The following is a 57,671-nucleotide window of genomic DNA, read 5'->3' as shown; positions in this document are numbered from 1 at the left end:
AAGTCGAGCGTCACTGCACCCGGTCGCCGCCCCGGCGGACCCGACAGCGGCATCCCCACACCGCTGGCCGGGACGGCGACCACCCCGCACCGACACCGCCTACGAAGGGCAACGCGAATGGCCCAGCCGCACCGCCGCGTCGTACCCCGCACCGTCACCGACGTCCTGCTGTGGCTGCTCGCCGCCGACGTCACCGCCGCTCACCCACCCCACCCCGCACGGCCGGACCGCTGCGCGAACCTGCGCTGCACCGGCGAGGCCTACCCGTGCCCGCCCACACGCGACGCCCAGCGGGCCCGCCGGGCCGCCAGCCGGCCCACGCTGCTGGCCCGCGGCCGAGCACGGGTGGCAGCGCCGGTCGCCGCCGCGGCCACCCGGTTCGTCGGCTGGTTCCACCCCACCACGCCGGCGCAGCAGACGAGGTCCTCGCCGCGCGCCGCGTGACGCCGGGCCCGCCCGGCCTGCCGCCGTACCCCCACACCGGCGGCCGATCGAACCGCCGGATCTCCATGCTGGAGGAACCATGAGTGTCCGGGCCGAAGACCCTCACCGGCTATGCCCGCGCCGCGGTCGACCTGCGCCTGCAAGCGCGCGGGCGGGGCGCCCTGCTGCTCGGCGAAACCGTATCCGTCCTCGCCCGATGAACCCCTCGACTCCCACGAACCCGCTCCCGCGTCCCCGAGTGCGACGTGCGCATGGCGTTCACCGCCGACAGCAGGCACGACGTCGCCCTCACCACCAAACCCCGTGTGGACGGACGCCATGCCCAGCGGCGTGACCGATGCCGTCGACGCGCTGGCCTGCGGGCTCGACTACACCGTCGACTGGCGCTGCACCACCACCTCGACCAGCCGGCCGTGGCCGTACTCATCGCCCTCGCCACCGCCACCTGGTTCACCGCCAGCCAGCAGCACCGCCACGAGCGCACCGTCACCGCGCTACTCGGCGACGTCACCCCCGCCGCCGCAACCGACCCGCGCGAGGAGGACACCGCCGCGATGGCGGCCCATCTCGTGCTGAGCCTTCACGACGCCCACCACACGGCGCTTGACGAGGCGCGCGAGGTCATCGGGCCGCTCGTGGCGCTCGGAATTCTCACCTCCACGTCCTGACCCCCGCGACGGGCGGCCACGGGCACCCGCGACCCCACACCCAGGAGAATCGCCATGCCGGACACCGGATACCCCTTCGACACCCGCAACCGCGCCTACCAGCGGTTCCTCACCCTCGCCGGCGACCACTTCGAGGTCGTCGGCTGGGACAACGCCACCACCGGCCGCCCCACCATGATCACTCTGATCGACATCGGCAGCCGCGACGCGTTCAGCCTCGCCCTGCTCGACAGCGCCGAGGACCGCCAGCCCCATGCCCTGCTCGCCGTCACCACCACCGCCGCAATGTCCCTTCACGGCCCCATCCCCGGCCGCGCCGCCGCCGCCGACTACGCCCCCCACCTGGCCATGCACAACGCCGACGTCGCCGCCACCACGCCGGTGGGCCTGCACGACCCCGACGCACCGCACGTCGCCGACGACGACGAGTAGACGGCCGTTCCGCCGGACATTGCGGCAGCCGCCCGCACCGCCACCCTCGACGCGGCACGCGTCTCGCTGGTCCTGCTGGACCGCGAACGCGCCCAGCTCACCGTCGTCGGACCCTTCCTCAGCATCAACGCCGCCGAAGCCTGGCAGCCCGACGCCGACGGTTGGCCACCGGTCGACCGGCTCCTGCTCCCCGTCCACACCCCCGTCACCCGGGACTGACCGGTCTCCACCCCCAGCAACGCCGCACCGCGCAACCCTTCGTCCCCAACAGGCCCGGAGCGCCGAGGAGAGCGCGACGAGCACCGCGGCGCACCACGCCCCACCCCAGTTGTCCGTCTGCCAGCGCGCCACCGGCCACCCGCGGCGGGCTGGCACCCGTGCACAGGAGTCTCACCAGGTGACCGGCACCAGCGGCCAGGTCAAGCGGGCCCTGCCCTTACCGAGCTCGACGGCGTCCGCGCCGTCGGCGCCGCAGCGACCACCACCGCCAGTCTGCCGCGCCGCACGGCTGGGCGGTTTCACCCCGCCGCTGGCCGACCTCGACCTCGCCGACCCGCCCGCGCGACGCACGCCACCCGGCACCTGGGCCATCTCACTCCCGGCAGCACCGCGAACCGCGACGCGGCCCGCCCGGCACGTCCCACCCCTCGTGCCGCCGCGCCGTGGCGGCACAGCGCAGAAAAAGAAAAGGAGTTTCAATGACCGAGTCAAGCCGTAGACGCAGTCAGCGGTGGTGAGGGATGAAACTCCCGGCCGTCGCGCAGCAGTGCCCAGACGACGTCGATCAGGCGGCGGGCCAGGGCGATCAGGGCTTGGGTGTGAAGCTTGCCCTCCGCGCGTTTACGCCGGTAGAAGACTTGCGACGGGCCTTCGGGTTTGATCGCCGACAAGGCGGCGAGGTAGAACACGCGGCGCAGGCCGCGGTGGTAGCGCTTGGGTCGGTGCAGGTTGCCGCGCACGCGTCCGGAGTCACGGGGTACCGGGGCAAGGCCGGCGTAGGCGGCCAGCCGCGACGAGCTGCCGAACGTGGCTTGCGGGTCGCCGCCGGTGTCGGCGAGCAGTTGGGCCCCGAGGATCGGCCCGAACCCGTTCACGCTGGTGATCCTGGCCGCGTGTGGGTGCTGTTCGAACGTGGCGGTGATGTGCTTGTCCAGGTCCTTGATCTCGCGGTCCAGGTCGAGCAGCTGCGTGGCGAGACGAGCGATCAGCGGCGCCACCGCCTGCTCGGTGGGCAACGCGATCGTCTGCGCGGCCGCTGCGGCCAGAGCCTTGTCGACCATGGCCGGGATGCCTTTGGCCCAGGCGCCGCCCGCCCGCAGATGCTCGGCCACCGCGTCGGCGCCGGCCTCGCGGATACCGGCGGGGGTCTGGAAACCGGTCAGCAAGACCAACGGCGAGCGGGTCGAATAGTCAAACGCTGCTTCCAACGCGGGGGAAGATCGACGCGAGCAGGTCCCGCAGACGGTTGACCCCACGGACCCAGTCACCCATCAGGTCTTCCCGCCGGGCGGTCAGGACCTGCAGTTCGGCGATGGTCCGGTCCGGGCTGGTGACCACGGTCAGGTCGTGGCGCAGCCGGGCTGTCTCGGCGATGGTGAACGCGTCCTTGGCGTCGCTCTTGCCTTCCCCGGCGAACGCGCCGGCCATCCGGTTGACCAGCCGGCCGGGCACATACACCACCGTCGCGCCGGCCTGGCGCAGCACCGCGAGCAGCAGACCCGCGGTCCCCGAGGTCATATCCAAGGCCCACCGCACCTGCCCGGCAGCCTTGCACGCCCGGGCGATCAACGCCTCAATCTCGGCCTGGCCGTTGGCCAGCCGCTTACTGAACACCACCTTCCCGGTCCCGTCGACCGCACACGCATGGTGATGCGCCTTGCCGACGTCGATACCGACGCTGCTCGCCAACGCACCGGCACAGGTCACGCTGTCACCGCAGACCACCGACGTCGCCCAAGCCCGCGAGTGGCTGCACACCTGGACCGCCGCCGGCATCGAAGGAATCATGATCAAGCGGCTCGACAGCCGCTACGAGGCCGACAAGCGCGGCTGGCAGAAGTACCGCGCCTACCACACCACCGAGGCCATCATCGGCGGCGTCAACCCCGACCTCAGTGATCCGCAGATCCTTCTGCTCGGCCGGCTCGACGAGCACGGACGACTCCGATACACCGGCCGCACCCACACCCTGCGACCCGCCCAGCGCGCCGAGCTGGTCAACCTGCTCAACCCTTACCCCGCTGCGCCAGGCGGGCCCGCCCACCCCTGGCCACAACCGCTGCCCGCGTCCTGGACCGGACAGCTCGACCGGCCGCAGCCCCTCCCCTACACCCCGGTCGCCCCTGCCGTCGTCGCCGAGATCGACGTCGACACCGCCTACGAGCACCACCGATGGCGCCACCTCGTCCGTTACCGGCGCCCGCGCCTAGACCTGGCCATCAGCGACGTACCACCGCTTGACAGCCAGTTTTGACGCCCGCCAGCCGGTCGTCCAGCCAGAGGCGGCCGGTTCCGAACTTCATAAACTCCTCACGCCGAGTCAGGCGCTAGCATGTCCGAACATGATCAGGGCGTTATCCACAAGCACGCGAGTTGTCCACAGCCTGCGGACCGACCGTGGTGCGCCAAGGTCTCGACGGCGAAGCTGAACCAGTCGGCGAGGCCGCCGCCCGGCTGCTGGCCACGGCCACACGCAGGTGGAGCAGCCCCAGCCGCAGGCCACCGACCACCGGTCCCCGCGTCAGACAGCGGCGCGGGGACCGGCTGCACACGTACGCAGACGAGTCGACCCCGACCTGCGTCCGCAGCCCTTCCCGTTCCGGCAGGCAGAGCCCTCGCATCGCACGCTCCCTGCCCGGAGACCACGTACCGTCGGATGGGTGGACGTGCTGCTGCGCGGCGGGCCAGGTGACGGGCACATCGTCCCCGGCGGCGGGGAAAGCGTCCTGTGGCAGGCCTGCCTGTACGAGATCACGCCCGCGGTTGAACACCGGCGTGGACGCGACCTGCGGGTGTACCAACACCGCCCGGACTGCTGCGAGCCATACGGGCGAGGCTCCGAAGACCGCTGCGAATAGACCTCCAGGGCGGGGAACCAGCGGCCCGAGCGGATGGGCTCGTCGTCTGTTCGCGTCGCATGGCAATGAGAATACGGTTGGGAGCGCCTTGTGGGCCTCAGGTCCGCGAGAGGTCCAGTGACGGCGTCGCACTCCGCGATGGGATGGCCATGCCGATGGCGGCGAGTGCTCAGCCGGTGGCGGCGGCGGTGAGTAACGGCTGGTAGCCACTGGCGGAGCCGCGGCGGCGAGCGGTGCCATGGCCTTGGTGATGGGCGACGGGGCGGCGAGTCGTCCGGCGATGGTGGTGTAGGCGGTGGTGCCGTATCGCTCGGCGAGGAGGGCGCGGGTGGCGAGGCTGGCGATGCCGAGCCCGAAGCCGACGACAGTGATGACGGCGCCGGTGCGGGTGCCGGCCAGCAAGGGCATCGCGAGGACGGCGGTGGCGTTAGTGGCGAAGACGGCGGCCACGATGGTGGTGACACGGAGACGTCGGCGGTCACCGGCAGAGACCAATTTGCCGGTGACCGACAGGACGCCGAGCAGGCCGGCCGCGTTGGCGGCGAAATGGCGGGGTGGCCGCGGCTGACCAGGTAGCCGACGAGGTGGACGGTCTGGTGCTGGTGGCCGCGCCGTCGGCGATGAAGGTTCCGGCCAGGATCCAGAACCGGGCGTCCCGCATCGCGCCCCTGACGACCCTGCGCCGCTGGGCGTGGTCCGGCGGCCGCTGTCGTCGCTGCCGACGGGGCCGGCGGATGGTGAGCGCGTGCAGGGGCACGGTGACCAGGCCATGGATGACGGCGAGGACGTGTAGCGCGCCGCGCCAGCCGAGGTGTTCGGCCAGGAGGCCGGTCAGCGGCATGAAGATGGTACTGGAGAACCCGGCCACGATCGTGACCACCAGCAGGGCCGTGGCGTGTGGGTCCGGGGTGAACCAGGAGACGATGACGGCGAAGGCGGGCTCGTAGAGCACCATCGCACCGGTGATCCCGATGCCGATCATGACGGCGTAGAGCTGGCCGATGGTGTGAACCTGGGACCAGGCCACGAGCAGGGCGGTGGCGGTGGCGGTGGCGGCGGAAAGTGGTGCACGGAACGGTCAGCCGGCAGAGATCCGTACTGCGCGCATTTCGGCCTTGACCTGGTCCCAGCTGATGTCTCCCGCAGGTAGCCGCCGGGCGTTCGCCCGGGCCGCCGCGGCCGCGATCCGGAGTGCCTCGGCCGGTTCCGACAGACCGCCGAGAGCCGGCCCGGAAGGGCCGCCGAGCCAAGCCGCCGCGAGGCCAGCCAGGAAGGCGTCGCCGCTGCCGACCGGAAGGGCGTCGGGGATGGCGTCGTGCGAAACCGTAAGACGTGAGCCGTCCGCGCCGAGGTAGCGAGCCCCAGTCGCCCCGGTCGTGACCACCACGGACTTCGCGCCCAGTCTCTGCAGCTCAGTCAGGTCGCCGGGCGCGGCGGCGGCCGCCTCGGCCGCGTTCACCTTGACCAGCGTCGGCCCGCGTCGGATGGCTGCGGCCAGCGCCGGCCCGTCGGAGTCCACGAGGACCGGCACCCCGCGGGTGACCGCCAGGTCCACGATTTCGGCGAGCGCGTCCACGGGCAGGCCGGGCGGCACCCGTCCTGACAGGGCTACGAGGTCACACTTATCAATCTCGTCGGCCACCGCGGAAAGCACCGACGGCCAGATTGTCGATGAAACGGGCAGAACGGGCTCGTAGACCTCGGTCAGAACGGCGTCGTCTCCGAGCAAGCAGAGGCATTGCCGGGTCTCGGCGCCGCTGTCGACAAACCGCACATCCAGCGGCGGCGCGAGCGCCCGCACGGTCTGCCCGGTCTCACCGCCGGCCAGCGACACCGACCGCACGCGGACACCGAGCCCCACGGCCGCCCTCGCGGCGTTCAGGCCCTTGCCACCGGCCCGGACCAGCACCTCGCGCGGCCGGTTGATCGCGCCGAGCCGCACCGGCGGCAACCAGGCGTACCGGTCCAGGGAGGTCGCCAGGCCGACGATCAGCAGGCGCCCTCTCACCTGGCCAGCAATCCGGCGTCGGGCACCACGGTCATCGGTCCCTCGGTCTGGATCGCCGCGGCCGCTACCCGAGCCCCGGCCCGCGCCGCGTCCACCGGGCCCGCGCCGGCCAGGGCCGCCGCGATGAACCCGGCCGCGAACGAGTCCCCCGCCCCGTCCGTGTCCACCGGCGTCACCGACAGTGCGTCGATGTGGGTGCTCCCGGACTCGTCGGTGACGGTCGCGCCGCCTGAGCCGAGCGTCGTGCACACCGTCGCGCCGCCGGCCACCAGGGAGAACGCGTCGACGCCGAGCGCCGCGAGCTCGCCTTCGCTGGGCAGCAGCACGTGCGCCAGCTCGAGCACCTCGATCAGCGCGGTGCGGGCCGAGCTGTCCAGGGCTTCGGGCCGCACGTTCGGGTCGACCGAGATCCGGGCGCCGGCCGCCCGGGCCCGGCGCAGCGCGGACAGGGTCGTCTCGGCGAGCGGTTCGCCGAAGATCAAGGCCGATCCGGACATGTGCACCCAGTCGGCCCGCTCCGGCAGGTCACCGAGACTCCGTTCGGTGACCAGCGTCGCGGCGGTTCCGGCCACCCGGAAGTCGAACTCGCGCGCTTCGCCACGGTAGGTGATGTAGGCCGTCGCGGTCGGGGCGTCGTCGGCGACCGCGAGGTGGTCGATCACCACACTCCCGGCCGCGAGGCCGTCCGCCATCACCTTGCCGTGGCCGTCCCGGCCGATTCCACCCACGAAGACGGTGGGTACGCCGAGCCGGCCGGCCACGTACGCGGCGATTGGGGGTGAGCCGCTCGGCCACGGCCCGGTGTACGGCGCGTCGGCGTGTGAGCCGTCCGCGCCGATGTCCCGCTGGTAGGCGACGATCGCCTCACCCACGATCAGCAACATTGGCGTCCATCCCTCACAGTTGAGCGAGCGCGTCATCCACAGACACACCCTCGTGGACGACGCTGCGCAGCCCGGCAAGCACGGCCTCGGGGCGGGAAGCCCGGAAGACCCGGCGGCCGAACATGACCCCGGCCGCGCCGGCCTCGATCGAGTCGGCGGCGAGCTGCAGCGTGTCCTTCTCGTCCTCGCCGCCCGGGCCGCCCGCAACCAGGATCGGCGCGTAGCAGCTCTGCGCCACGGGTGCGAACGCGTCCACGGACCCATTCCACAGAACTTTCACCAGGTCCGCGCCGATGTCGGCGGAGATCCGGCAGTACAGGCTGAGCACCTCGGTGCTGAGGGCGTCATCTCCCTCGGCCTCGAGCGACGACCGGGGTTCGATGATCACGGCGACGCCGACCTTGGCCGCGTCAGCGACGATCCGGGCGTTGCGCTCGATCTCGGCCCGCTCGAGCGTGCTGTCGCGCTGACCGATGTACAGGTACGTCATGACCGCGTCGACGCCGGCGGCCGCCACCTCCTCGAGCGAGGCGAGCTGGGCCAGTACGCCCTCGCTGCGCCCGTCCTTGCCGGGGGTGTAGATCCTGCGGCCGTGGTTCTTCCAGTCCAGGTGCAGGACCGCGGCGGGGCGGCCCCGGCCGACGTAGAAGTCCTCGAGCAGCGGAAGCATGCCGGGCGACACCATCACTCCGTCGGCCGCCCCCATCTTGGCGAAGGCCGCGTCGATCTCGGCCCGGGTCCGCAGTCCGGCGGGCGGGCCGCTCATCACACCGTGCGAGGCCGCGACGACGACGGACCTTCCCGTTGTCGGGCTCAGCAGGCGGCCGAGCCTGATCTTCTTACCGGTACGCGAGTCCATGACTGCCTTTCGTCAAGATGGGGGGGGGGGGGGTGGAGATCAAGCCGCCGGGCAGTCGAAGCTGTAGAGGTACTTCTTGACCTCGGGGCTGTCCAGGTTGTCCTTGGTGGCCACCACGGCACCGGTCGAGACGACCTTGGTGACCGGCTTGCCGGTGAGCGCGTTGATGGCCTGTTCGCCGGCCGCCACGCCCTCGTCGTACGGCTTGAGCACGACCTGCGCCGCGACCTCGCCGTCCTGGATCTGCTTGATGCCGGGCGGGTTGGCGTCGAAGCCGACGATGGTCACCTTGCTGTCCTTGGCGGCTCTCAGCGCGGCGACGGCGCCCTCGGTGTTGAACGCGGCCGTAGAGAAGACGCCGACCAGGTCGGGGTGCGCGGCGATGGTCGACGAGACGATCGACGACGCGGTCTGCACGCTGTTGTTGGAGTACTGCTGGCCCAGGTCCTTGAGTGCCGGGGTGGCCTTGAGGCCCTCGGCGAAGCCCTTGAACCGGTCGTCCGTGGTGGTGACGCCGGCCGACAGGTTGACGGTGAGCACCGAGCCCGACTTGCCGCCGAGCAATTCGACCAGCTTGGCCGCGGCGGTCTTGCCGGCCGCGATGTTGTCGGAGCTGACCTGCGCCTCGGCCAACAACGGGTCCTCGAGCGTGGTGTCGACCAGGACCACCTTGATGCCCTGGGCGGTGGCCTGCTTGAGCGGCGCGTACAGCGACTTGCTGTCGGTCGGCGCGATGATGATCACGTCCGGCTTCTTGGCGATGACCGCCTGCAGGATCGGGATCTGGTCGGTCGGGCTGAACGACTTCGGCGCCTGTACGTCGACGGTGGAGTTGCTCGCCTTGGCGGCGGCCTGCACGCCGCATGCCACCGAGCCGTAGTACGCGTCGTTCGCGACGCCCGGGATCAGCGCGATCTTGAAGCCGCTGGTCTTGTCGCCGGAGCCGCCGGAGTCGTTGCCGCCGCAAGCGGCGAGAGAAGTCAGGAGCACGGTCGCGGTTGCGGCAGTGATCCACCGGTGAGGACGCATGGGGGATTCCTTCCTGGGGGTTGCTGAAGGAGCGGGGTGAGGGGGTTGGTTCAACGCTTGGTGCGGGAGCGCCGGCGTAGCTGGTCGAGGTAGACGGCCGCGACGAGGACGACGCCGACGGCGAAGTCGCGCCAGAACGAGTTGAGGCCGACGATGACCAGGCCGTTGGCGAGCACGGCGGGGATCATGGTGCCGACGAGGGTGCCGAACATGGTGCCGACGCCGCCGAAGAGGCTGGTGCCGCCGATGACGACCGCGGCGATCACCGCAAGGTTGTCGGTGCCGTGGCCGCTGAGTGTGGTGGAGCCGAACTCGGAGTAGCTCATGATCCCGGCGAGGCCGGCGAGCAGCCCGGCGACCGTGTAGACGCTGATCAGGTGCCGGTCGACGTTGATGCCGGCCCGGCGGGCAGCCTCGGCGTTCGAGCCGATCGCGTAGGTGCGCCGCCCGTAGCGGGTGAGGGCGAGGATCAGGCCGCCGATGAGCGCGACCAGCAGCGCCACCCAGACCAGCCACGGCAGGCCGAGGAAGCGCCCGACGCCCAGGGTGTCGATCAGCTCGTTGGGTACGTCCTTGAGGTCGTTGCCGTTCGTGATGATCTGGGCCAGGCCCATCGCGGCCCCGAACGAGCCGAGCGTGGTGATCAGCGGCGGCACGTGCATCTTGGTGATGACCATGCCGTTGATCGCGCCCCAGACCGCGCCGGCCAGCAGCGCGACGACGATGCCGACGATGCTGGCGCCCCAGCCTTGCGGACCCATCGCGATCATCACCTTGCCGGCGATGACGCCCGAGAAGACGAGCACCGAGCCGACCGAGAGGTCGACGCCCCCGGTGATCAGCACGAACGTCGCGCCGACCGCCATCACGATCAGCAGGGACGCGTTGATCAGGACGTTGGTCAGGTTCGCACTGGTGAAGAACGCGCTGGAGTCGAGGATGGCGAACAGCGCCACGATCACCAGCAGGATCGCGGTGATGTCGGTGGCCGAGCCGAGCAGCACGCGGCGGCCGCGGGCCGCTGTGCCGTTGCCGGCCGGCGTCTCGGTGGGCGTCTCGGTCGTTGATGTCATTCCGGGTCCTCACTGGTGAACGCGCCGGTCATGGCGCCGACGATCTGTTCCTCGGTGGTGTCCTCGGTCGTCAGCCGGGCGACCCGATGGCCCAGGCGGAGCACCTCGATGCGGTCCGCGACGGCCATGACGTCGGGCAGGCTGTGGCTGATCAGCACGACCGAGCGGCCCGAGTCGCGGACCCGGCGGATCAGCTCGAGCACGGCGCGGGTCTGGGGTACGCCCAGCGCGGCTGTCGGCTCGTCCATGATCACGAGTTCGTTCGCCCAGGTGACGGCCCGCGCGACGGCGACGCTCTGCTGCTGGCCGCCGGAGAGCATGGCGACCGGGGCAGAGGCGTCCTTGATGTTGACGTTCAGATCGGTGAGCACCTGCTGGGCGTACGTGGCCATCTGCTTCTTGTCCAGCACCCCGAGCCGGCCGAGCAGGCCCTTCGCGAGCAACTCGCGACCCAGGTAGAGGTTCGCCGCGGTGTCCAGGTCGGGAGCGAGGGCGAGGTCCTGGTAGACGGTCTCGATGCCCATCGCGTGGATCTCGCTGGGCGTCCGGCCGGCGATTGACTTGCCGTGGAAGAGGATCTCGCCCTCGTCGGGGCCGTGCACCCCGCAGATCGTCTTGATCAGGGTGCTCTTGCCCGCGCCGTTGTCGCCCATCAGCGCCACGACCTCGCCGGGATACACGGAGAAGCTCGCCCCGCGCAGGGCCTCGACGGCTCCGAACCGTTTCCTCACCCCGCGCGCCTCGAGCAGTGCGTTCGCTTTCACCGCTTCTCACCTTCCCGTAGCGGGTGGCGGCCCGTGGGCCTGGCCGAAAATTCAGAAGTCTGTGTGTTGACCGAGGCTAGGATCGTTGTTTCGAGCATGTCAAGGGTTTGCTTCGACGAGTTCCTGGCTTCGGCATATCCCGAGGCGACGCTCACCCTAGGAGTCTCGCAACCGCACAACCCGGTCTTGACAGTTCAGTTTTTTGAGGATTGAGTAGGCGCAACCGGAGCGTGACAGGCGGTCCGACTAGCGCTCAGGGAGTACGCCATGTCCGCTGCCTCGGTGATCGACCGGCTCCGCCACTGCTTCGGCCCGGACGCGCTGCTCACCGACGACGCCGACCGCGACGCCCGCAGCCACGACACCTGGCCCGTCGCCACCGTCTGGGCGAAACTCGGCCGGCACCCCCACCGTCCGGACGCGATCGTGCGCGCCCGCACTGTCACCGACGTCATCGAGACGCTGCGGATCGGCGCCGAGACCGGCACCCCCGTCACCGCCTGGGGCCTAGGTTCCTCGGTGACCGGCCAGCCGCTGCCCGTCGCGGGCGGCATCGTGCTCGACCTGGCCGAGCTGGTCTCCGAACCCGAGCTGGACGGGGTCGACCACACGGTCACCGTCGCGGCCGGCGTGCGCGGCAGCGACCTCGAGGCCTGGCTGAACCAGCGCGACCTCACCCTCAACCACTCACCGCAGTCGCTCGGCCGGTCCACAGTCGGCGGCTGGATCGCCACCCGGGCCACCGGCCAGTTCTCCTCCCGCTACGGCGGAATTGAGGATCTCGTCGTCGGCTACCAGGTGGTGCTGGCCGACGGCACGGTCGCCGACCTCGGCCAGCGCCCGCGCGCGGCGATGGGCCCCGACCTCAAGCAGCTGTTCATCGGCTCCGAGGGCACGCTGGGGGTGGTTACCCAGGTGACGCTGAAGGTCTTCGCGCGCCCTGAGCACCGGATCGTCGAGGCGTTTGCACTGCCAACCGTGGACGCCGGTCTGGCCGCCATGCGGCGCATCAGCCAGGCCGGGCTGCGGCCTTTCCTGGTCCGCTTCTACGACCTCGACGAGGCCGCCCACGCGGTCCCCGGCACGGCCGCCACCGCACCGGTATTGTTCCTGGGACACGAGGGCCTGGCCGACGTCGCGACCGCCGAGCACGTCGCGGCCATCGCGATCGTCGCGTCGCTGGGGGGGACGAGCTTGGGGGCGGCACCAGTCAACGCCTGGCTCAACCGCCGCTACGACTTCTCGACGGTGGAAAGCCTCCTCGCCCAGCCGGGTGGGTACGCCGAGACCGTTGAGGTCGCCAACCTGTGGAGCCGGATCGGTCCGATGTACGCCGAACTCAAGGAGGAGCTCGCCCCGCTGGCCGGCGAGGTGCTGGGCCACTTCTCGCATGTGTACGACCAGGGCTCGTCGCTGTACATGATCCTGCTCGGCCAAGCCGACGACGACGAGACCGCCCTGAGCCGGCTCGAGGAGATCTGGGCCCGGGCCATGAAAGTGGTGGTCGCCCACGACGGCGAGATCTCGCACCACCACGGCGGCGGCCTGGCCCGCCAGCCCTGGGTGGAAGAGTCCCTGGGCAGCGGCTATCCGGTGCTCCGCAGGCTCAAGGACGCCCTGGACCCGACCCACCTGCTCAACCCCGGCAAGCTCGGCTTCGGTCCCCGGCCGTGACTGCGACCGCCGAACCCGACGTCCGCGCCCACGTGGCGCGGGTGCTGCTCGCCCGGGAAGTGGGTCAGCGGATCCCGACCGTGCAGGAGCTGCAGGCCAGCACGGGCGCGGGCACGGGCACGGTGGTCAAGGCGCTACGCAACCTGCAGGACTCCGGGGCGGTGACGCTGACCGCGCGCGGCCATCAGGGCACGGTGGTGGTGAGCCGGGACGTCGGCCAGCTCTGGAACGCGGCCGCGCTCGGCAACTTCCGGATGATCCTGCCGCCACAGGGCCCGGTCGAGCAGCAGGGCATCCTCGAGGTGGTCCAGAACGCGCTCGCCGACCTCGGCATCGCGGTGGTCGCTGACTTTCGGCCGGGCGCGATGACCCGGCTCGAGGACATCTACCACGAGCGGGTGCACGCGACCGTCACGTCGGCCGGGGCACTGGAGCGGCACCGGGCAACCCTGCCCGGCTTGGCTGGTCTCGACCTGGGCCCGGCGACCTTCTACGCGAGCGGCTCGCTCGTGGTGGTGGAGCACGCGACCCGCAGACCGGGCACTCCCCTGCGGGTGGGCATCGACCGCAACTCATATGACCACCAGCGGCTGAGCGAGGCCGAGTTCGGCGACCGCAACCCGGAGTACGTGCAGTGCCCGTTCGTCTTCGCCCCGGCGGCCGTGCTGGCCGGGGACGTCGACGTGGCGGTGTGGCACTCGATGCCCACGGTCATACCGCCCGAGCTGGCCGGTCTGCGGCTGAGCCCGCTCGCCACGGCTGCGGCAAAGACCGTGTGCAGCCAGATCTCTCCCGCTGTCATCGTCACGCGCAGCCTCGACCCGGCCGTGAACGCGCTGCTGCGGCATGTGAGACCGGCCGACGTCGCCCGTACGCAGAGCAGGCTCTTGAGGGCCGCCGCGACCGAGAGTTACGCGGGAACCCTGCGCCTGCACTGAGCCAGGCATGAGAGTCCGGCAAATGGAAATCTACCCGCCACGCTCGGCTGCGTGGCATTGGCCGTGGGCAGGACCGCCGTCGTGCCGGACCACGCCCCGGTCGTCGCTCGCTTCACCACCCCGTAGCGCGGGCCGTGGACGCCCCATGCCACCCTTCCAATCCAAGCGATGCCAGCCCTTGGCTCCTTAACCGCCCGCGTTCAGCCAGGCCGTGGTGACGTCTTGGACGACGCGGACAGCCAGAATCGGTCCGAGCCCGCCACCAGCTTGTAGCAGGGCTCTGACGGCGCGCGGCGTCGACGACCTCGGCACCGTCCTGGTTCGGCACCTGCTCCGAATCCTAATCCCACCCGTGACGCCAACACGCGACTTCCAGTCGGTCGGGTTGATCCCGCAGACGTACACCTTCACCCTGACCTGACCGGACCCCCCTGTACCGTGCCAAAACTCGTCGCACAGGGGCGTGAGCCTGCTGTTTCGTGACAGTGAGGCAGGATGGCAGGCGTGATGGTTCGGCTGCTGTACCTCACCGCGGTGCGGGTGTTCGGTTGGTTGCCACAGGCCACGCGCGGCGAGTCCGCGATGGTCGCCGAGCTGCTGGTGCTGCGCTCACTTCAGGGACGCCGAAGAGGTCTCCAGCCAGAAGGGCCTGGTCAGGGCGTTGCCCGTGGGATCATCGTCCCAAATAACGGCACGCCGGCGCGCTCCATGAAGCCAACCTGAACGACGCTCGCCTATTCCTACCCGGGGCGCCGAGCCGAAGTTCGACGGCCGGAGGTGTCGGGCGGCGCTAGCCGTGTTGGGAGCAGCGACAGGTGACCACTTCGGACGTCACTGGGAGGTCAAGCGCTTCGAAGCGCGCGTCGTTGCTGCCCAGCGGCTTGACTGCGGTACGGCCGGGTGACCTCTTCGCTGCGGTGACCACTTAGCCGGCCTGCACCCAATCTGCTCCCAACGCAACGCCCGGCCGCCCCGCACGGTCGTTACCGCCCTGGCCTGCTCACACTCCCCCACCAGGCCAGATAGACAGCAGTTGCCGTCTGGTCAAAGTCGTTGAGCACTCCGTGTGAAGCGGGACGCTGCGATGCGTCTGACAAGGGAAGACGTAAAACCGCAGGTCGGGGCCCGTGCTGTTCAGCGCAGTTCAGTGCTGTTCGACGCAGTTGAAGGCCGTTCAGCGCACCCCGCTGCTCCCAATTCGCTCCCCGGTCTCAGGGCTAGCCGCGACGGCAGATCGGCGGTGGTCTGCCGCGGGTTCTCCAAAATCGCGTTGGTGAATTCTGATGTCACCCGGCCGTCAGAGAGCGTGACGCGGCGCGGCGCGGCTACTGTATCCCCCGGAGTTTCGGCGCAAGATCCTGGATCTGATCGGGGCAGGTCGGCCAGTGACCGATGTCGCCCGTCATTTTGCCACCGGCGCCGGGCTGTGGAGGATCTCAGTCGTTTCGCGGAAAGCCTAGGTTGAGCCCACCGTGGCTCGGGTCGAGCCAGCGCGAGGTGACGACCTTGCCGCGGGTGTAGAAGTGGACGCCATCCATGCCGTGGGCGTGGGTGTCGCCGAAGAGGCTGTCCTTCCACCCACCGAACGAGTAGTAGGACACCGGCACCGGGATCGACACGTTGATGCCGACCATGCCGACCTCCGCTTGATTCTGGAAGCGCCGCGCCGCGCCGCCGTCGTTGGTGAAGATGGCGGTGCCGTTGCCGTACGGGTTGGCGTTGATAAGGTTCAGCCCCTCCTCGTAGGACTTCACGCGAACGACGGACAGCACCGGGCCGAAGATCTCGTCGCGGTAGATGGACATCTGCGGGGTGACGTGGTCGAAGAGGGTCGGCCCGAGCCAGAAGCCCTGGTCGCCGCCGTCGAACTCGTCCTTGCGCCCGTCGACGACCAGGGTCGCGCCCGCATCGACGCCTGCCTCCACATAGCCGGCCACCTTGTCGCGGTGCACGCTGGTGACCAGTGGCCCCATGTCGCATCCGCGGGTGCCGTCGCCGGTGCGCAGCTTGCGCATCCGGTCCGTGATCTTTTCGATGAGCTCGTCGGCGATGGTGTCGACCGCGACGAGCGCCGAGATCGCCATGCAGCGCTCGCCGGCGGAACCGAAGCCCGCGTTGATCGCGGCGTCCGCGGCCAGGTCGAGGTCCGCGTCGGGCAGGACCAGCATGTGGTTCTTGGCGCCGCCGAGGGCCTGGACCCGCTTGCCGTGCGCCGTCGCGGTCTCGTAGACGTACCGGGCGATCGGGGTGGAGCCGACGAACGAGACGGCCTTGACGTCAGGGTGGGTCAGCAGCGCGTCGACGGCTTCCTTGTCGCCGTGCACCACGTTCATCACGCCGTCGGGAAGACCGGCCTCGCGCCAGAGCCGGGCCACGGCCACGGCCGCCGACGGATCCTTCTCGCTGGGTTTCAGGACCACCGCGTTGCCGCAGGCGATGGCGATGGGGATGAACCACAGCGGTACCATGGCGGGGAAGTTGAACGGGGAGATCACGGCGACGACGCCGAGCGGCTGCCGGAGCGAGTACACGTCCACCTTGGTGGAGGCGTTCTCGGTAAACCCACCCTTCAGCAGCTGCGGGATCCCGCAGGCGAACTCGGCGACCTCCAGGCCCCGCGTCACCTCGCCGAGCGCGTCGTCGAGCACCTTGCCGTGCTCGGCGGTGATCAGCGCGGCGATCTCCTGCTTTCGGGCGTTGAGAAGCTCCCGGAAGGCGAAAAGTACCTGCGTTCGCTTGGCCAGCGACGTGTCGGCCCAACCCTCCCACGCGGTCCGGGCCGTGGCCACGACGTCGCCTACGAGGTCCGCGGATGCCAGGTCGACACGGCCGGTCACCTCCCCGGACGCCGGGTTGAAGACCTCGCTGGTCCGTCCGGAGGTGCCATCCCAGCGGCCGCCGATGAGATGTGTGATGCGGGCGGGTTCGGTACCCAGGGTGCTCATGCTGATAGTCCTTCCGCGTACGGGCGGTGTGCCGAGTGGTCGTGGGATCTCGGAGCCGGGTGAGGGCGATTGAGCTACGTAGCGGCTCAAGGGCGCGCAGCGTCCACGAGATGATCAGCTCTGAGACGCATTCACAAACCCGAGATTCTTTTCACCACGTTCGCCAGCGGCGCGCCAATGACGTAGCTCTGAAGGTCTTGGACGGACATACACTGCAAGCACGCCTTCGCGGTATCCCGCTTTGGGTGCACCACCGACAGGGACGGAGCGACGCGGGAGGCTCCATCCATGCCCTGGTCGAGGTGCGGAGCGGGTGCCGTTGCGGGCCGTCGGCTGTTGTTCGATGCAGTTCGGCGCCGTTCAGTGCACCCCCTGCTCCCAACCCGCACCCCCAACGGTCGTTGCACAGCCGCCGGAATCCAGATAGGCGTAGCGACACGATCCGGCCGCCCTTAATGTCCAAAATCTCATGATCTCGTGAATTTAGTGCGGATGGGGCGCTGTCTGTCGAGGGTGTAGGCCGGCGTCGCGAGGACGCCGCCTTGGACGCTGTCCGTGGCCGGCTCCCAGGTCGACCCAGGCGGGTGGCACTCGGCGTTCTCGCTCGGGTGGTAGCCGAGAGCGCGACCGGGCTCATGGTCCCACCATCCCAGTTCGTTTGCGGAGACGGCATAAAAGGTCGTGTATCGGAGATCGGGGGCTGCCATCGCCGCGACGAAGGCGGCCGTTGCGTCTCTGGGGCTGAGCCAGGTATGGCGGTGTCGAGGCTCGGTCGGACGAGGCAAACAACTTCCAATGCGCAGGCACGCCACCTCAATGCCAAACTTGTCGGCGTAGAGCCTGGCCACTGCTTCGCCCGCAGCCTTGCTGACGCCATAGAACCCGTCCGGGCGTACCGCCATGTCCGGACCGACCGGTACTCCCGTCGGGTAGGAGCCGGTGACATGGTTGCTGCTGGCGAAGATGACGCGCCCGACGTTTGCCCGCCGGGCCGCCTCGAACACGTGGTAGGTACCGACGATGTTGACCTCGATGAGGTCCCGGAAGTCGGCCTCGTCGGCTATGCCGGCGAGGTGGATGACGCCCTGGACGCCGGCCATCGCTTCGGTGAGGCCGGTCAGGTCCTGCAGGTCCAGGCGGTAAACGCGTTCGCTGGGCGAGTCGGCGGTCAACGGCTTGATGTCAAGTAGCCGCAAACCCTGCACGACGGAGCGTAGCCCGGTACGCAGAATTCCACCGATCTGCCCAGCGGCTCCGGTGAGCAGCCACTCGCCGTCCAGCCTTGTCATCTTGCCTCCCATGGATGGGGCGTCGCCGGCACGGCGGTCGCCGGAGCGGGTCGGCGCGGATACGGCTCGGGCATCGGGGGTCAGTCGACCGGTTGCAGCCAGGTCAGCAGCGCAGGGTCAGCGGCCAGCCTGGCCTCGAGCGTCGCGCGTTGCTCGGGTGACAGGGCCGGCAGCGGGGACCGGGGTGCTCCGCCGGGTAGCCCGCGCTGGTCAAGCAGGTGTTTCGCGGACGCGATGTAGGGCAGCCCGGCCGTCGCGGCCTGAAACCGCGCGACGGTGAGCTGCAGGTCCCGGGCTTCGGCGAGGCGTTCCTGGCGGTGCGCGGAAACGATGGCCGCGAACAGTTCGGGAACCACGTTGGCCAATGTCGACACCGCGCCCGCGGCGCCCATCGTCAGGGCTCCCAGCAGCAGAACGTTGTTCCCTGTGTACACGATCGGCGGATCGGGCTGGGACAGGTAGGTGGTGATCCGGGCGAGCGAGTCCCCGGTGTCCTTGAGCCCGCGCAGGTTGGGGATCTCGCGAATCATTTTGATCACGAGATCCGGGCCCAGGGCGTAGCCGGTCCGCTCCGGATTGTCGTACACGTAGTGGGCACAGTCGGGCGCAGCCTCCGCGATGCGGGTGAAGTGCGTCAGCTGGGATTCCGGCGTGTACGGGAAGAACAGTGGTGGTAGCGACGCGAGTGCGGTAGCTCCGCACCCGGCCGCGTGGCGGGCAAGCTCCACCGCCGTTGCGGTGTCCGCGGCACCGCAGTGCACGACTACGGGCACCCGGGACGAGACAAGTTTGAGCGCCGTCTCGGTGAAGGCCTTGCGCTCATCCGGCGAGAGCAGGAGCCCCTCCCCCGAGGTACCGAGGATGAACAGGCCGTCGACGCCGTGGCTGATCTGGAAGTCGATCAGAGCGGCCAGCGCGGTCTCATCCGGATTTCCGTCGGATTGGTACGGCGTCACGAGGGCGGAGAGAACGCCCTGTGCGTGCGGTGCCTGTGTCGCTGTGCTGCTCATGCCTGCCCCACCTGGCTCTGCTGAAGGGCGCGCATCACGGTGCGGGCCTCGTCGCCCATCCGGGAGAACTGCGAGTCAGGGGTCTCCTCTTGAAGGTTGACGCCCGACCACTGCGTCCGGTCCGCGGCGTCCTTGTCGATGTCCAACCGGATCAGGCACGGTCCGGCGGCGGCTAGAACAGTGTCAAGGTCGGAGGCGAGTGCGGCGGCGTCGGAGAAGCTGTACGTCGCCGCGTAGCCAGCGGCGGTCGCTAGTCCCGTCCAGCTGATCCGGTCCGCAGCGGGTAACGCGAAGTTGGCGCCGCCCTCAAACCAGACACCGTTGTCGAAGACGAAGTGGTAGAGGTTCTTCGGCTGGACCCCGGCCACCGTCACCAGCGACCCGAGTTGCATGAGCAGGCTCCCGTCCCCGTCGAGCAGGAGCACGCTTCGGTTTGGTTGCGCAATGGCGATTCCCAGGCCAAGCGCCGACGCACCTCCCATCAGCGGCACGCAACTCAGGTTGAGCGGGCTCGGGGACAGCCGCGGGAAATGCCGCAGCGAAGACATTGTCGAGATGACGACGGCGTCCGGCGGCCGGTGGGCCGCGATCACAGACGCCGCTTGGGCGGTGCTCATTGCCATTGTCCTGACCCCCTGTCAGCGCTTCGCGTCGTGGACTTGTGCCGCGTCGGGCGCACCGCCCGCACCATCGCCATCGCTCGTCGGAGCGCCGGGCCAGGCGGTGTACGTGCCGATGAGTGTCGCGCAGGGCCACTGCCGCTCCTGTGACAGTCGATACGCCTTGCCCACGTTGCCGACGTCCTCCGGTCGCTCGCATGCGAAGTACGGAATGTCGAGAGCGTCGAGAATGCGCTCGCAATTGCGGACCAGCGGCCGTGTGGACTCCTGCCGCGATCTGCCGAGGTTGGCGTACTCCCGCCCGAACTGCCCGATCATCATGAACAGCGGCAGGCGCGCGTCGATACCCACGGCGCGAACCGCGTTGAGCGAGGCGTAGAGCCCCTGGTTCTGCATCATGACCATTGGACGTGCTCCGCCGATGTGCAAGCCGGCCGCCATGGTCACGGCCTCGTCCTCCGTGCACGTGTAGATCAGCTGCGGGTGCGTTGCCGGCTTCGCCTCCAAGGCGCGGTAGACCGACAGCATGACGTAGTCGGGGACGGTGATCACGTGGGTGATGCCGCAGTCGAGGAGTTCGCGCACCACCGCCTCCGGGTCAAGCTGATGCGTTGGCGGACGGGTGTCCTGCTGGTCTGGATTCATCGCACACCTTTCTCAGTGAGCGTTGTTCGGTGTCGGGCGCCGTCGGTCATGCCGCGTGTCCGCGTCATGAGCGGGAGGTTCTCGTCACCCGCGTCAGGCGGTCGGTGGCGAAGGCCAGCCCATGCCCGGGTGGCGTCGCGGCGCGCAATCCGTCGCTGGTCAGGGTGACCCCGCTGGGCCGGGACAGCGCGCCGAGCGCGTCAAGTGATGCAGAGTCGATGTCCTCGACCAGCGCCGGCAGGGGCAGGCAGAGCGCGAGCTGTCCCGAGATGTCCGGCAGCAGGTGCGGCATGACGGGGATGTCGAAGGTCCGGGCGAGCCGGGCGACGCGAAGGAACGGGGTGATCCCGCCGACGCGGCAGACGTTGGGTTGGACGAAGTCGCATCCGCCGGCAGCGAGCAGATCCCGGAACTGGCGTTCGGTGTAGAGGCTCTCCCCCGTGGCGATGGGGATGTCGATCGCCTGACGCAGGTGTGCGTACCCCTGGGTGTCATCGGCGGGTAGTGGCTCCTCCAGCCAGTGGATGTCGAAGGCGGACAGGGCCTTCGCCGCGCGGCGGGCGGCGGGGACGTCCCACAGTTGGTTCGCGTCGATCATGAGCACTCGGTCGGGCCCGATGATGCGGCGTACCGCGGCGACCCGTTCGATGTCCTCGTCCAGCTCGGGCCGGCCGACCTTGATCTTGAATCGGGTGTGTCCCGCCGCGACCCAGCGGCGCGCCTGTTCCTCGAGCTCCGCCAGGGACAGGTGCCGGTTGACGCCGCTGGCGTAGACCGGCACCTGGTCGCGTTGCCGTCCAATGAGGTCGACGAGGCTCGACCCCGCCCGCTTCGCCGCCAGGTCCCAGAGCGCGATGTCCACGGCGGCGATCGCCAGGGTGGTGATGCCACCCGCGCCGGCCTCGCGCAGCCGCCACCACAACCGGTCCCACACGGCTTCGGGCGCCACTGGTCCGCCCTCGACGAACGGGCGGCAGTCCTCCTCGATCATCGTCTCGATGGCGAGGGCACCGATCTGAGGGGTCCAGCTGAAGCCCTGCCCGACCAGGCCGTCGCTGCTCTCCAGCTCTGTCACGATCAGGTATTGGCAGGTCACGTCGATGTCCCACGGTTGCGACATTGGCAGCCGGTAGGTGCTGGTGGTCAGGCGGTGCACACGCATGAGGTCGTCCTTCCGCGTCGAAGACTGGTCGGCTGGTACGTGGCGGGATCTGCTGCCGGCGTACCTGTCACACCGGCGTTCCGGCGGCTCTGATCTTCGACGAGAGGTGACAGCTCGCGAGGTGCCGGGAATCGACCTCGGCGAGTGGCGGCACCTCGCGGCAGACGGCTTCGGCAAAGCGGCAGCGGGGGTGGAAGCTGCACCCCGATGGCGGGTTCTTCGGGCTCGGGATCTCCCCGGGCAGCAGCAACCGCCGCCGTCCCTGCCGGCGATGCGGGTCGGGCTCGGACACCGAGTCGAGCAGGGCCCGGGTGTACGGGTGGGCCGGGGCGTCCAGCACCTGCTCCGCAGGTCCGATCTCCGCGACCCGGCCGAGGTACATCACGGCCAGGCGGTCGGCCAGGTAGTCGACAATTCTCAGGTTGTGCGTGATGACCAGGTACGTCAGGCCGTGGCTGGCCCTCAGCGAGCGCATCAGGCTCAGGATCTTCGCCGCGGCGGAGACGTCGAGGCCGGCCGTGGGCTCGTCCGCGACCAGGAAGTCGGGGTGCAGCGACAGGGCGCGCGCTATGCCGATTCGGCGGGCCTGCCCGCCGGACAGCTCGTGCGGGTACTTCTCGGCGAGCGTCGCCGACAGTTCGACCATCTCCAACAGCTCAGCGACCGAGTAGCGCTGGTCTGCCGGCACGTCGTGAATGCGGTACGGCTCGGTGAGAAGGTCCGACACGCGAAGCCGCGGCGAGAGGCTGCCGTGCGGGTCCTGGAAGATCATTTGCATCTTCGGTCGCAGTCGGCGGAACTCCGCGCCCCGGAGCCCCGTGATGTCCCGTCCCTCGAAGAAGATCTGGCCGTGCGTCGCGGGGGCCAGTCGTAGGATGGCGCGGCCCAGCGTCGTCTTGCCCGAACCGGACTCGCCCACGAGGCAGACCACCTCGCCGCGGCGGATGTCCAGGTCGACGCCGTCGACGGCGCGCACGGCACCGGGCTGGCGGCCGCGGAGGCGCTGGAACCACCACTGCCGGTCGACGTAGTGCGTTCGCAGCCCTCGCACGCTGACGATCGCGTCCGGGCGGTCATGGTCGTTGGTCACGGCTGTTCCTTCCGCCCGGTGGTCGCCGCGCTCGGCTGGCGCAGATTCGCGTGCCCCGACTCGGGGTCGTAGAGGTGGCAGCGCACCCGCTGCCCCGTCACCTCGACGTACCGGGGCCGCTGTTCCCCGCAGCAGGGTTCGGCGTGCGCGCACCGGTTCGCGAACGCGCAGCCCTCGGGAAGCTCCGCGAGGGACGGCACCCTTCCGGGGATTGTCGGGAGTTCGGACCCTCGCCACCGTCGTGACGGGACGGACGCCAGCAGCGCCTCGGTGTAGGGGTGCAGCGGGCGGTCGAACAGGTCCGTCACCTCGGCCGCCTCGACGGCCCGGCCGGCGTACATCACCACGACCCGGTCGCAGATCTGGGCGACGACTCCCAGGTCGTGGGTGATGAACAGGATCGTGGTCCCGCGTTCGTCGCGCAGGTCGCACAGCAACTGGAGGATCTGCGCTTCGAGGGTCACGTCCAGGGCCGATGTGACCTCGTCGGCGATCAGCAGTGCCGGTTCCAGCAGGAGCGCCATCGCGATCATGATGCGCTGGCGTTGGCCACCGGAGAACTCGTGCGGGTACGACCTGAGGCGGGCCGCCGGGTCGGGGATGCCGACCCGCTCCAGCATCTCGACGATGCGGCGCCGAGCCGCCGCACGGTCCCGCGTCGGGGAGTGGGCGCGCAGCACGTCGAGCATTTGGCTGCCGATCGTGAGCGTGGGGTTGAGGCTTGTCAGCGGATCCTGGAAGACCATGGAGATTTCGGTGCCCCGCAGCTGCCTACGCTCTTCCGGCCCGAGCGTGAACAGGTCGCGCCCCTGGTAGAGCGCCCGCCCGCCGGTCACCTCGCCGTTCGGGGGCAGTAGTCCGAGGAGGGCGGCCGACAGGGTCGACTTGCCGCAGCCGGACTCCCCGACGATGCCGATGATTTCGCCCGGCCGGGCTGTGATGGTCACGTCCTGCAGGGCGGCGAGGGCGCGCCCCTGCGAGTGGTACGTGACGTCCAGACCGTCGACCTCAAGCAGGTACGGGTCGTTCTTGATGCGACCGTCATCGGTCATAGCGCAACCCCTTTGCTCCGGAAAGGCGTGGATCGGAGACGTCGCGCAGGGTTTCGCCGAGTGTCGTGAACCCGATGGTGGTCAGCACGAGCGCTAGTGCCGTCCAGAGCACGGCCCACGGCGCCTCGTACACGTCCGCGAAGCCTTCGCTCAGGATGACGCCCCACGAAGGTGTCGGAGGCTGCACGCCCATGCCGAGGAACGACAGGCCGGCCTCGACCGTGATGGCGCTCGGGATGTTCATCGCCAGCAGGATGAACATCGGCGCGATGACGTTGGGCAGCACGTGTACGCCGATGATCCGCAGGGTGCCGGCGCCAAGTGCCCGTTCGGCCTCGATGAAGGGGCTCTGCCGCAGGGCGAGCACGGACGCCCGGGTTACCCGCGCCGACTGCGGTGCGAAGGTGATGGCGACGACGATCACGAGGTTGGTCAACGAGGGGCCGAGCACCGCGACGAGCACCAGCGCGAGCACGACCGACGGGAACGCCTGGATCGTGTCCATGAACACGACCACGACGTTGTCCACCCACCCACCCCGGTACCCGGCGACGAGCCCGAGCAGGAGTCCGAGCACGAGTGAGGTGCATACGGCGGGGAGCGCGACGGCGAGTTCGATGCGGACGCCGAGCAGGATCCTCGACAGTAGGTCACGGCCGAGACCGTCAGTGCCGAGCAGGTGGCTGCCGGAGGGGCCCTGGAGCCGGTTGGGGATGTCCTGCGTCGCTCCGTCGTAGGGCACGACGTGCGGGGCGAACACGGCGACGAGCAAGAGCGCGGCGACAACCGCCACGCCGAAGGCGCCGGCGGGGCGCCGGACCAGGCGTCCGAGCAGCGGACGGAGGCCCGCCGAGGTGCGCGGTACCCGGTCGGGAGCGGGGGCGATGGTCACGTCAGGCTCCTACCGCAGATTCCTCGACGCGGATCCGTGGGTCCACCAGCCGGTAAGACAGGTCCGCGAGGAGGTTCGTGAGGACGTAGAACAGCGCGATTACCAGAACGGCCCCTTGCACGATCGGGAAGTTCCGCTCGGAGATCGCTTCCACGGTGAGGCGCCCGAGTCCCGGTCGGGAGAAGATGATCTCGACGAGGACAGCGCCGCCGAGCAGATCGGCGAGGCCCGAGCTGAGCACGGCGACCGTGGGGATGATGGCGTTCTTCAACGCCCACTTGTAGAAGATGATCCGGTCGCGCACGCCGAACGCCCGGGAGGTGCGCACGTAGTTCGAGCCCAGCACCGACAGCATGCTGGTGCGCACGAGCCGCGCCACGTATCCGATCCACGCGATCGCCAGCGCGGACGCCGGCAGGACCAGGTGCGTGGCGTAGTCCAGGGGGTTCGCGAAGCTGCCCGTGCCGACCGCCGGTAGCACGTCCAGTTGGACGGCGAAGACGATCAGCAGCAGCAGTGCGGCGACGTAGGACGGCATCGTGATGAACCCGATCGACAGCAGCGCCATGGCCCGGTCGGCCAGCGAGTTCTGCCGCCGGGCGGCGTAGACCCCGAGCGGGATACCGACGAGCGCCGCGAGGCCCAGCGCCGTGATCGCGAGCACCACGGTGTGCGGGATAGCCTGCGCGATGAGCTGGGTGACCGGCGTGCGGGACAGGAAGTCCAGGCCGAGGTCGCCGTGCAGGGCGCCGACGACGAAGTCCCACACCTGGACGGGGATGGGATCGTCGAGCCCCATTTCCGCGCGGACGACCTCGACCTGGGCCGGCGTGGCCTGTGGCCCGAGGACGATCTCGACCGGATCCCCGGGCACCAGGTGCACGAGGAGGGAGAGAAAGGTCATCACGGCGAGCACGACGACGACCGTCATGCCGAGCCGCTTGAGCAGGTACGTGGCCACTAATTGTCTCCGGTAACTGTCGGCGCGATCTTAGGCGTCTCGGCCGAAGGTCCAGGGGATGAAGTCTCCGTCGGGACGGACCGGCGTCTTCAGGCCCTTGCGCTTGGCCAGGAACGCCGTCGGCCACGCCACCCACAGCGCCACCGCGTCCTCATCCATGAGCTGCTGCATCCGGATGTACATCTCGTTGCGCTTGGCGGGGTCGATCTCGACGAGCGCCTCGTTGTGCAGGCGGGTGAACTCCTTGTTGTCCCAGTTCATCCAGTTCCACTCGCCGATCTGGTCGCTGGTGAACCACTTGGTCGACCAGGACGGGTCGGGCTTGGTGGCGTAGCTCATGTAGAAGAGCTGCTTCTGGGCGTTCGCCTCCGGCGTGGCCTGGTTGAAGACACCGCCCTCCTGGACGAGCACCTTCACGTCGAAGCCCACCTCGTTGAGGTTGGCCTGCACGATCTCGGCGACCTTGGCCGCGCCGGGCGTTCCGGTCGACACCGACATCTCGATCTTCATGCCCTGCGCGCCGGCCTTGGCCAGGAACTCCTTGGCCTTGGCCAGATCGCGCTTGTAGACGGGCGCGTCCTTCCAGTAGCCGATCGGCATCCCGGGCGCGACGATTCCGGTCGCCGGCGTCCACTGGCCGTTGAAGGCGCCCGCGATGATGGAGGGAACGTCGACGCCGTGGATGACCGCCAGCCGCACGTCCTTGTTCTTGAAGTTCGGGTGGCCGGCGTTGATGCCGATCCAGTTGTAGCGCAGCGATGTCTTCTCAATGACCTCGAAGCTGTTGTTCTTCTTGATCCGGGCGACTGTCGTCGGTCCCAGCACAGCAAAATCGAGTTCGTCGGTCTCCAGCGCGATGGTCGTCGGGTTGTCCTCGGCGATGACGACGAACCGCAGTTCCTCCCACAGCGGCTTGTCGGCGTAGTTGGCCGCGCCGCCATAGTTTGCGAACTTCTTGAGCACGACCTGCTGGTTGCGCTTCCACTCGACGAACTCGTACGGGCCCGTGCCGATCGGGCTGGTGCCGAACGCCTCGCCCCGCTCCTCGACCGCCCGCTTCGACACGATCTCACCCGAACCAACTGGCAGGGTCGTGGCGAGCAGAGGAGCAAACGGCTCCTTCAGCACGATCGCCCCGCTGTACTTGTCGTGGACCTCGACGCCCTTCAAGGCAATCCAGTCCGACCGGTACGCGGACTTGATCTTCGGCTCGGTCAGGCCGGCGATGCGCTCGTACGAGAACTTGACGTCGTCGGCCGTCAGCTCTCCGTAGCCGCCGTGGAACTGGATTCCCTTCTTCAGGGTGAAGTCGTAGCGCAGCCCGTCGCTGGACGGTTCGAACTTCTCCGCCAACTCGTTGACCTGCTCGAACTTGTCAGGGCGGTAGGTCACCAGGTGCTCGAAGATGTTGGCACGGACGGTCGTGTTGGTGTGGCCGGCGTTGAACGCCGGGTCCAGGTTCGAGATGTCCTCGTCGAGGTGGATCCGCAGCAGCTTGCTCGAGATGTTCGCCCCGGCCCCCTCCTCGCCACCGCACGCGGCCAGCAGCGAACTCACACCGGCGAGGGAAACGCCGAGCGCGGAGTACTTGAGCAGGTTGCGGCGGCTCAGAGCGCCGGGGGTCCGGTTACCGATGTTGTTGCTCGCGTCCATGAGTTCCACCTTCGAACTGTGCAGATGGCGGGGGCCAGGGGCCGTCTCGTGTCACGCGGTACCGCCGCGCCGGTGATCGGCCTCACATGTGTTCCGCTGAGATGAAAGCAGTTCTATCCAGCGAAAGTCAACAGTCACCTCGGTGGCGGTCAGGGCGGTTAGCAGTGGTCACGGGGGGCCTCGAACGTGCGGGTGTTCGCGAAGACACGGACCTCGCCCTCGAAGGCCTCGACTGTGTTCGTCACGCGGAAGCTCTCGCCGTCGGCCGTCATGGCGCTACGGGCCTCGATGCGAATGCACCAGTCGTTGCGGGCCAGATGGTAGATCGTCTCGCTGCTCACCCTGGCCGAGAGCGGGTCGCCCTCAGTGATCGCGTACGTCTCGAGCCTGGATCGCCGTTTCGCGAGCCCGGTGGTGGTCACCGTTGTGTCGTCCTCCGACCTGCGCAGGATCTCCACCTTCCCGGTCGCCAGGTCGCGGACGACCAGCCGCTTTCCGGCCGGGTCGCCGGGCGGCGACACCACCGGCGTCGGTGCCGCTACCTCAGGCTCGCCAAAGGTCGCCAGCTGCCCGTCCTCCGCCCGGGGCGTGCGCACCGGCAGCTCCAGGCGGGTGGACCCGCTGGTGAACAACGACAGCGCGAACGGCTTCGGGGGCGGCCATACCCATGGCCAGTAGGACGACGAGACGGCCAGGCGGAGCCGGTGCCCCGCCGGGATCGCCTGCGCGATGGCGTTCATCGGCACTGTGACCTCGTAGCGCCGCCCAGGCTCGAGGGCCCGAGGATCCTCGTGGCCGCCGGCGTGGCTGAGGTTGAGCACGCCGCGCGTCACGAGTAGCGACGAGCCGTCCGGCGCGACGTCACACAGCCGGACGACCACGGTGGCGAGCTGCTGCGACGCGGCCAGCGAGAGCGTGACCTCGGGGAAACCGAAGATCTCGATCCGGTCCGCCAGCGGCTCCGTGTCGAAGCACAGCGACCGGGTATCCTCGCCCCGCTGGTCCAACGGGAGGTCGGCCGCGCCGCCGCCCGGGCACCAGTCGCCGGCGTCCAGACCAACGAGTTGAGTCCCGTCGATCTCCAGGCGCCGTTCCGCGACCGGGTGGTCGACGAGTGCTCCCGCATCCAGCGTGTACGTCAGGCGTTGGTCGTCCGTCCGTGGCCACGACGGCTCGGCCACCCACCGGCCGGGACGAACGTCGTACGCGGGCCGGGGCGGTACCGGCTCCTGCATCCAGGCGCGGAGCACGGGCTCGTCCATGATCCCGGTGTCGATTCCCTTGAGCCAGTGGTCCCACCAGCGCAGGCACTCCTGGAGGAACCCGATCGCGGGGCCGGGGACCCCGGACTCCGGATACTGGTGGCCCCACGGGCCGATCAGTGCCTTGCGTGGACCGGGGAGGCCGGCGAGCAGACGCGGGATCGCGTTCGAGTATCCGTCCGCCCAGCCACCGACGGCGTACACGGGGCATTCGATCGCCGAGTAGTCCTCACAGACCGAGCCGTGCTTCCAGTAGTCGTCGCGTCGTTGGTGGGTGAGCCAGGCCTCGACGAACGGCGGGCTGCCCTCCAGGCGCTCCAGCCACATCTCCCGCCAGCGCTCACCGACCACGGCCGGGTCCGGCGGCAGCGCGTTGAAGCCGAGCATGGTCGACGCCCAGGGCAGCATCTTCGAGGCGAGAACAGTCCCGCCCAGGTAATGGACGTCGTCGGCGTACCGGTCGTCCGTGGAACAGACAGTGATGATCGCGCCGAGCTGCGCGGGGCGGCGAGCGGCGATCTGAAGCCCATTGAAGCCGCCCCACGACTTGCCGATGATCCCGACCTTTCCGGCGCACCAGGGCTGCTCCGCCAGCCAGGCGAGCACCTCCAGCGCGTCGTCCTGCTCCTGAGCGCGATACTCGTCCAGGAGCACGCCCTCGGACTCGCCGCTACCACGCATGTCCACCCGGACCGCGGCGTAGCCATGGCCGGCGAAGTACGGATGCATCTGCGAGTCGCGCACGACCGTGCCGTCGCCCTTGCGATACGGGATGTATTCCAGGATCGCGGGAACCGGGTCGGAGGACGCATCCACGGGCAGCCACACCCGGGCGGAGAGCCGTACACCGTCACGCATGGGAATCCAGACGTGATCGATCACGTCGACCGGGCGATCGAAATGAGTCTTGATCCTACGGGCTCGTGCCATGCTGCCCCTCTGTCTTTCGCCCGCCCGCATCTGTCGCTCACCGCGCCAGGAGGTCGTCGAAGCGGGCCCCCGGCAGACGGCTTCTGCTGGCGACCGCGGTCGGCTACGTTGACGTTCCGCGTTTGTTGACAACGGGCGGGCACTGGTAGACCATTCCGGCGAGATGAAATCAGTTCAGGCCAGCGAAAGTCAACACGTCGAGTCACTCGGCCGAGTGCTCGACGTCCTAGAGTTGTTCACGGCGGCGGTGCCGGAGTTGTCGCTCACCGACATAGCCGAGCGGCTCAAGTGGCCGACGCCGACCGCCCATCGAGTCGTCTCGACGTTGCTCGCGCGCGGATTCCTGACACGAGACCCGGGCACCAAGCGCCTGCGCATCGGCATGAGCGTCATGCGGCTAGTCGGACCGCTCATGTCCGGCCTGGCGCTGCCCGACCTCGCCCAGCCGTTCCTGCGCGACCTTGCGCAGGAAACCGGCGAGACGGTCAACCTCGCCGTTCTCGACGGCGCTGAGGTTCTGTATCTCGCCTCCGCGCCGGGCAGCTTCCTGCTACGGGTCGACACGACACCGGGGCTGCGCACCCCGGCGCACTGCACCGCACTCGGCAAGTGCATGCTCGCCCAACTCGATCCCGCTGATGCGAGACGGCAGCTCGGCCAAGCGCCGTACGTTGCGCGCACGGGTCACAGCGTCCGCTCATGGAAGCAGCTCGCCCCGCAACTCGACACCATCCGCAGCGACGGCTACGCGCTCTCGCTGGAAGAGTACGAGGCCGGGCTGAACTCCTGCGCCGTGCCGGTGCCGACCCACAACGGAGCGATCGCGGCGATCAACATCGCCGCGTCCGCGGTCCGAGTCCCTGCCCAGGACCTGGTGGCAGCGTTCGTTCCCCGGCTGAAGGCGACCGCCGAGGCCGTCGCGCGCGCCCAAGGGCTCGAGCCGGAACATCCATGAGCACCAGTTCCGTCGCCCGCGACGACCCGTACAACCAGTTCCTCCTGGACCCGAGCCTCGTCCACCTGAACCACGGGGGGTTCGGCGCCTGCCCGAAGCCCGTGTTCGACGCGTTTCAGCGCTGGCAGCGTGACCTCGAACGCCACCCGTCCGCCCTGCTCTCCCACGGCTACAGCACCCTCATGGAGGGCGTGCGCGAGCGTTTGGCCGAGTTTCTCGGCTGTTCCGCGCGCGACGTGGTCCTCGTCCAGAACACGACGGCCGGTCTGAACGCCGTCGCTCGCTCGCTGCGGCTGCGACCCGGCGACGAGGTGCTGGCGACCGACCACGAGTACGAGGCGATGGATCTGCTGTGGCAACAGGTCTGCGCCGAGGCCGGGGCCCGATACGTCCGCCACCGTCTGCCGCTGCCCGTCGAGGACCCGGGCGACCTGGTCGAGGCGCTGTGGTCGGCGGTCGGCCCGGCCACGCGCGTCATCTTCCTCAGCCACATCACGTCCAAGACCGCCATCGTCCTGCCCGTGGCCGAGATCTGCCGCCGCGCCCGGGCCGCCGGCATCATGACCGTGATCGACGGGGCACACGCACCCGGACAGATACCCCTGCGGCTCGACGCGCTCGGCGCCGACGTGTACGCGGCGAGCTGTCACAAGTGGCTGTGTGGGCCACGGGGCACTGGGTTTCTATACGTCCGCCCGGAGTACCAGTCCGGGATCCTCGCGCCACTGATCAGCCACGGCTCCCAGCCCGGGTCTACCTTCCTGGAACGCCACCGGTGGCAGGGCACGCGCGATCCGAGCGCGTTCCTGGCGCTGCCGACCGCGATCGACTGCCAGCAGACCCAGGCGTGGGCTGCCGCCCGGCGCCGCAGCCACGAGCTGGCGCGTGCCGCGCGCGCTGCGGTCAGCGGACTGTTTCACCTCGAACCGTTCACACCGGACTCCGATGACTGGTTCGTCCAGATGGTCTCGGTGCCGCTGCCACCGTGCGACAGCGAGGCCATGCGGCGCCGGCTGTTGACCGAACATCGGATCGACGCGCCGGTGCGTGAATGGGCCGGCGGATCACTGATCCGCGTCTCAGTTCACGCCTACAACACCAGCGACGACCTCGACCGTCTGGTGGACGCGCTCGGCGCACTCTTCACCCCTCGCGCCGCCTGACGGTGACGCGCGTATCCACCCGTCCCTGACTGCGAGAGGACCGGGCCCATGACCGACATCCAGGTAGCCGGCGAACCTTCTGCACTCCCCGCGACCCACCATGCCGCCCCCGACATCGATGTCCTCGACGAAATTCAACGACGCGTGCTGTGGCTGGCAACCCGCATCGTGGACGCGGCCAACCACGACCGGGACACCGGTGACGGCGTCAAGGTCGGCGGGCACCAGGCGTCGAGCGCCTCGCTCGTATCGGTGATGACGGCGTTGTGGTTCGCGCACCTGAGCGCCGCGGACCGGGTGAGCGTGAAACCGCACGCGTCGCCGGTCTTCCACGCTATCCAGTATTTGCTCGGCAACCTCGACCGGTCCTACCTCACCACGCTGCGGGCCCGCGGTGGACTGCAGTCGTACCCGTCGCGGACAAAGGACCCCGACGACGTCGACTTCTCCACCGGCTCGGTCGGCCTGGGCGCCGCCGCACCGCTGTTCGCCGCGGTGACCCGTCGTTACGTTGACGCGCATTTCGGCGCCCGGCCGCGGTCACGGTTCGTCGCCCTCATAGGCGACGCCGAACTCGACGAGGGAAACGTGCGGGAGGCAATCGCCGACCCCTCAACCCAAGGGCTCGGCAACGTCACCTGGGTGGTGGACTTCAACCGCCAGTCGCTGGACCGCGTGGTCCCCGGCGTGCGCGTCGGGCAATGGAAGCAGCAGTTCGCCGCCGCCGGCTGGCACGTCGTCGAGGTGAAGTACGGCCGCCGAGCACGCGCGGCGTTCCAACGTCCCGGCGGGGATCGGCTGATGGCCTGGATCGACGCCATGCCGAACGAGCAGTACCAGTCGCTGTTCGGGCTGCGCGCCCCGCAGTTGCGCAAGCAGTTCCTCGACGGTGCCCCCAGCGACGTGGAGCCCTTCATCTCGGACGTGGACGACACGGAACTGGCCCAGCTGGTCACGGATCTCGGCGGTCACGATCTCCCGTCGCTCCTCGAGGCCTTCGCGGCCTGCGATGCCGTGACCGACCGGCCGAGCGTCGTCTTCGCCTATACGGTCAAGGGATGGGGCCTGCCGATCGCCGGTAACCCGCGCAATCACTCCGCCCTGCTGGCCGGCGACCAGGTGGACGAGCTGCGCGCATCGCTCGGACTCGACCGCGACACCGAATGGGACCGGTTCGACCCGTCGACCCCCGCCGGTCGGTGGATCGCCGCCCGACGCACCCACCTCGCGCGGCCCTCCTCCAAGACGTCGCGACCCGTCCAGGTGCCAACCAGCAGCGGGCTGCGCGCCGGGAGACAGACGTCGACGCAGGAAGCCTTCGGCCGGATCCTGAGCGAGCTGTCCCGAAACCGCGATGTCGCCCCGTACCTCGTGACCACGGCCCCCGACGTGGCCACCTCGACCAATCTCGCCGGCTTCATCAACCGCGCAGGCGTCTTCTCGCCGACCGAGCAGCGGTCGTGGAACACCGACCCGGTGCTGCGCTGGACAGAAGGCCCAACCGGGCAGCACATCGAGCTCGGCATCAGCGAGATGAACCTCTTCCTGCTCCTCGGCCAGCTCGGACTGGCTCGGGAACTGTCGGAACAGCCGCTGCTCCCCGTTGGCACCGTCTATGACCCGTTCGTGCTGCGCGGGTTGGACGCCTTCATCTACTCGGTCTACTCCGGCGCCCGGTTCGTCGTGGCGGGAACACCGTCCGGCGTCACCCTGGCTCCCGAGGGTGGCGCCCACCAGTCAACGATCACACCCAGCGTCGGGCTCGAACTGCCGAACACGACGTTCTTCGAGCCCGCCTACGCGACCGCGGTCGACTGGCTGCTCTGCGACTCGCTGCGACGCATCGCCGGCGGCGCCAAGACCGGAGCCGAAGCAACGCCGGAGGAGTCGGGTGCCCACTACTTCCGGCTCACCACCCGGCCGCTGGACCAGGCACCGTTCGAGACGGCGCGGGCCCGGATGAGTGACACGGTGCTGCGACGCCAGGTTCTGGCCGGCGCCTACCGACTGATCGACGCCAGCGACCTCGCCGCACGTGGCGCACCTCAGGTGCACCTGGTCGGTTCCGGGGCCGTCCTGCCCGAGGTGCTCGCTGCCGCCGCTGAACTCGCCGACGAGGGCATCGCCGCGCACGTCGTGGACGTGACGTCACTGGATCGGCTCTACGGCGCGTGGCAGAGCTGCCTGCGGCGAGGCATCCGCTCCGCGCGGGTGCCCTCTATCCCCGGAGTACTGGCCGCCGCCTTCCCGGATCGCGCGCCGGTGGTCACCGTCCACGATGCAGCCTCGCACGCGATGGCATGGCTCGGGTCCGCGCTCGGCGTCGCCTGCGTTCCGCTGGGCGTTGACGCTTTCGGCCAGTCTGGCACGGTGCACGACCTGTACGAGCTGCACGACCTGCAGCCCGGCAGCATCGTCAACGCGACGCTTGCCGCGCTCGCGTTGCGCTGAACCAACGACACCACGGTCGACAGCACCGCGTTCCTGGCGCCGGGCACCGCGAGCCGGCTGGCCTTGACCGGCCGCACCGGCAATCCTATGCTTCCAGTGTGCGAAAGATGTTTCCGTTGAATGGAACATCCCAGCCAGCCCCTCCGCGACCCGACCGACGGTGCAATTCCGCCCGTGGGGCTCGGCGTCGCGGCCGACTCACCGTTTCGACTTTGGCGGTGGGGGCCTGCAGCCGGTGTCGCCGGAGGGCTTCCGGCAGGCACGACCGGCACCGGATCAAAGCGACTGATTGGCGAGGACGTTGTGGTGATGGGTGACCTGACAGACCGGGTGGAACAGTTCGCCACCGCGCTGTCCGCAGTGCTCGCCGAGCGCGGCGAGAACAGGTTCCAAGGCATGCCCTCCGACGCCGATTCGCGCTACGCGTACAAGGAATTAGGTAGGGCCGGAATGATCGGCCTGCACTGGCCGGAGCGCCTCGGCGGCCAAGGCCTGGACCCCCTCGACACACTGTCCGCCGAGGAGCGTTTTGGCTACCACTGGCTCCCGCTGTCCAGCTACCTACTGTCCGTCAAGACCATCGGCAACGTCATGCTCCAGTTCGCCACGCCGGACCTGCTCGAACGGCTGCTTCCGCCAGTGGCGGCCGGCGATCTCGTGTTCTGCCAGGGCTTCTCCGAGCCCGAGGCGGGTTCGGACCTCGCCTCGCTGCGCACGCGCGCGGTACTCGACGGCGACCGGTTCATTGTCAACGGCCGCAAGATCTGGACGTCGAGCGCCGAGTACGCGGACTGGATCTACCTCGCCGTCCGGACCGACACCCAGCGGCCCCGACACCGAGGGCTGTCCGTGCTCGTCGCCGACATCAACACCCCGGGAATCGAGGTACGCGTCCACGAGACACTCGGCGGTGGAACCCTCGGTGAGGTTCTCCTCGAGGATGTGGAGATCCCGGCCCACCAGATCGTCGGTGAACTACACGGCGGGTGGAAGGTGCTCATGGGCACCCTGGACTTCGAGCGTGTCACCAGCGAGAAGGTCGGCGTCGTCCACTGGCTGCTTGACCAGTTGGAGCCGCACTGCACGACCCCGGCGCACCGGCAGACCCTGCGCCGGCTCCGTGGCGAGACACAGGCCGCCCGGCTGCACGGGCGGCGGGCCACCGAGCTACTCGCCCGGCGACAGCCGGCGAGTAAGGCGTCGTCCATGGCGAAACTGTCGGTCGCCAAGCTGATGCAGCGGCTGGCCGGCGCGGCCGTCGAGATCCTCGGGCCGCAGGCACTTATAGAGTCCGGTGGCGACGGGCCGGCGGACGGTCGCATCGCCGCCTTTCACCGGGCCGCAGTGGCGACCACCATCGCCGGCGGCGCCTCGGACATCCAGCGACGGGTCATCGCCCGCCAGGGCCTGGGCTGCTCCTGATGGATTCCGCGACCACCAACCACGCGACCGCACCAGCCCTGCGGCTACCGCTTGCCGGCGTCCGCGTGCTCGACTACGCACAGTACGTGGCTGGCCCCTTGGCGACGATGCTCCTAGCCGACCTCGGGGCAGACGTCGTCAAGGTTGAAGGACCCGGCGGTGACGCTTGGCGCCACTACGAGCCGCACGCGCCCGGCCAGAGCAACTACTTCTACTCGCTCAACCGCAACAAGCGCTCGGTCATGCTGGACCTCAAGACGGCTGAGGGACGCGCGGCGAGCGATCGCCTGATCGCCACCGCCGACGCAGTCGTGCACAACCTGCCACCGGCGAGGGCGGCGGCGTTCGGGCTCGACCGGGACAATGTCCGCCGCCTGAACCCCCGCGCCGTCTACGTGTCAATCTCCGCCTTCGGCAGCCAAGGCCCCGACTCTGGCCGCCTCGGCTACGACCTGATCGCCCAGGCGCTTTCCGGCCTGCTCATGGCCGACGTCCGCGTCGGTGACGAGGTACCACGCCGCTCCGGCGGAATCCCGATGGCCGACCTCACCACAGGACTGCTGGCCGCCATCAGCGTCCTGGCCGGACTGCACCAGCGTGCCTCGGACGAGGCCCCAGGAATCGAGGTCTCGCTACTAGGAGCGGCGCTCACCACCCAGGTGCAGCGGTTCGTGCGACTCGAGCAGTCCGTGGCGACCAAGGAGCCGGCACGACCGCTGACCCGCGCCGGCATCGAGGCCACAGCCAAGGCTACCGCCGCCGCCGAGGAGCTAGAACCCTACTACCGCTGTTACGAAACGGCGGACGGGTACATCGCCCTGGCATGCCTGAACGTGAGCCAGCGACGCCACGTGCTGGAGGTGCTGGGCCTCGACGATCCCTGGGTCGAGAACCCGCAGGCAGCCCCCGCCAACCAAGCCGAGCGCTCCCGCCGACTCGCGACGCATCAGCGGTTCGTAGCCACGTTCCAGGCAAGGACAACCGCAGCGTGGATCACGCTGCTCGGATCCCGGAACATCCCCGTCGGCGAGGTGCGCCAACTCAGCCAGTTGTTCGACGACCAGCAGGTGCAGACCAACGGGCTCGTGCAGTGCGTGCAACAGCCCGGCGTGGGACCGGTACGGCTGCTGGGCAACCTGTTCATGATCGACGGCGTAGCCACGCCTGCGGAGCGGCATGCGCCGGGGCTGGGTGAACACACCCGCGAGGTGCTCGATTCGTTACCCGCGATCCACACCATCGAAGGAGGTCGAGCGTCGTGCCGATGACCGAGGTCGCCGCATTCACGTCGTCCATCCGATCCATCGTCGCCGACCACTGCTCCCCCGGCCCGTGGCGGCCCGGCAGCACTGAAGACGACCAGCTACCGGCGCTGCGAAAGCATCTAGCCAGCGCCGGTTGGTTCGACCTGGCCGACGATCCGCAGGCCCTGCCATTCCTCGGTCCGGCTGCGGTGGAGCTAGGCCGCGGCCCGGCGGCGCTGCACGAACTCGACGCCCTGCTCGGCGGAAGCCCTTTCGTGTCAGGGATGACCCGCTACGCCGAGCCCGGCGACCGCGCGATCGTGCCCGGCGGAGACGGCCTCCGGGTGGCGACGGTCGCCGCAGTTGAGCGTGTCCCGTACGGGGACAGCATCGCCGCAGCCCGCGCCCAAATCAACGACGGTGAGTTGATGGACGCCGCCGAGGCGGGCAGGCGAGAAGCCGCTTGGGTGACCGCGACCGTCGGGTACCTCGCCGGTCTCACCGCCGAGGCCCTGCGGCTCGCGCTGGAGCACACGACGACCCGGCAGGCGTTCGGCGGGACGCTGGCCGGGCTGGCCAGCGTCCAGCAACGGCTCGCCGACGCCGCCCTCTGCGCCGACGGCCTGCTGCTGCTGGCCGAGGGATCACCCGACCTGGACGCCCTGGCATACGCGGGGCCGGCCGCCTGCGCTGCGGTGGCCGAGTGCCACCAGGTGGTCGGGGCGATCGGCTACACCCTGGAGTTCCCGCTCCAGCGGTACTCACGGCGGGCGCGTGCGATCCACCTGTGGGCGGACGCGTGGATCGAGGCACGCTCGTGAGCACCTTCGTCATCACCGGTGGCAGCACGGGCATCGGTTTCGGCATCGCCCGCCGCCTCGGCCGCGACGGACACGAGCTGGTCCTGGTCGCGCGCGGCGAGGAGCGGCTGGCCGAGGCGGAGCGGCGCCTGCGTGAGGAGGGCGTGAACTGCCGAAGCGCGGCTCTCGACGTGCGCGACGCCGACGCCGTCGCGGCGCTGATCGACCAGCTGCCCGCAGTCGACGGCGTGGTCAACAACGCGGCCGGCAACTTCGCCTGCCCCACCGTCGACCTGTCGCCGAACGGCTTCCGAGCGGTCGTGGAGATCTCCCTGTACGGGACGTTCTTCCTGTCTCAGGCGCTGGCCCGGCGGCTGATTGCCGAAGGGCGGCCCGGCGCGATCTTGAACATCATCGCCACCTATGCGTGGACGGGTGCCCCTGCCGTGGCACACTCCGCAGCGGCGAAGGCGGCGATGCTCGCGTTCACCAAATCCGTGGCCCGTGAGTGGGGACCACACGGGATCCGCGTGAACGCACTGGCGCCCGGCTTCGTCCCGACGTCGGAGGCCACCGCCAACATCCTGTCCGACGAGTTCGCGCAGGCCGCGATGCTGGACCTCATCCCGCTCGGCAGGTTCGCCGACGTCGACGACATCGCCGAATCTGCCGCGTTCCTACTCAGCGAGCGGGCCGCTTACGTGACCGGCGCGGTGCTCACGGTCGACGGCGGCAGGTCACTGGGCGTCGCGATGCACCGCGCAAAGCACGGGTAGCCCGAGGAGGAACCTGAATGGCAACAAGACTAGCGTTCATTGGACTCGGCATCATGGGCGCGCCGATGGCTGGGCATCTCGTCCGGGTCGGATTCGATGTCATCGGTCACAACCGGAGTCCGGCAAAGACCCGTCGTCTCGTGGAAGCTGGCGGCCGGGCCGCGAACAGCATCGAGGAAGCCGTCGCGGACGCCGACGTCGTGTGTGTCATGGTGCCCGACTCGCCGGACGTACGGGAGGTGCTGGCCGGCACGGGCGGCGTCTTCGACACCGCCCGGCCGGGAACGCTCGTCATCGACTTCAGCAGCATCCGCCCTGACGTCAGCAAGGAACTGTGGCACCAGGCGAAGCCCAGGGGCCTGAGGCTGCTCGACGCGCCGGTGTCCGGAGGCCAGGCCGGAGCGGTCAACGCAACGCTGTCCATCATGGTCGGCGGCGAACCTGCAGATGTCGAGGCGGCTCAGCCGGTATTCCAGGCGGTGGGCAAGACCATCGTCCACGTCGGCCCGCCCGGCTCCGGTCAAACCGTGAAGGCGGCCAACCAACTCATCGTCGCCGGGCACCTCGAGTTGCTGGCCGAGGCCATCATCTTCCTGGAGGCCTACGGCGTTGACACCAAGAAGGCGATGACCGTCCTGGGTGGGGGCCTGGCCGGCAGTGCCGTGCTGGACCAGAAGGGCGAGGCGATGCTGACGCGATCGTTCCAGCCCGGTTTCCGAGTGCAGTTGCACCACAAGGATCTGGGCATCGTCACCTCGGCTGCCCGCGAGGCAGGCGTGGTGATCCCGATCGGGGCCGTGGTCGCACAGCTCATGGCGTCGCTCAAGGCCCAAGGTCACGCAGACGACGACCACTCCGCGCTGCTCATGCAGCTGGAGCGGCTGAACGGTCGACACGTCTGACGATCTTGGTCGTGCTGGCGACCAGATCACGCTCCAAGGGCCCACCCGTCCCCTTGCGGGTCACCCCTTCGGACCCGCCGAAGTGGTTACTGAGCAGGAACTCCTGGTCAACACGGTGCCCATGGGATCGGAGTCTCAGATCTCGGGACGCCTACCGACACCTGCGCGGCTGGCCGCAGAGCCAGACATCGATTCAGCAGTGATGATTCCGGCCGGACCGGGTGCTCGACCGGCAACGGGCGCGGCCCGTTCGGCGAGAAGCGATAACTTGACCACTTCGACCTTCACCGGGAGGTGAAAGGCATCAGATCGCCGCATCGTTGCCATTCCACTCGGCGCCTGGGTAGTGACGTCCCTGCCCGGCCCATTGCTGCTCATCGGCGTTGGCTCGATCACCGCGGCCTCCGTCGCCTGGGTCGCCCACGGCAACCCGCTGTCGTTCCTGCACCGCCGTGGCGGGCCGCTGTTGTCTGGCTTCACCTCCGGCTTTTTCCACACAACAGCGGGCACGGGCAGCCCACCACTCGCGGTCTACGCGTTGAACACCAACTGCAAACAGCGCACCTTCGTGCCGACTGTGCGGCTCGTCGGCCTGGCCACCAACGTGCTCTCGCTGGCTGCCAAAGCCACGCCACAGCTTTCCGGACCACTGCTGCTGTCCTGCGTCTCGGCGATGGCGATCGGCATCGCCGGCGGCCAGGTCCTGTCCCGCTGGCTGCCAGAGGAGCAGGCTCGCCGGTGGGTCATCACTCTGGCGATGATCGGCAGCGTGACTCTGGCGATGATCGGCAGCGTGATCGTCGCCGGAGAGGGAGTGACAGCCCTGTGGTAATCGAAACGAACAACGGCAGCCCCAAGCCAGCGAACCGACCACGCCGCTGGCCCGGCTGGGTCTTCAACCAGGGCGTCGACCCCGATCCCCGGTTCAGTCTCGCGAACGAGCGGACCTTCCTGGCCTGGATCCGTACCTCGCTGGCGCTCTTCGCGGCCGGTATCGCGCTGGAGGCGCTGACCCTACCCATCGCCCCCGGGCTACGCCGGGCAGCCGCCATCGTCCTGATCGTGCTCGGTGCGGCGGCGCCGGTCCAGGCGTGGATCGGCTGGCTACGCACGGAGGCGGCCATGCGGCTCGGTCGGAGCCTGCCGCCACCCGCGCTGGCGGTGCCGCTCGGGCTGGGCCTGGTCGCGGCGGGTGGGCTGATCCTGATCGGTCTCGTGCGGTGATCTGCCCTGCGGCACGCCGCTGGGCAGCCCCGGGCCCAGGCTGTACCCGTTCACGATTGTGCATTCGGGATGTGGACAGGCCGGATGGTCCGCAGGCCCACCGCTTCGCCGAAGACCCACCATCAGGATCCGTGGACGGGACGTGACAGGTTCATCGGCGACCAGGCGGCCAGCAGGTCGACACGACACGTCGAGTTCCGCGGACGGCGACGGTGGCCTACAGCTCGAGCGGACCATGCTCGCCTGGCGGCGCACAGCGGCGGCGTTCCTGGTAGCCGCCGCCGTCGGCGCGCGCCTGCTCACCCCCCTGCTCGGAGGCTGGGCCTATCCAACCGTGACCGCGCCGTCGCTGTGCGCGTTTGTGATCGCCATCTCAGGGAGCATCCCGCCACTGTTTTGCACCCCGGTGGCTTCGAGGCCGAGGGCCGTCACGCCGCGGCCCGGCTGGATGGGCGTCATCGCCGCGTTCACGTGCCTCATCGGTCTCGCCGCAGCGACGGCCGTGCTGGCTCGCGCATCCTAAGCCCACGCGTGAGTGACCCCCACCAGCCGGATACCCCGGCCCTGTCACCTGCCCAGCAGCGCGCCTGACTCCTTCGGATCCGCCGAAAAGGTCACCACGCAGGAGCTGGTCATGACGTTGCGAGGTGGGATCCGAGTCTCAGAGGGCGGGACCGGAAACGACTTCGGCATGGCGGGACAGCGCGATCAATATCGATGTGTGGCGCGTCTCTCGCTGCGACGTTAGGCGGCCCGTGACCCCGGCGGACACCAGCCATCCTGGGAGCAGCGACACCTGACCACTTCGACCTCCACTGGGAGGTCAAGCGCTCCGGAACGAAGCATCGTTGCAGCTCAGTGACCTGGCCGGGACACGGTCGGGTGAGCACTTCGCTGCGGTGACCACTTCGCCGGCCTGCACCCAATCTGCTCCCAACGCAAGGCCCAGCCACCAGACCCGGTCGTTACCACCCTGACCTCCTTGCACTCCCCCACCAGGCGACATAGACAGCAGTTGAAGTCCGTTCAACGCCGTTGAGCACTGCTGTGTGAAACAGGACGCTGCAACGACTCTGACCTGCTGAAACATGAATCCGCAGGTAGGCGCGGATGCAGTTGAGCACCGTTCGGTGCCGTTGGGCGCGGTTCACCTCCGTTCAGGACACCCTGTTGCCCCCATCCTGCTCCCCGATCCGGGTCCCGGAACCGGCTGCCGCTCGGCGTCGTCACCGATGCCCGGGCCGCAGGCTGTCCGCCATGTGCTGCCGTGGTTACCGCAATCGCCGTGACCAGTCCTAGTTCAAGCTGGCTGATCCCGGACGCTCCCGAGCTGCTCCCCCGGGGTCGGATCATCGCCGCTCGGGCCCGACGATCCTCAGCCGGCGAAGCCGGGTGGCGAGTCTTGCGGGTCTCGCCGATATCGAGGAACTCGACGTCGGCTTACAACTGATACAGCCGGGCCAGATCGGTCAAGTGATGCAACTCTGCGACGCCCTCACCCACCTGCGTCAACTCCTCGCCGACTGCGGCTGTCCCGCCGGACCGCCCCCGATCATCGCCGGCCAGCTCAAGCCGAGAGGCCCCGTCGAGTTCGACTGGCTCGTCAACGCCATCGGACTGGTCAGCCTCGCCGGCCGGCAACATCCCATCGGCTATCACCTCGCCAGCCGACGCGTCACCATCCACCTCGACCACGCGTCCTGCCCCTCCTCGAGGCCGACCGGTCCCTGCTGCGCAGCCTGCCCAACCCGCTCACCCCCCAAGAGCAGGCCCGCATCCGCGACGCCACCCCGCCCGACCCCCACCCACCCCGGCACCCCGAACCACAACGCTTCGAACGACGCGTCAGCAGCCGCGGCGCCCTCGTCATCGCCGGCCAGAATCCTTCGCATCAGCCACGACCGGTCGAACCCTCACCGTCGAAGACGCCGACACCACCTTCCCCGTCCACGACGGCAACCAACTCCTAGCGGAAGTGCCGCGCACGACCACCAAGCCCATCACCCGGTTCAAGGTCCGCGAACCATAACCACCACGACAGCGTCGGATAGCCTGCACCGATCGCGACGACCAAGGAGCCCGACCATGAAGCTGCCGCCCGGAGCCACCGGCTTCAACCCAAGCCTTGGCCGGCAGGCGGACCTGGGCGAATTCACCCCTGTCTGTCACCACGCCGCCCGCGCTATTGACGCCACCGTCACCGGCGTCACTCCCGCCGGCGTCACGCCGAACTTCCACACGGTCGATATCGCCGACGCCCAGCACCACATCGCGGTGCTACGACACACCACCCTGCCGTTCATCGCCTTCGCCCGACCCCACGCCAACGGCGACGTCACCACCACGTTCGTCGACCACCCTGACCTCGCCGCCGCCATCACCAACCTGACCGACGTCCAGGTCCTCACCGTCGACCAGCTACAGGCCCCACTGGCACAGCTCGACCTGAGCGCTCTCGGCCCCGACGAGCACCACCAAATCCTCTACTGGAAGCCAACCACCCTCGGCGAACTGCTGTTCAACTTCTGGGACTGCGGCACCGCCACCCCGATCCCACGGCCGCGCGCTCGACCTAACCCAGCGCCTATCGCGCATCGCGAGGCCCGGTCGGCGCCAGATCGGAATACCCCGTCATGATCGGGTATGGTGTTGTGCGCAGCGCGATGGTGGAAATCCATCCTGCATGACTGATGGTTCCTAACAATCACTCCAGGTGGGCGGGTTGCGGAACCATTGCGAGCTGTCAGTGACGCATGTTGACCCGGACGCCGCCGAACAACGCTTGGCTAAACGAACTGACCCGATTGCGGCGCTTTAGTTCATTGAGCAGCTCTTCGGTCCCGTCCCGTTCCTTCAGCTTCGAACGGTGGTGACCAACCCTGGTGAGCGGTTCGTACTCGTCGCCCAGCGCCAGAAGAATCCGGTCCAACACGGGTAGCTCAATATCAGGGAGGTGGGGTTCCAGCAGACTCAGGATGTGCTCGGCGGGCGCTCCGGCTTCGCTGAGCTTGACCAGCAGCTCCACCGAGACGGTATTGCCCTTAGCCGCCCACTCGCAGATCGCGATGGCGCCCTGCCTGGACAACCGGCCGTGTACGTACTCCGCGTCATCGGCGATCGCCCGCTTGACGGCCGGTGCCACACGTCGACTCCGCATCACCTTGGGCAGGTCGTCGCTCGATAGCGGTAGCTCGCACACGTAAGACGCCAGGTTTCTCGACACCGCAAAGTACTCCTCGCGGACCGCGAACGGGCTACCGCTTACGCGCGCATATGTCTCGGCAGCATCGGGCACCAGTTCGGCGGCCAGCAGCGCCGGGAGCAGCTTGAGCCCCGCGTCGGTCAGGCGGTCGGGATTCAACCCGTCGGGGAGCTCGAGCTGCTTCACCAGCCGGACCCTCGCTGCCGGGTCCAGGTCCTCGGCATGAGCCAGCGCATACCCGAGGTCGTACCTGGGCTCCTCCTCTACCTCCTCAACCTCCGTGAGGTCGAGGCTGTTCAGGGTCTTCACCAGTTCCTCGTTGACGCTGAACTTTGCTACGAACTGGCTCACATTCCGAACGGTCGGCGCGAACCGTTTCGCCGACACCACGGCGGTCCATGCCGTATCGTCGAGTTCGTCCAGGTCGGCCAGTTTGCACGACTCCGAAGCGCCTTTCGCAACCGGCAGCACCGCGGATTCGGCAGCACCCGCAACGTCATTCAGCACCGCGACGAACTCCTCCGAGGCATCGACGGTCACCTCGTCCTCCTCCCGGGCATGGAGGTAGCTGTCCAGGTGGTCGAGGATGTGCTCGTAGACAGTCGCGTTGGTTGCCTTCACCACGTCAAGGGCCAGCGGGGTGTTTTCACCGAGCGCCGTGGAAAGGTTCGCCCTCGTGACCGGGTACAGGCGAGCCCCGATGACCGCCTTGCGCTGTGCGTCCCCCAGCACCGCGAGGTCGCTGACCTGGGCGCCGAGACGCCGAACCACGACCGCCACGTCAGCGGCCTTCGACGTCTCCACGGCCCCGACAAACGCTTGCATCTGGGCGTAGTGCTCCGAGAGGAACCCTGCGACCCGGTGCGAGGACTCGTAGTCGACGTCTCGACCAGCGCTCCGGACAGCGGCATCGACGAGCGCGACGGCCGCCGCGAGGTCGATCGGGGCTCTCTCGGCCAGATGGACGAACGCACCCTTCCAGCGAGGAGCCAGTTGGCCTACGAAGAGTTCCCTGGACGCGCCGTCCAGAAGGTACGCATCGATGAAAGATGAGTCGGCCGCGCCGCGAATGACGAGCTTGTCGAGTGCCTTGTCGAGCCGCTCTGGGCGCGTGGGCAGGTAGTGGTCGAAGACCTCGACGTTGAAGACGCTCTCGCCGTCGAGGAAGCGGGCGCCCATCTCCTTCTCAACTGCGTCGATGGAGACAGCCTCGTCGAACCGGAACCGGTGGTCTGCGCGGTCGGCCTGGACGCAGTGGAGGATGAAGTTCATCGCGCTGACGCTGATGGCGATGCCATGGTAGTCCGAGCAGTACAGCGTGAAGTTTTCGTCGATGTAACCCTTGGCGAGGAGGTCGTGGGCCAAGGGCGACACGAGGTCGGCAACGATGGCATCCAGGCTGCGTTCGACGCCGCTGTCGGTGGGCATGACCAGGTCCGTCCTGGCCATGAGCTGCGCCATCGCGGCTTTCGCGACGAAGTCCTTGGTCTCTAGCGCGGCCCGGGAGGCGCGCTGGAGACGTGCGACATCGGCTTCGATGGAGTCATCCAACGCAGCCACCTCATCCCCGACCAGCGCAATCACGTCATCGAACGACAGAGTAACGCCACCGTATCCAGGTTGGATCAGGTGCACCTCTTTGCGAGTCTCGTGCAACGAGCTCCAGAAGTCGCCGGACGTAAGGTCCGAGAGCGCGTAGTTTTCCGACTGGTACTGAAGGACCGGCTGGCCACCACGCCGCGTCGCCCGGTGGACAATGGGCAGCACTTTCTGGAGCCGCTCGCCGGCGGCCTTCGCGTGCTTGTCCCACAGAGCGCTCGACGCGACCCGGTCTAGCGCCCCCTTGCTGACCGCTGCCTGGTGGCCCGTCTGATACTTGACCATGTCGCGGAAGGCCCGGTGGGCCTCGTCGATCTTGCTTGTTCCAAGCCGGATGGCCTCGAAGTCCTCCAGATGGAGGTTCTTATAAACCATCATCGCGAACAGTCGGTCCGCGGTGAGGCCCTTAAGGCCCTTCTCTCCCAGGACCGAGGCACGGTAGATCTCGAACTCATTCCGAATGTTGCGAATCAGACGCATGTCGGTCAGATACGCGCCGACGAGGTTCACGAGCGCAGTCGAAGGTTGCTCATCAGATTCGGCGAACTCCGCCGCCAACAGGTCCCGCGCCGAACGGTGCGTGATGAACGGAACCATCGGGACGACCAAGTCGAAGAACTTCGTCCTGTTCGCCGACGGGGCGGTTTCCAGAGCTGACGCACGAAGCGCTGCAGTATCGGTATCGGCGTCCGCGTCGCCGTCCGGGGCGGCATCGACGTTAAGTTGCTCGAAGATGCTGTCGCGGACCGCATACACGAACCGAACCGGCCGCGACTTGATCTGCTCGGAGTTGTTCAAGACGGTGTTCAGCTCGCGTAGCGTCTCGAAGATGTGAGGGTCCCTGAACCGGTCCAGGTCCTCAAAGATCGCGACCTGGGTCTTCGTCTTCTGGAAGAAGTAGACGATTTCGTCGAGGTACTCATCGAAGTATGAGTTCTCCTTCGCGCTGAGCGTGACGGCCGCTCCGCCCGCGGAGACGCTCTCCACCCGCACCCGGCTCTGCAGAGCACGCGAACCCAGGAACCAGATCACGCCCAGGAACACGCCGAACCCAGCGACGATGATCCACGGCACCCAGTCATGACTGGTGACCAGGTCCTGGGGCCCCATCTTCTCCACGCGACTCACCAGCCCGAGCAGGACCGCGATCACGAAGAACCCAACCGCGACTGCGGCGCCCCATATCGCAGCCGGGCCGGGCCTGAATGAGTCGATGCGGAAGTACCTCGAGCCCGGCATGTCCGCGGGCGCCTTCCGGTAGAGCAGCTGCTTGACGATCTCCTTCTGGATAAGGTTCGTCAGTGGCGGGAGCGTCCCGTCCTGCTGGATGCGCGCCCGCTTCGTGTCGTCGATGCCCAGGCTTGACAGCGACAGATTGACCCAGTTGATCTTCTGCTTGTCCAAACCCGCCTGGACGCCGCGGATGACACTGCTCTTTCCGCTGCCGTAGTGCCCTGCGAGCGCGATGTTCGTCGCGGCGCTCACGGACCCGTCGGTCAGGACTTTGAGGAGGACCGCTGCGTGCCGCCGCCCATGCAGGTTCTCTTCGTACGTGGGTCCGAGACCCCGAAGGACCGGCACGTCGAGCTGTGATGTGGACCGCCGGGCCGGGCTTACTCGCGACATAGGCGAGATCTTACGAACGTGGTCCGACTTTGTTCGCGGCAGATGAGCGCATGCGGGGACCGCTCGCGCACGCCTTTTCGGATGGCCGAGCCGGCCGGGCCACGGCAACGCTCGGGGCCGATCACCAGAATGTTGGACGCGTGGCTCGCCACGACCACCCGCAACCACGATTGTCGAGGAGCAAACCGTCGACAACTCCGACACAATCACCCTGTGGCGGCCCACCGGGCAGGCCGAACTTGACCTCGTGGCGGCATTGGGCTGGCGGGCTTGGCCACCACGCCTGGCGGACCAGCCGATCTTCTACGCCGTCCTCGACCACTGGTACGCCACGAAGATCGCCCGCGAGTGGAACGTCCCCGCCGAGGGTGTCGGCTACGTAACCCGGTTCGACGTCGAGCGGTCGTACCTGGGCCGTTACGAGGTTCACCAGGCCGGTGGCCGCGACGTTCTGGAGTACTGGATCCCCGCCGAGGAGCTTGCCGACCTCAACGCCCACATCGTCGGCGCGATCATCGAGGAAGCCGAGTACCGCGGCCCAGTGAACGACCAGGAGTTCACCAACGCCGACAAGGCCCTGGGCCGGTCTCTGCCAGCCGCTTGGCGAACCTACCTCCAAGGTGAGTCGTGGTTCCGGCGGGAGCCTACGTTTGGCTCAACTCGCCACGCGAGATGCTCGAGCTGCATGACGCATGGGACGAAGCCACCGATGAGCATCTTGGCATCGCGATCATCGGCGGTGACGGCTCACGTGAAAGCTTGTGCTCGACCTGCGCAGCGACCTGCACCGGTGCTACTGGCCGACATCACAAGCAGTGGCTGGGAAAGCGTGATCCGGCAGGCCGACGATGTCAGCCAGCTCATCGACCGCATCGAGGCGGGCACCTTCGAGTTCAACTTCGAGGATTAGCGGACATCGGCGGGCATGATCGACCGCGCACCTCACGGCAGATCAGGGCATGTGATCTTGATCTTGCGCCGAATGAGTTGTGGGAGCGTCGGTTCGGTACGCTGGCCGCGCTGTGGAGATGGCTGGCGAATGGCGGTGTCTGGCTTGCCCGACGGCAACTGGTGGGTCGATGACCCGATCGACGAGCCGAACGAGGACCTGTTCGGGCGCGGCCCGTTCGTGGCACGCGCGGTCGCCCTGCTTGACCAGATCGGCTCCCGGCCGAGCAGCACCGTGGTCGGGCTGGTCGGCCCGTGGGGCAGCGGTAAGACCAGCACCATCCTGATGATCGAGGCGGGACTCAACCCTGACCGGTGGGGCGTCACGTGGATCAACCCGTGGGCGTTGTCCGGTCCCGACGCGGTCGTCACCGAGCTGCTCGGCGCGATCCGCGCCGCCGTGCCGGAGAAGACCACCGCCGGCGACCGGGTCCGGCGACACCTTTCCAGGTACGGTGCCCTGGCCACGCCAGCGCTGTCGATGGTGCCGGTGGTCGGCAGCGCCGCGACCGCGATGGCCGCCGAGGCTGTACAGCGGCTTAACGACCAGGGAACGACCCTCGCGGAACAGGCAAACCAGGTCAGCGACGCGCTACGCGCGCTGGCCCGTCCGACGCTGGTTGTCATCGACGACGTCGACCGGCTGCAGCCCGAGCAACTCCTGGCCGTTTTCCGGGCGGTGCGGGTGCTGGGCCGGCTGCCGCACGTGCACTATGTCCTCGCGTACGACCAAGAAACCATCCTCGACGTGCTGTCTACGACCCCGATCGCCGACAAGCACGGCGCCCGGGCCGTCGCGTTCCTGGAGAAGATCGTCACGATACGCCTCGAGCAGCCGCCGGTCCGCCTGGAGCACGCCGAGTCGCTGTTCAACGCCGGCTGCGCTGGTGCGCTCGGCCGGGCGTCCGCGTCGCTGAGCGAGGACGCCCAGCGCCGCATGGTCGAAGAGCGTGAGGCGCTGCTGCTGAGGGTCCTGACCGAGCCGCGCAGCGTGGCGCGGCTGCTCGCCCAGGTCGACATCTACCTGCCACTGGTCGGCGCTGCTGAGGTCGACGTCGTTGATTTCATCACCCTGACATTCCTGCGAATCACCTATCCGCGCCTGTACCAGGCCATCGCCATGCACCGCGGCGCCCTCGTCGACACCACCGACCTCGCCGACCTCCGCACCGAATTCGACGAGGCGGCGCTGGCCAGACTCGACGTCCCGGCGCCGCACACGGGGCGGGTCGCGGAGGCCCTGCGACGGCTCTTCCCGCGTCTGGCAACAGACCCGCTGAGATCGATGGTGGCCGAGCACCGGCGGCGCGGGCAGCGGCGGATCAGCGACCGCGACTACACCGAACGGTACTTCGCCCTGACACCCATCACTGGCGAGATCAGCGACGATAGCCTCGTCCGGGCCATCGGAGATTTGGCAGAGGGGCGACATGGCATGGCGGCCGAGGACCTCACCCTGGCGTTGCGGCCTGACCTCACCGACGTTCATGCGTGCGCCCGGGCGGGCCGGACGCTCCGCCGGGCCGCGTCGTTGTCCGCGGAGCTGTCCGGCAACGAGGCCGCCGCGGTGATCCCGTACGTGCTCGAACAGTTCGACCACCTTCGCAATCCCGCGGCGGGCGGGTTCGGTCCTGACGAGGAAGCGACCGTCTGGCTTGCGGCGCTGCTGCAACGGGCCGACGGCGGGCCGCTGCCCGCCACCGCATTGGGCGATCCTGGTCTGCTGCCGTACTTGTTAAAGGCGATCCGGATGGCGGTCCCGGAGCCGGCCGACGCCACTATCGCGCGTCTCGCCGCACAACCTCCCGGCTCGTCCTGGCTTGCGGACGTCGTTCGGGCCACGTACGAAGCGGCGTGGATACGGGTCCAGGAGCACACGCGTCTTGGCGACACCGCCCCCATCGAGCCGGTGAGCCTGTACGTCTCCCGGCTGGAGTCGGCCTTCGGCGACGCGGACGTCGACCGGCGGATCACCACCGCCGTCAACGGTGGTCTGCCGATCGCGGATCTCGCGGCCCGACTGGTCGACATCGAGGTCGCATTCACGTCCACCGGCACTCACACCCGCATCAGTGGGTTCGATGCCACGGCGTTCCTGGGACGTATAGGACGCCACCGTGTCTCTGCCGGACGGGCGCACCTGGACAGCGCCGCGGCGGGCACTCGGCCCGGCGCTCTCGACCGCGCCGACGTGTCATGGGCAAACCGGCGCCGGTTCGCCGCCGGCACCCTCATCGAGGCACTCGACGTTGGCACCACAGAACCGGGAAGACTGCTGCCGAACCCGCCCGAGGAGCAACGCCACCCCTTCACCAACCACCGTCCGTCGTTGATGAACGATCAAGGCGAACCGCTCGACCTCACGCTGCAAGTCGCCGTGCTGCTGCCCGCAGGCGACGGAATTCCTGCACGCCTTCACAGCGGATGGGGTCCCTCGGCCGGGACACGTGAAGAGATCCTGATCGCCGCGATGCGAAGCGCACCCATCAGCGGCTGGCTCCGGGCGCGCCACTCCGACTGGGGCATAGCCGCCGAACCCTGGGCCATCAGCGAGGCTGATGGTCGCCACTACACCACCGCTCAGTCCGGTGCCCGGGCCGCTACGCCCGGCACGCTGGGCATGCGTCAGGCATTCCCCGTCAGGGCCGGCGCCCAGCTCATCACGGGCCACGCCGCGCAGAGCCCGAACCAGCAGTCGCTGTTGCTGACCGTCGGCATCGGATTCCACCTCGCCGAACTCGACAAGCAGCACCGACCCGCGGAGGCGCGGGCCCGCGGCGTGCCCCTGCCTGCAGCGTTCACCCTGCACGGCCTGTTCGAGCTCACTGACACGCTCGTCCGGTGCGCGCAGACGGCGAAAGCGCTGTGGACGCAGCTCGACGACCAGTCGCCCCTACCCGAAACCGCGCTCCTGCACCTGTCGCTGACAACCGACGAAGGACTCCCCGCGGTCGTCGACCTCAGCACCTACCCGCGGCGAGGCACTGCCTCCCGTAGTCAGTACTCCAAGGTCTACCAGTACCGCTCCGGGCCCGGCGATCTTGCGGCGGCGGCGTTGCAAGACTGGCTGAGCGAGGCTGGGTACCGGCAACACGAGCAGGCGATCCTGGACATGTGGGACCCCGCGCCCTAATGGTCCCTCGGCTGACCGAAGGAGTCGAACGGCTAACCAGGCTGCGGTCGCCCTTCACCGTTCGAGGTTGTCAACACCGTCCGCTGAGCGTGTGACGCTCTCGGTCGATGTCATGCGATCATTTGGCGTGCTTCAAGTTGTCACGGGGATGTACTTCGGCGACGTCGCGCTGAACGAGACGGAGCATCAACGAACCCTCTACACCAACGCGGATTTCTCCAGGGTCGGGCCGGTCGGCATGCCGGTGGGCAGCCTGACCTTGGCCACCTGCATGGGACCAGTGAACACCGTCCTGCTCCGGTTCATCGAACGCCTGGAAGCCGTCCTCCCTGACGGCACCGATGACTTCATGATTTCCACCGGTGGGGATGAGATCGCCGACGACCTCGCCGTCGTGCTCTCATTCGCCGTGAACGCCACGTTCACCCCGATTCGGGAGAAGGCTGACCGCCTCATCAAGACACCGGGAGAATCAACCCGGCGGCTTGTACCTGCGGACATCCTGCCCCGCACGTTCACTCCTCGTCTGATGTTGCGCCCCGCAGACGTCGAGGACCTACTCGCCTTCATGACGAGCCTCCTCGCGCTCAACCGCGACGCGTACGAGCGGGCCATGAGAGCGATGCGTCGCATCGTCACGGCCAGCGAGCGGGTCGCGGAAGACCCCACGCTCGCCTACACCGACTACGTAGCGGCGTTGGAATCGCTTTCGGCGGGCACGTCCGCTCCCGACACGGGGTGGGACCGTTACCCGCACGAGAAAAAGCGGATCCTCGACCCGGTTCTCAAGGAGCTGAGCGAGGAACATGCCGAGCAGGTCCGGTCAGCGATCCTCGAGGCGGAGAAGGCCGGTATCACTGCCCGGTACAAAACCTTCATCCTTAGTCACGTGCGTCCCTCCTACTTCCGCGAGGAAGCTGTCGGAGTGACCTGGCCCGTGACCGGGCCCGCCCTACCACTGCTTGCGACCCAGGCCTACAACACCCGCTCCAAGAGCGTTCACGAACTCAGGGAACTCCGTAAGGAGGCCTGGCTACAGGTCGGTGGGGCGCACACCATCGATCTGCCCGGGATCGGGCTGATCCTCACGCACGAGGGTCTCAACCGGCTCGCTCGGCACGTAGTCCGGACCTTTGTACAACGCGGGTCGACCCACCTTTACCGCGAATATCAGTGGCGTGATCACCTACCCAACGTCATCCAGGTCAGACTGGTTCCGGAGCTCTACCTCGGCAATCCCGAGGCGATGACAAAGATGACTGCGGCCACCAGGGCCAGCGAGTTCTTCGGCTGCATCATGGAGGTCCTAGCCGGGCGTGAGGAGCAGCTCAGGGTCGATATGCGTCCGGCGCTCGAGCGCATCGAGCAACTCCTGGTCACGCACCGCGCTCCTGCGGCGCGCGAGCCCATGCTGGCCGTCTACCTGCTCTGGCACCGGGTGATGGCAGCTCACCTGCACCGTCCCGAGCCCGAGAAGGTGATCGCTGCGGCGCTCACGGAACTTGCACGTCCGGGCATGTACGCGTTCACCGTCGGGGTTCTGCTCGGCCGCACGCCGCCCTGGTCCCTCGACGACCTGTGCGAACTCGCCGAACAGCGATACGAAGACCTGCAGCGGCGTAATCCTGTCAAGCTGCCGCCGCGGTTGGACTCCGCGCTCTGGGCACTCGTCGCGCAGGAACTGTTGCACGACGGCGCGCACGTACTGGCCCGCGCGGCGATCGGCAGGGCGGTGGAGTGCTCGCCGGGCGACGAGCACGTCATGGATCTCGAACGGCGGGTCGCCGCCGGTCACTTGGACGATGTCAACCTGCATGCCTTGATTCTCGGCCGGTCGCCGCTTGAGCAATTTGGTACTACTGACTGCAGCCTGAGAGAAGCGCAACGTCCCTCCTAGTGAACTTCTCACGCGAAGCAACGATGAGCCTCCACCACGTTGAGCTGGCGTGTCAGCTGCGCGTCGCCCCTCGCTAGAGGCGGGCGGCGCCTTTCGACGCTCGGGCATCCGGACATACCAATGAGACCTTCATGATCACGCGCACTCTTCTCGTCAAATGCGGACGTCGCCTGCTTCTGAGGCGTAAGCCACTCGTGCTGACGCCTTCGGGACTGCCGAAGAGGTCTCCAGACAAAAGCGCCTGGTCAGGGCTTTGCCTATGGGACCAGCGTCCCAGATAATGGCAGGCCGGCGCGATCCGTGGAGCTCAGCCGGAACGGCGTTTGTCCATGCCCGTCTCGGGTGCCGCAGCGAAGTTTGACGGCCGGAGATGTCGGGCGGCGCTAGCCGTGTTGGGAGCAGCGACAGGTGACCACTTCGGGTATCCCTGGGAGGTCAAACGGTCCGAGGCGGGCATCGTTGCGTGCTGGTCAGCGGTTTGACTGCGGTACGGCCGGATGAGCTCTTCGAGCGGGTGACCACTTCGCTGGTCTGCACCCAATCTGCTCCCAATGTAAGGCCCAGCCGCCGCACCCAGTCGTTGCCGCCCTGGCCTGCTCACACTCCCCCACCAGGCCAGATAGACAGCAGGTGCCGCCTAGGGCGTGTCCTGCCGATCTTGTAGTGGTTGGTCGTTGACGATGTGCTGGTGGTGCGTCGTGGTGAACTGACCGATGAGGCGTGGGCGGTGATCGCGCCGCTGCTGCCAGAGCCGGGCGGTGCGCGGGGGCGGTGGCGAGATCACCGGCAGGTCATCAACGGGATCTTGTGGAAGCTGCGCACGGGTGCGCCGTGGCGTGACCTGCCGGAACGCTTCGGGCCGTGGAAGACCTGCCACGAACGACTGCGCCGTTGGACGGCCGACGGCACCTGGGATCGGATCCTCACCGCGGCGCAGGTCCATGACGACGGCACACCGGTGCAGTGGACGATCAGTATCGACTCGTCGATCGTGCGGGCGCACCAGCATTCCGCTGGCGCCCGCAAAAAGGGGGCTCTCCATCAAGTCCGGCGACGCCTGGTGCGCAAGATGGCGAGTCCATCGGCCGGTCTCGAGGTGGGTTGAGCACGAAGATCCACCTCGCCGTTGACGGACGCGGACGGCCGCTGTCGATCCTGCTCACCCCGGGCCAGGCCGGCGACAACCCCCAACTCCTCGCGCTGCTCGACGCGATCCGCGTCAACGAGCCCGGACCCGGCCGGCCCCGCAAGCGTCCTGAGGTGCTGATCGCCGACAAGGGCTATGCGCACGACTCGACCCGCCGCGCTCTGCGCCAACGCGGGATCAGGCACGTCATCCCAGAACGGTCCGACCAGGTCGCCCGCCGGGCCGCCAAGGGCAGCGCCGGCGGCAGACCACCGGCCTTCGACAAGGCGATCTACCGCAAGCGCAACGTCGTGGAGCGCTGCTTCAACCGGCTCAAGCAGTGGCGTGACCTGGCGACCCGCTACGCCAAACGGGCATCCCTCTACCAGGCCAGCCTCGTCCTCATCGCCGCCGTCATTTGGCTTGCATGATCTGATTGGCAGGAAGAGGTACCTTCAGCGACGCCAGAACTGGCGGGGCGCGAACCCTTCACGTCGCAGCCAGTGCTCGGTATAGACAATCCGCTCCGCCTCAACGACCACCAGGGTGTCCTCGGGCGGCTCGGACAGCGATCGCCCCCGCTCGGCGTGCTCGTTCTCCCATCGGAACGCTTCCCAATAGTGCGCACGGTCCGGATGCCCCGGATCAAGCGCCCTGGCAGCTCCGAACAGCTGAGCCCCGCGGCTGCTGGCCAACCCGAGCAGCGGTGCGAAGATCCCGACGGACACGCGCGGATCGGTAGCGATGTTGCGCATCTTCGGCGAACGCGGCGCGGCGGTGAAGAGCACCGCGAAGCCGAGCGGGTAGTACCGCACCGGGGTGGCCAACGGCCCGTCCGAACCCGTGGTCGCGAGCACGCACATGTTCTGCGACGACAGCAGGTTGAGAATGCGCTCTTCAAGCCGTTCACGATCGAGCCGCTTCGCCGGCGTGGGCTCGGTCAGCCACGGATTCGTCAACGGCATGCGGCGTCCTCGATCATGGCGAGCACCCTACCCATACGGTGTGCCCAGCGGCCACCAAGATCGGCAGGACACGCCCTAGTCAAAGTCGTTGAGCACTCCGTGTGAAACAGGACGCCGCACCCACTCTGACCTGCAGAAACGAGAAGCCGCAGGTGGGGGCAGGTGCAGTTGAGCGTCGTTGTGCGCTATTGGATGCAGTTCAAGGCCGTTCAGGGCACCCGGCTGCTCCCGACCTGCTCCCCCGAACCGGCCCGGCTCCGCGCCGCCGACCGCCGACCGCCGACCGCCGACCGCCGACCGCCGACCGCCGACGGATCGTGAGCTTCCAGCCCAGTGCCTTGGCTGGCACCAGCGCTGACTCCCGCAGCCGCATCGGCCGATTGGAAGCACGCTCGCGCACCCCGCGCCTTGTGACCGCACATCGGCTACTTGTTTCATTGACCTACGACCGCGGTCCGGCCAGGCTTTGGTCGAGGCGCCCGGGCCGTCGCTCTCACATCGGCTGCCCACGTTGGTCGTGTGGTTCTCATTTGGCCTGCGCAGTCCCGGGCGCCGCCAGAGCGGGGAGAGGCTCAAGAGCGCCTTTGTGTGTCAACCCGTGCTGGCGGCGCGTTTGAGTTGATCGTTGATGAGGTGCCGGTAGAGGACGTTGGTGAGGCGTCGTTTGAGCGCGCGGCGGGCTGCGGCGGGTGTCTTCCCTTCGCTGAGTTTGCGCTGGTAGTAGACGCGGCCAGGGCCAGGGTCGCGGGCTTGGACGAGCGCGATGGTGTGCAGGGCGGTGTTGAGTTGCCGGTTGCCGGTGGGGTTGAGCCGGTGGCGGCGGCGCTCGCCGCTGGAGGCCTCTAGTGGCGAGGTGCCGGCGTAGCTGGCGAAGTGGTCGGCGGTCGGGAAGCGGGTGACGGTCACCGACGTGTCCGAGGACTTTTCCGGCGATGATGTGTCCGACGCCGCGGATTTCGGTGATGATTTAGTACGACGCCGGCTGAACTCAGCAAGAGATGAACCGAGCACGGGTCCCGACTGAGCCGGCCCGAGGAGCGTGACGGCTCGATCCGGGGAGATCAATGTGGGCGCTACTCCCGCGGTCGGTGATCATGATCACGGTACGCATTTCATCCCTGGACGTGTCCGACATGCACCGGCGTCGATCCCCGCTCCAAGGAGGCGTCCGGAACGTGCCTTTTGGTCTGACCAACCCTCCCGTTCCCCTAGACTTCAGCCAGGTTATTGCGTTACGCGACATAACGGCGGGTATGCGCGACTGAGTTGTTGGAGTTGAAAGGGGGTCGTGGTGAGGACCAAGACGATGGCGATGCTGGACACGCACCCAGGTGGTGCTGTCTTGGACAGGCAATTGTTGACGCGGTGTATTGAGACTTGCCTGGAGTGCCTGCAGGCATGTACGGCAGACGCGGATGCGGATCTGAGCGAACAGATGGTCGCCGACCTGGTCAAGTGCGCGCGGTTGGACCTCGACTGCGCGGACATGTGCGACACGACGGCCCGGGTGCTCACCCGGCAGACCGGGTACGACCGGAACCTGACCAGAGCAGTCGTACAGGCGTGCGTGCAGGCGTGCAAGGCGTGCGCTGACGAGTGTGAGCGACACGCGCAGATGCATGAGCATTGCCGTGTGACCGCCGAGGTATGCCGCCGTTGCCAGCAGGTCTGCGAGGAAGTGCTGGCCGCCATCGGGTGAAGGTGAATCAGGCCTAAACTAACGACCTCGTGCACGGTTGCGGATCATCGGGTATCGATGATCTTGTTCCCGTCATGGATGGTGCTGCGATCATGATGAATCGTCGGATGACGGGGCTGTCCTGGCTGGTGATCGAGGGTCTGGTTGCTGAGCCGGCGCCGCGCTGGCAGGCCCGGCACCGTGACCGGCTTGCCGCGCGGGCACGTCGGCGTGGGATCGGCGCCGGCGCGAAGCACCGGTTTGCATTCAGGGATCGACCGTTGGCCACGCTAGTGCATCTGCGGCACGGGTTGACCCATGACGTGATGGCCGCCTGGTTCGGAGTGCACCGCTCGACGATCACCCGCAGTGTCGCCGAGGTGCGGCCGCTGCTGGCCGAGCGTGGTTGCCGAGTGCCCGACGGCGTGCGGCTTCGCACCCTCGTCGGATGTGGCGGCGTACCTGGGCCACCACCCGCCGGCGTTGATAGACGCCACCGAGGTGCGGGTCCGCCGACCGGTCGAGGGCCGGGCGGGCCGGGACCGTTTCGTGTCCGGCAAGGCCCGGCTGAACACGATGAAAGCCCTGGTGATCTGCGATCCGGCCGGTCGGCTGTTGTTCTGCGGCGAGACCCGGCCGGGTTCGATGCATGACCTCACCCAGGCGCGGACCGCGGGCCTCGTCGACCTGCTCCTCCACGCGCCAATCGGGGTCCAGGTCCTCGCCGACGCTGGCTACGAATGGCTCGGTACGGACACCGCCGGCGCGGTGATCACCCCGAAACCCAAACCGCGGAAAGGCCAGAATTCGCTGCCGCTGAGCGCCATCGCCGCACACGACGCGGCGCGCAAACGACACTCGTCGCAGCGCATCCGGGTCGAGCATGTCATCGGGCACCTCAAGAACTGGGGGATCCTGGCCCGCTACCACGGCCGACGCGAATCCTTCGACGCCACCATCCGCGCCATCGCCGGCCTTCTGTCCGACCACCAACACACCGACCGCAACGAACACACCACCATGTCCCGCACCGGGTTTGATGGAGACATCGAAACCTGGGAGGAACACCAGCGATGCCCGCACCGAAGAAGTACAACGATGAGTTGCGTGAGCGTGCGACCCGGTTGGCGGTCGAGGCCCGCCGGGATCCGGCGTCGGCGGTCGGAGCGATCCGGCGGATCGCCGGCCAGCTCGGGGTT

General features: G+C 68.5%; 49 protein-coding genes and 3 pseudogenes. 28 read left to right on the top strand and 24 right to left on the bottom strand.

From position 1 onward, the window contains the following. Positions 1–117 precede the first annotated feature (117 nt). The 3 genes from ACFYPS_RS28100 (at position 118) to ACFYPS_RS28090 (ending at position 1,544) form a co-directional block, all read left to right on the top strand. A complete protein-coding gene (locus ACFYPS_RS28100) occupies positions 118–444 on the top strand; it encodes a hypothetical protein (protein ID WP_387328186.1) in 327 nt (108 codons plus the stop codon). Positions 445–695: 251 nt separating this feature from the next. Then, the gene (locus ACFYPS_RS28095) at positions 696–1,112 is read left to right on the top strand and encodes a hypothetical protein (RefSeq protein ID WP_387328183.1); all 417 of its coding nucleotides are present in this window, start codon (positions 696–698) and stop codon (positions 1,110–1,112) included. 54 nt (positions 1,113–1,166) lie between these two features. Next, positions 1,167–1,544 (top strand): hypothetical protein, encoded by a 378-nt coding sequence (locus ACFYPS_RS28090; RefSeq protein WP_387328180.1) that lies wholly within the window; start codon positions 1,167–1,169, stop codon positions 1,542–1,544. A 707-nt stretch (positions 1,545–2,251) separates the two neighbouring features. Here ACFYPS_RS28090 and ACFYPS_RS28085 read toward each other — a convergent pair. Beyond that, a pseudogene (locus ACFYPS_RS28085) lies at positions 2,252–3,452 on the bottom strand (IS110 family transposase). On the opposite strand from ACFYPS_RS28085, the gene ACFYPS_RS28080 reads away from it, so the two are divergent. Both ACFYPS_RS28080 and ACFYPS_RS28075 read left to right on the top strand, forming a co-directional pair. Beyond that, positions 3,421–4,017, top strand: a complete 597-nt coding sequence (locus ACFYPS_RS28080) for a hypothetical protein (protein WP_387328177.1) — start codon at positions 3,421–3,423, stop codon at positions 4,015–4,017. The pseudogene ACFYPS_RS28085 and the gene ACFYPS_RS28080 sit on opposite strands and share 32 nt — an antisense overlap. Positions 4,018–4,423: 406 nt before the next feature. Continuing rightward, on the top strand, positions 4,424–4,621 hold the full coding sequence (locus ACFYPS_RS28075) for a hypothetical protein (RefSeq protein ID WP_387328174.1): 198 nt from the start codon (positions 4,424–4,426) through the stop codon (positions 4,619–4,621). Positions 4,622–5,099: 478 nt separating this feature from the next. On the opposite strand, the gene ACFYPS_RS28070 is transcribed toward ACFYPS_RS28075, so the two are convergent. The 7 genes from ACFYPS_RS28070 to ACFYPS_RS28040 all read right to left on the bottom strand — a co-directional run bounded on the left by ACFYPS_RS28070 (position 5,100) and on the right by ACFYPS_RS28040 (position 11,238). Further along, the gene (locus tag ACFYPS_RS28070) at positions 5,100–5,648 is read right to left on the bottom strand and encodes an MFS transporter (RefSeq protein ID WP_387328171.1); all 549 of its coding nucleotides are present in this window, start codon (positions 5,646–5,648) and stop codon (positions 5,100–5,102) included. A gap of 51 nt (positions 5,649–5,699) precedes the next feature. Beyond that, entirely contained in the window at positions 5,700–6,563 is an 864-nt protein-coding gene (locus ACFYPS_RS28065; RefSeq protein WP_387328168.1) for a 1-phosphofructokinase family hexose kinase, read from the bottom strand. A 62-nt stretch (positions 6,564–6,625) separates the two neighbouring features. Beyond that, positions 6,626–7,513 (bottom strand): carbohydrate kinase family protein, encoded by an 888-nt coding sequence (locus ACFYPS_RS28060; protein ID WP_387328166.1) that lies wholly within the window; start codon positions 7,511–7,513, stop codon positions 6,626–6,628. A gap of 13 nt (positions 7,514–7,526) precedes the next feature. Beyond that, on the bottom strand, positions 7,527–8,372 hold the full coding sequence (locus ACFYPS_RS28055) for a class I fructose-bisphosphate aldolase (protein WP_387328163.1): 846 nt from the start codon (positions 8,370–8,372) through the stop codon (positions 7,527–7,529). Between the two features lie 39 nt (positions 8,373–8,411). Further along, positions 8,412–9,401, bottom strand: a complete 990-nt coding sequence (locus ACFYPS_RS28050) for an ABC transporter substrate-binding protein (RefSeq protein ID WP_387328160.1) — start codon at positions 9,399–9,401, stop codon at positions 8,412–8,414. A gap of 50 nt (positions 9,402–9,451) precedes the next feature. Further along, the gene (locus tag ACFYPS_RS28045; RefSeq protein WP_387328157.1) at positions 9,452–10,474 is read right to left on the bottom strand and encodes an ABC transporter permease; all 1,023 of its coding nucleotides are present in this window, start codon (positions 10,472–10,474) and stop codon (positions 9,452–9,454) included. Continuing rightward, complete coding sequence (locus tag ACFYPS_RS28040) at positions 10,471–11,238, bottom strand: ATP-binding cassette domain-containing protein (protein ID WP_387328154.1); 768 nt, start codon at positions 11,236–11,238, stop codon at positions 10,471–10,473. The genes ACFYPS_RS28045 and ACFYPS_RS28040 overlap by 4 nt, the downstream gene beginning before the upstream one ends. Positions 11,239–11,505: 267 nt before the next feature. Here ACFYPS_RS28040 and ACFYPS_RS28035 point away from each other — a divergent pair, with 267 nt between their 5' ends. From ACFYPS_RS28035 to ACFYPS_RS28025, 3 genes are all read left to right on the top strand, one after another. Beyond that, a complete protein-coding gene (locus tag ACFYPS_RS28035) occupies positions 11,506–12,912 on the top strand; it encodes an FAD-binding oxidoreductase (RefSeq protein ID WP_387328151.1) in 1,407 nt (468 codons plus the stop codon). Then, positions 12,909–13,850 carry a YhfZ family protein gene (locus tag ACFYPS_RS28030; RefSeq protein WP_387328148.1) on the top strand — a complete coding sequence of 314 codons (942 nt, stop codon included), beginning with the start codon at positions 12,909–12,911 and terminating at the stop codon, positions 13,848–13,850. The genes ACFYPS_RS28035 and ACFYPS_RS28030 overlap by 4 nt, the downstream gene beginning before the upstream one ends. 504 nt (positions 13,851–14,354) lie before the next feature. Next, complete coding sequence (locus ACFYPS_RS28025; RefSeq protein ID WP_387328145.1) at positions 14,355–14,573, top strand: hypothetical protein; 219 nt, start codon at positions 14,355–14,357, stop codon at positions 14,571–14,573. A gap of 713 nt (positions 14,574–15,286) precedes the next feature. Here ACFYPS_RS28025 and ACFYPS_RS28020 read toward each other — a convergent pair. From ACFYPS_RS28020 to ACFYPS_RS27965, 12 genes are all read right to left on the bottom strand, one after another. Further along, positions 15,287–16,795: a CoA-acylating methylmalonate-semialdehyde dehydrogenase gene (locus ACFYPS_RS28020; protein WP_387328142.1), complete on the bottom strand. Its 1,509-nt coding sequence runs from the start codon at positions 16,793–16,795 to the stop codon at positions 15,287–15,289. A gap of 467 nt (positions 16,796–17,262) precedes the next feature. After that, positions 17,263–18,084, bottom strand: coding sequence for an NAD-dependent epimerase/dehydratase family protein (locus tag ACFYPS_RS28015; protein ID WP_387328140.1), 822 nt, complete (start codon positions 18,082–18,084; stop codon positions 17,263–17,265). A gap of 80 nt (positions 18,085–18,164) precedes the next feature. After that, positions 18,165–19,094, bottom strand: a complete 930-nt coding sequence (locus ACFYPS_RS28010; protein ID WP_387328137.1) for a dihydrodipicolinate synthase family protein — start codon at positions 19,092–19,094, stop codon at positions 18,165–18,167. Then, positions 19,091–19,711: a thiamine pyrophosphate-dependent enzyme gene (locus tag ACFYPS_RS28005; RefSeq protein WP_387328134.1), complete on the bottom strand. Its 621-nt coding sequence runs from the start codon at positions 19,709–19,711 to the stop codon at positions 19,091–19,093. Before ACFYPS_RS28005 ends, ACFYPS_RS28010 begins: the two co-directional genes overlap by 4 nt. A gap of 21 nt (positions 19,712–19,732) precedes the next feature. Next, the gene (locus tag ACFYPS_RS28000) at positions 19,733–20,359 is read right to left on the bottom strand and encodes a thiamine pyrophosphate-binding protein (protein WP_387328131.1); all 627 of its coding nucleotides are present in this window, start codon (positions 20,357–20,359) and stop codon (positions 19,733–19,735) included. 64 nt (positions 20,360–20,423) lie between these two features. Then, positions 20,424–21,521 (bottom strand): mandelate racemase/muconate lactonizing enzyme family protein, encoded by a 1,098-nt coding sequence (locus tag ACFYPS_RS27995; RefSeq protein WP_387328129.1) that lies wholly within the window; start codon positions 21,519–21,521, stop codon positions 20,424–20,426. A 67-nt stretch (positions 21,522–21,588) separates the two neighbouring features. Next, positions 21,589–22,611, bottom strand: a complete 1,023-nt coding sequence (locus ACFYPS_RS27990) for an ABC transporter ATP-binding protein (protein WP_387328126.1) — start codon at positions 22,609–22,611, stop codon at positions 21,589–21,591. Further along, the gene (locus ACFYPS_RS27985; RefSeq protein WP_387328123.1) at positions 22,608–23,663 is read right to left on the bottom strand and encodes an ABC transporter ATP-binding protein; all 1,056 of its coding nucleotides are present in this window, start codon (positions 23,661–23,663) and stop codon (positions 22,608–22,610) included. Before ACFYPS_RS27985 ends, ACFYPS_RS27990 begins: the two co-directional genes overlap by 4 nt. Then, positions 23,653–24,555 (bottom strand): ABC transporter permease, encoded by a 903-nt coding sequence (locus ACFYPS_RS27980; RefSeq protein WP_387328120.1) that lies wholly within the window; start codon positions 24,553–24,555, stop codon positions 23,653–23,655. Before ACFYPS_RS27980 ends, ACFYPS_RS27985 begins: the two co-directional genes overlap by 11 nt. A gap of 1 nt (position 24,556) precedes the next feature. Beyond that, complete coding sequence (locus tag ACFYPS_RS27975) at positions 24,557–25,516, bottom strand: ABC transporter permease (RefSeq protein ID WP_387328117.1); 960 nt, start codon at positions 25,514–25,516, stop codon at positions 24,557–24,559. A gap of 30 nt (positions 25,517–25,546) precedes the next feature. Continuing rightward, complete coding sequence (locus ACFYPS_RS27970) at positions 25,547–27,169, bottom strand: ABC transporter substrate-binding protein (protein ID WP_387328114.1); 1,623 nt, start codon at positions 27,167–27,169, stop codon at positions 25,547–25,549. A 158-nt stretch (positions 27,170–27,327) separates the two neighbouring features. Continuing rightward, positions 27,328–29,289 carry a CocE/NonD family hydrolase gene (locus tag ACFYPS_RS27965; protein ID WP_387328111.1) on the bottom strand — a complete coding sequence of 654 codons (1,962 nt, stop codon included), beginning with the start codon at positions 29,287–29,289 and terminating at the stop codon, positions 27,328–27,330. A gap of 286 nt (positions 29,290–29,575) precedes the next feature. Between ACFYPS_RS27965 and ACFYPS_RS27960 the strand changes: the two genes are divergently transcribed. From ACFYPS_RS27960 to ACFYPS_RS27910, 11 genes are all read left to right on the top strand, one after another. Then, complete coding sequence (locus ACFYPS_RS27960) at positions 29,576–30,316, top strand: IclR family transcriptional regulator (protein WP_387328108.1); 741 nt, start codon at positions 29,576–29,578, stop codon at positions 30,314–30,316. Beyond that, positions 30,313–31,479: an aminotransferase class V-fold PLP-dependent enzyme gene (locus tag ACFYPS_RS27955; RefSeq protein ID WP_387328105.1), complete on the top strand. Its 1,167-nt coding sequence runs from the start codon at positions 30,313–30,315 to the stop codon at positions 31,477–31,479. Before ACFYPS_RS27960 ends, ACFYPS_RS27955 begins: the two co-directional genes overlap by 4 nt. 48 nt (positions 31,480–31,527) lie before the next feature. After that, positions 31,528–33,930 carry a transketolase C-terminal domain-containing protein gene (locus ACFYPS_RS27950; protein WP_387328102.1) on the top strand — a complete coding sequence of 801 codons (2,403 nt, stop codon included), beginning with the start codon at positions 31,528–31,530 and terminating at the stop codon, positions 33,928–33,930. A 309-nt stretch (positions 33,931–34,239) separates the two neighbouring features. Next, positions 34,240–35,352 (top strand): acyl-CoA dehydrogenase family protein, encoded by a 1,113-nt coding sequence (locus ACFYPS_RS27945; protein ID WP_387328099.1) that lies wholly within the window; start codon positions 34,240–34,242, stop codon positions 35,350–35,352. After that, on the top strand, positions 35,352–36,620 hold the full coding sequence (locus ACFYPS_RS27940; protein ID WP_387328096.1) for a CaiB/BaiF CoA transferase family protein: 1,269 nt from the start codon (positions 35,352–35,354) through the stop codon (positions 36,618–36,620). Before ACFYPS_RS27945 ends, ACFYPS_RS27940 begins: the two co-directional genes overlap by 1 nt. Further along, positions 36,611–37,417, top strand: a complete 807-nt coding sequence (locus tag ACFYPS_RS27935) for a hypothetical protein (protein WP_387328094.1) — start codon at positions 36,611–36,613, stop codon at positions 37,415–37,417. The genes ACFYPS_RS27940 and ACFYPS_RS27935 overlap by 10 nt, the downstream gene beginning before the upstream one ends. Then, entirely contained in the window at positions 37,414–38,172 is a 759-nt protein-coding gene (locus tag ACFYPS_RS27930) for an SDR family oxidoreductase (protein WP_387328091.1), read from the top strand. Before ACFYPS_RS27935 ends, ACFYPS_RS27930 begins: the two co-directional genes overlap by 4 nt. 17 nt (positions 38,173–38,189) lie before the next feature. After that, entirely contained in the window at positions 38,190–39,074 is an 885-nt protein-coding gene (locus ACFYPS_RS27925; protein ID WP_387328089.1) for a 2-hydroxy-3-oxopropionate reductase, read from the top strand. A 316-nt stretch (positions 39,075–39,390) separates the two neighbouring features. Next, positions 39,391–39,906, top strand: coding sequence for a TSUP family transporter (locus ACFYPS_RS27920; protein WP_387328398.1), 516 nt, complete (start codon positions 39,391–39,393; stop codon positions 39,904–39,906). After that, positions 39,900–40,298 (top strand): YidH family protein, encoded by a 399-nt coding sequence (locus tag ACFYPS_RS27915; RefSeq protein WP_387328086.1) that lies wholly within the window; start codon positions 39,900–39,902, stop codon positions 40,296–40,298. The genes ACFYPS_RS27920 and ACFYPS_RS27915 overlap by 7 nt, the downstream gene beginning before the upstream one ends. Before the next feature lie 58 nt (positions 40,299–40,356). Next, positions 40,357–40,821 (top strand): DUF202 domain-containing protein, encoded by a 465-nt coding sequence (locus ACFYPS_RS27910; protein WP_387328084.1) that lies wholly within the window; start codon positions 40,357–40,359, stop codon positions 40,819–40,821. Between the two features lie 917 nt (positions 40,822–41,738). Here ACFYPS_RS27910 and ACFYPS_RS27905 read toward each other — a convergent pair. After that, positions 41,739–41,993 carry a hypothetical protein gene (locus tag ACFYPS_RS27905; protein ID WP_387328081.1) on the bottom strand — a complete coding sequence of 85 codons (255 nt, stop codon included), beginning with the start codon at positions 41,991–41,993 and terminating at the stop codon, positions 41,739–41,741. 390 nt (positions 41,994–42,383) lie between these two features. Between ACFYPS_RS27905 and ACFYPS_RS27900 the strand changes: the two genes are divergently transcribed. Further along, positions 42,384–42,935 carry a hypothetical protein gene (locus ACFYPS_RS27900; RefSeq protein ID WP_387328078.1) on the top strand — a complete coding sequence of 184 codons (552 nt, stop codon included), beginning with the start codon at positions 42,384–42,386 and terminating at the stop codon, positions 42,933–42,935. Between the two features lie 106 nt (positions 42,936–43,041). Here ACFYPS_RS27900 and ACFYPS_RS27895 read toward each other — a convergent pair whose 3' ends face one another. Beyond that, positions 43,042–46,584, bottom strand: coding sequence for a hypothetical protein (locus ACFYPS_RS27895; protein WP_387328077.1), 3,543 nt, complete (start codon positions 46,582–46,584; stop codon positions 43,042–43,044). 310 nt (positions 46,585–46,894) lie between these two features. On the opposite strand from ACFYPS_RS27895, the pseudogene ACFYPS_RS27890 reads away from it, so the two are divergent. The 4 genes and pseudogenes from ACFYPS_RS27890 to ACFYPS_RS27875 all read left to right on the top strand — a co-directional run. After that, positions 46,895–47,260 (top strand): annotated as a pseudogene (locus ACFYPS_RS27890) (ADP-ribosylation/crystallin J1); the annotation flags it as partial. Positions 47,261–47,650: 390 nt separating this feature from the next. After that, positions 47,651–50,806, top strand: a complete 3,156-nt coding sequence (locus ACFYPS_RS27885; protein ID WP_387328074.1) for a P-loop NTPase fold protein — start codon at positions 47,651–47,653, stop codon at positions 50,804–50,806. Between the two features lie 91 nt (positions 50,807–50,897). Beyond that, positions 50,898–52,703 carry a hypothetical protein gene (locus ACFYPS_RS27880; RefSeq protein WP_387328071.1) on the top strand — a complete coding sequence of 602 codons (1,806 nt, stop codon included), beginning with the start codon at positions 50,898–50,900 and terminating at the stop codon, positions 52,701–52,703. Positions 52,704–53,394: 691 nt separating this feature from the next. After that, a protein-coding gene (locus tag ACFYPS_RS27875; RefSeq protein WP_387328395.1) for an IS5 family transposase occupies positions 53,395–54,260 on the top strand; the annotation gives its coding sequence in 2 pieces (ribosomal slippage) (positions 53,395–53,728 and positions 53,728–54,260; 867 coding nt in all). A gap of 24 nt (positions 54,261–54,284) precedes the next feature. Here the strand turns inward: ACFYPS_RS27875 and ACFYPS_RS27870 are convergent. Beyond that, a complete protein-coding gene (locus tag ACFYPS_RS27870; RefSeq protein ID WP_387328068.1) occupies positions 54,285–54,794 on the bottom strand; it encodes a pyridoxamine 5'-phosphate oxidase family protein in 510 nt (169 codons plus the stop codon). 162 nt (positions 54,795–54,956) lie between these two features. Here ACFYPS_RS27870 and ACFYPS_RS27865 point away from each other — a divergent pair, with 162 nt between their 5' ends. Continuing rightward, positions 54,957–55,115: a hypothetical protein gene (locus ACFYPS_RS27865; protein ID WP_387328065.1), complete on the top strand. Its 159-nt coding sequence runs from the start codon at positions 54,957–54,959 to the stop codon at positions 55,113–55,115. Between the two features lie 270 nt (positions 55,116–55,385). Here ACFYPS_RS27865 and ACFYPS_RS27860 read toward each other — a convergent pair whose 3' ends face one another. Next, positions 55,386–55,700 (bottom strand): transposase, encoded by a 315-nt coding sequence (locus ACFYPS_RS27860; protein ID WP_387328062.1) that lies wholly within the window; start codon positions 55,698–55,700, stop codon positions 55,386–55,388. 400 nt (positions 55,701–56,100) lie between these two features. Here ACFYPS_RS27860 and ACFYPS_RS27855 point away from each other — a divergent pair, with 400 nt between their 5' ends. The 3 genes and pseudogenes from ACFYPS_RS27855 to ACFYPS_RS27845 form a co-directional block, all read left to right on the top strand. Beyond that, entirely contained in the window at positions 56,101–56,493 is a 393-nt protein-coding gene (locus ACFYPS_RS27855) for a four-helix bundle copper-binding protein (RefSeq protein WP_387328059.1), read from the top strand. Positions 56,494–56,567: 74 nt separating this feature from the next. Beyond that, a pseudogene (locus ACFYPS_RS27850) lies at positions 56,568–56,822 on the top strand (transposase family protein); the annotation flags it as partial. A gap of 19 nt (positions 56,823–56,841) precedes the next feature. Continuing rightward, positions 56,842–57,671, top strand: an 830-nt coding sequence (locus ACFYPS_RS27845; protein ID WP_387328056.1) for a transposase family protein, incomplete at its 3' end; no start/stop codon positions are given.

Origin of the sequence: Micromonospora sp. NPDC005087 (genome assembly GCF_042872965.1) — a bacterium.
In the GTDB taxonomy this organism is placed as follows: domain Bacteria; phylum Actinomycetota; class Actinomycetes; order Mycobacteriales; family Micromonosporaceae; genus Micromonospora.
This window is presented reverse-complemented; position numbering and strand designations above follow the sequence as displayed.

Excerpts from the sequence above, each read along its gene's own strand:
- ACFYPS_RS28100 (WP_387328186.1), top strand. The coding sequence starts at position 118 with ATGGCCCAGCCGCACCGCCGCGTCGTACCCCGCACCGTCACCGACGTC.
- ACFYPS_RS28095 (WP_387328183.1), top strand. The coding sequence starts at position 696 with ATGGCGTTCACCGCCGACAGCAGGCACGACGTCGCCCTCACCACCAAA.
- ACFYPS_RS28090 (WP_387328180.1), top strand. The coding sequence starts at position 1,167 with ATGCCGGACACCGGATACCCCTTCGACACCCGCAACCGCGCCTACCAG.
- ACFYPS_RS28060 (WP_387328166.1), bottom strand. The coding sequence starts at position 7,513 with ATGTTGCTGATCGTGGGTGAGGCGATCGTCGCCTACCAGCGGGACATC.
- ACFYPS_RS28055 (WP_387328163.1), bottom strand. The coding sequence starts at position 8,372 with ATGGACTCGCGTACCGGTAAGAAGATCAGGCTCGGCCGCCTGCTGAGC.
- ACFYPS_RS28050 (WP_387328160.1), bottom strand. The coding sequence starts at position 9,401 with ATGCGTCCTCACCGGTGGATCACTGCCGCAACCGCGACCGTGCTCCTG.
- ACFYPS_RS28045 (WP_387328157.1), bottom strand. The coding sequence starts at position 10,474 with ATGACATCAACGACCGAGACGCCCACCGAGACGCCGGCCGGCAACGGC.
- ACFYPS_RS28035 (WP_387328151.1), top strand. The coding sequence starts at position 11,506 with ATGTCCGCTGCCTCGGTGATCGACCGGCTCCGCCACTGCTTCGGCCCG.
- ACFYPS_RS28020 (WP_387328142.1), bottom strand. The coding sequence starts at position 16,795 with ATGAGCACCCTGGGTACCGAACCCGCCCGCATCACACATCTCATCGGC.
- ACFYPS_RS28015 (WP_387328140.1), bottom strand. The coding sequence starts at position 18,084 with ATGACAAGGCTGGACGGCGAGTGGCTGCTCACCGGAGCCGCTGGGCAG.
- ACFYPS_RS28010 (WP_387328137.1), bottom strand. The coding sequence starts at position 19,094 with ATGAGCAGCACAGCGACACAGGCACCGCACGCACAGGGCGTTCTCTCC.
- ACFYPS_RS28005 (WP_387328134.1), bottom strand. The coding sequence starts at position 19,711 with ATGAGCACCGCCCAAGCGGCGTCTGTGATCGCGGCCCACCGGCCGCCG.
- ACFYPS_RS28000 (WP_387328131.1), bottom strand. The coding sequence starts at position 20,359 with ATGAATCCAGACCAGCAGGACACCCGTCCGCCAACGCATCAGCTTGAC.
- ACFYPS_RS27995 (WP_387328129.1), bottom strand. The coding sequence starts at position 21,521 with ATGCGTGTGCACCGCCTGACCACCAGCACCTACCGGCTGCCAATGTCG.
- ACFYPS_RS27985 (WP_387328123.1), bottom strand. The coding sequence starts at position 23,663 with ATGACCGATGACGGTCGCATCAAGAACGACCCGTACCTGCTTGAGGTC.
- ACFYPS_RS27970 (WP_387328114.1), bottom strand. The coding sequence starts at position 27,169 with ATGGACGCGAGCAACAACATCGGTAACCGGACCCCCGGCGCTCTGAGC.
- ACFYPS_RS27965 (WP_387328111.1), bottom strand. The coding sequence starts at position 29,289 with ATGCGTGACGGTGTACGGCTCTCCGCCCGGGTGTGGCTGCCCGTGGAT.
- ACFYPS_RS27955 (WP_387328105.1), top strand. The coding sequence starts at position 30,313 with ATGAGCACCAGTTCCGTCGCCCGCGACGACCCGTACAACCAGTTCCTC.
- ACFYPS_RS27950 (WP_387328102.1), top strand. The coding sequence starts at position 31,528 with ATGACCGACATCCAGGTAGCCGGCGAACCTTCTGCACTCCCCGCGACC.
- ACFYPS_RS27945 (WP_387328099.1), top strand. The coding sequence starts at position 34,240 with ATGGGTGACCTGACAGACCGGGTGGAACAGTTCGCCACCGCGCTGTCC.
- ACFYPS_RS27940 (WP_387328096.1), top strand. The coding sequence starts at position 35,352 with ATGGATTCCGCGACCACCAACCACGCGACCGCACCAGCCCTGCGGCTA.
- ACFYPS_RS27925 (WP_387328089.1), top strand. The coding sequence starts at position 38,190 with ATGGCAACAAGACTAGCGTTCATTGGACTCGGCATCATGGGCGCGCCG.
- ACFYPS_RS27900 (WP_387328078.1), top strand. The coding sequence starts at position 42,384 with ATGAAGCTGCCGCCCGGAGCCACCGGCTTCAACCCAAGCCTTGGCCGG.
- ACFYPS_RS27885 (WP_387328074.1), top strand. The coding sequence starts at position 47,651 with ATGATCGACCGCGCACCTCACGGCAGATCAGGGCATGTGATCTTGATC.
- ACFYPS_RS27870 (WP_387328068.1), bottom strand. The coding sequence starts at position 54,794 with ATGCCGTTGACGAATCCGTGGCTGACCGAGCCCACGCCGGCGAAGCGG.
- ACFYPS_RS27855 (WP_387328059.1), top strand. The coding sequence starts at position 56,101 with ATGGCGATGCTGGACACGCACCCAGGTGGTGCTGTCTTGGACAGGCAA.